Here is a 57,671-nt window from a genome sequence, read left to right as displayed (position 1 = left end):
ATGGCGTGATCCTGCTGGGTCGGAACCCGCCCATCGACGATCTGGTGCGGCTGGAGGATGAAGGCTTTCCGTTTGTCTACATCGGTCGAAAGGACGCACCGGACCGGACCTTAAGTTATGTCGCGGCCGACTACCGACGCGCCACACTTGAAGTCATCGAACATTTGCACCAGCTCGGCCACCGCCGTATTGCCTACCTTGGTGAACCTCAGCCAATTGAACGGCACCGGGATCGCGAGGCCGGGTACAGCAATGCACTGCAACAGGGTCTGGTCGAAGCAAACGCCGAGTTTCGGCTGCGGCTGGCCGCCAGTGATATCACGGACGATGTGGTCAGTGAGTTGCTGGAACGCAGTATCAGTGCGGTCGTTGTTGAAGACATTGAGCAAGCCGAAGCCCTATACGCACAGCTGGCAAACCGGGGAATAGCAGTTCCGACCGACTTTTCTATTGGTTTGCTGGGCGAACCGGACGCACCAAGCCAGCTGAATTTGGACTGGAGCGGCTTCACCATCCCGCGTGAGGAAATGGGCTACCAGGCCTTTATTTCCCTGCTGGCCCGGCTTGAGCGCAAAATCGCGCACTCGGCCACCCAGATCACCCTGCCCTGCAGTTTCCGCACGGGCGCAACTGTCGGCCCTGAACGGGTTACGGCGACACCAACATACCAATCAGGCGTTTAACCACAAACCAACCCGGCCACGCAAAGTGCGCCGGAACAACAAAAAGAGGCTTAAATGATAATGCGCTTAATCAAACAGTCACTACTCACCCTAACCATCGGCGTCACCGCTACAACGGCCCTGGCCGAAGACCTGCGCTTTACGGTCTGGACAGGCAGTGCAGAGCATTTGGCGATGTTGAATGGCTTTGCCGACGGTTTTAAGCAAAACCACCCGGACGTTAACGTGGATTTTGAAACCATCGCCTTTGGCGACTACATCCAGAAACTGACGCTGCAAATCGGCGGCGGCAACCCACCGGACATGGGCTGGATGCTCGAAGGTGCAGCCCCAACTTTTATTAGCGCCGATGTACTTCACGACATTGGCCCGGCGCTGACAACCACTGCTGACTACCAACTGGACGATTTTGCAGATTCAGCCATGGGCCTGTGGCGCGATGGCAGTGAACTCTACGGCGTACCATTCTCGACTTCGCCCTTTGTAATGTTCTACAACGCGGACCTGTTTGAGGCCGCCGGCTTACAAACACCGGCTGAATTGGCCGTAGAAGGCAACTGGACCTGGGAAGCACTGCGCGATGCATCGCGCCAGTTGGCCGCATTGGATCAGGTTCGTTTCGGCTTCGAATCGATGGATGGTCAGGGCTACGACGCCCGCGTCTGGGATACGCTGGTGCCACTGGTCAGAGCCTACGGCGAGGATGTCTGGCAAGGCAGCACTTGCCGACTCGACTCTCCTGCTGCGATTGAAGCGGTATCGCTCTATCACTCTATGATCTTTGACGATGGCTCGGCTGTTCCGCCGGGGGAGAATGGCGACTTCTTTAACGGCCAGTCTGCGATGACCTATACCCAGATCTCACGTGTCTCGAAATTAGCCGATGCCAGCTTCAGTTGGGGCATCGCTCCCATGCCAACGGGCCCGGCCGGTGACAGCCCAATTATTGGTCAGGCCGCTATTGTCGTGTTCAAAGACAGCCCGAACCGGGAACTGGCTACGGAATTTCTGGCCTACATGACCGACCGGGTCGGTGTAGAGCGCATGGCCGAGTACTTCCCACCGGCGCGCAGCAGCGTATTGGCTTCGGATGTGTTCCTGACATCCAACCCAAACCTCAGCGCCGATATGATGCAGATCGTCGGCACTGAAATCGCCAATGGATCGGTGCTGCCAGCGCACGAGAAATTGCCAATGATTCGGTCGGCCACGCGCGGCACACTGGACCAACTGTGGCGTGAAGATGCCGATATCAGCGGCATTCTAAACCAGGCTTGCGCTCAGATTGAACGAGAGCTTTAAGCAAGGTCGAACTCCCGCTGAACCCCGGGCTGACCGCAGCCAAAAAGATACTGCGCTCAGCCCCTCTTATGACGGCGAGGTTCACTCAATTTCCTACAAGGGTTGGTTATGACAACGGCTGCTTCACAACGCTCTATGCAGTTTCAGGAAACACTCTCAGGCTGGGCTTTTATCAGCCCACTGTTGCTGGGATTTGGTTTATTCTTTGTCGGTCCACTGATTGCAATCTTTGGCTATTCGCTGACCGAATGGAACATTCTTTCGCAGCGCTCAACCTATGTTGGCCTCAAAAACTATCACAATATTCTGTTCGATAATCCTGAGTTCTGGCAGGTGCTTAGGAGCTCGCTGATTTTCGCCGGCGGCCTGGTGCCACTGAATGTGGCTTTGTCGCTGGCGTTGGCGCTGGCTTTGAACAAGGCATTTCGTGGCGTCATTGTATTTCGCACCCTGTTCTTTGCTCCTGTGGTAACGGCCGGTGCTGCCTGGGCGATTGTCTGGACTTTCCTATTGCAGAAGGAATCCGGCGGCGTAAATCAGATGCTGGCACTGATCGGCATTGAAGGCCCCAATTGGTTGCGCGAACCCGACTGGGCCATGGTCAGCGTTATTGTGACCCGGGTGCTGAAAAATGTGGGCCTGAACATGATTCTCTATTTGGCAGCGCTGCAGACCATCTCCAGGGATTACCGCGAAGCGGCCGTACTCGACGGCGCCAATCGCTGGCAAATATTCCGCAACATTACCTGGCCACTGCTGGCGCCAACCACTCTGGTTATCACAATTGTGACCGTAGTCGGATCGCTCAAGGTCTTTGATCATATTTACCTGATGACCAACGGCGGCCCGGAAAATGCCACCCTGGTTCTGGCCTACTACATCTATGAGCGTGCCTTTGAATTCTTTGAAGTCGGCTATGCCAGCTCTCTGGCCGTGGTGCTGTTCTTCATTACGCTTGGGCTCACATTGGCGCAATGGCTTATGAAACGGGAGACAGACTGAAATGGATCATGCCATACAATCGAGCACCGGTTCACAACGGGAGTCCTGGCTGATGCGGTCGGTTCGCTTGCCGGTAAAGAAAATACTCTGGTACCTGGCTTTGTTCGGTGCCAGCATTCCATTCGTTTTCCCGTTTATCTGGATGGTTTCTGGCTCGCTGAAAAATCAGAATGAGATTACGGCCTTTCCGCCAACACTCATTCCCAGTGAATTCGCCTGGAATAACTACGTTGAAATTTTCAGCTATCAGCCTTTTGCCCAGCAGTATTTTAACTCACTCTACATTGCGGCCCTGGTCACCCTGTTGATTCTGATTTTATCATCTTTGGCCGGTTTTGCTTTTGCCCGGATGAGATTTCGCGGTCGCAATGTCATCTTCCTGCTGTTATTGATGGGCCTGATGATGCCCGATGAAGTGACCATTATTCCGAACTTCTTTCTGATGAAATGGCTTGGATTAATGAACACGCACTGGCCACTGATACTGCTGCCGGTCTTCGGCTCTCAGGGCATTATCGCGACTTTTCTGATGCGGCAGTTTTTTGCATCACTTCCAAAGGAGCTGGAAGAAGCAGCCACACTCGATGGGCTGAGCCGTTTTGGCATGTACTGGCGCATAGCCTTGCCGCTGTCACGGCCGGCACTCGCCGCCGTGGCGATCATTTCGTTTCTTCATTCGTGGAACCTGTTGCTGGAGCCTTTGGTTTTTCTGAGCGATCAGGAAATGTTTACCGTGCCGCTGGCTCTGACTAATTTCTCGGACGCTTATGGCTTGCCACTTTGGCACCTCCAATTGGCGGCGACAACGCTCTCTGTCATTCCGGTTCTACTTGTATACATCATTGCCCAGAGACAAATCGTTGAAAGCTTTGCGATGTCGGGCGTTAAGGGGTAACTATGACAATCAAGACTTCACCATCTGTACAGTCTACAACCACAGCGAAACCCGTTCATGACTACCAGTTAGTGGTTATGGGTGGCGGACCATCCGGTGTTATGGCTGCCACCATGGCCGCGCGCATGGGCGTAAAAACATTGTTAGTCGAGCGCGGCGGTTTTCTCGGAGGTACCCTCACCATGATGGGTGTGAGTCCGATGATGAGTTTTCACAACCCAGCGGGCGAACAGGTAGTCTGGGGCTTGGCCGATGAAATGGTCGAGCGTCTCAAGGCCGCCGGTGCATCGCCCGGCCATGTGCTGGACTCGATAACTTACTGCTCAACCGTTACTCCATTCGATGCTGAAGCACTCAAGCGTGTGCTGGAAGAAATGGTGGTCGAAGCGGGTGCAGATATTCTATATCACACCATGCTTGCGGATGTGACCCGAGAAGACGACCGCATTACCGGCCTGGTGGTCTGCAACAAAGCTGGCTTGTCTACGTTGACGGCAGATCACTATGTAGACGCCACCGGTGATGGTGATGTTGCAACCAGGGCTGGCTTACCCTTCCTGCAAGGTCGCGACAGCGACAACGCCACCCAGCCTATGACAATGAACGTGAAAATTGGTGGTGTGGATATAGAACGTATTAAACAGGATGTTCAGCAAAACCCAGGCAACTACGAGTTTGACCTGGGTCCGGAAGAAGGGGTGCGACGAGCACTGACGTCAGACCGGCTCAGCCTGAAAGCCTATGGTCCACAATGGATGGCTTACCGGGAACGTAACCAGGTGACTATTCCCCGCCAATACATCCTGTTCTTTGAAACCAACGAACGTGGCACTGTCGTGGTTAACTCGTCACGCCTGCAAGGGTACGACGGTACCAACCCCTGGGACGTAACCCGAGCCGAAATAGAGGGCCGCCGGCAGTGTTATCAAATATTTGATTTCCTTAAATCAGAGGCACTCGGGTTTGAGAATAGTGTGTTGTTGTCGACGCCCTATCACGTTGGTATTCGCGATACCCGACGCATTCAGGGGGATTACACCCTGACTGCGGATGACATCATCAATCAAACCAGACACCCGGATACCATTGCTCAGGGTGCCTATCCAATCGATGTGCATTCACCCGACAAGGAGGCGACAGACTCAATCCACCTGTCACCCGACCACACCTATTACATCCCGTTGCGTAGCCTTTACTCTCAACAATGCAACAATCTGATCATTGCCGGTCGCTGCATCAGTGCCGATCACGATGCATTTTCTGCCATTCGGGTAACGCCCATCGCCATGTCGATTGGTCAGGCGGCCGGTGCTGCGGCCGCAACGGCCATTCAATCCGGGTCACCCATTCATAAGGTGAACGTCACCGCCGTCCAGGGTGCGTTGCAAGCACAGGATGCCCGGCTTCAGTTAGCCTGAATTCTCGCCCGAGTGGTTGGTCCCAGCCAGCCACTCGACCTTCCAATCACAACACAGGCGCTATTTAACTCCACCATAAACAGCACTCATTAAAATACACTTCGAGGAAACAACAATGATAAATCGTTCGAAGAGAACCCTGCTCTTATGGGTAACACTGTGTCTCACCGGGTGGGCCTATGCTCAGCCGAACCTGAGTCACCAGACTTTACTGCTCGACCCCAACGACCTTAGTTACAACCCAACCGGTGAAATCATTTTTCCGAGTTTGATCAAAGTATCTGAGAATGCGAACAATACACTGGGTAATTACTACCTGTACTACGCACCACATGATTCGCCGGGTGGCATTTCCGTGGCCTATGCCGATAATATTGAGGGGCCTTACACCGAATACAGTGGCAACCCGATTATCGACAATCAGGGGCAAGGGAAATTCTCGGTTTCTCATGTCTCTGGCCCCAATGTCCGCTGGATGCCTGAGTATCAGAAATTCTTCATGTACTATCATGGCGAAAATAGCGTCACCCGCTGGGCCTGGTCAACGGACGGACTGAACTGGACGATTACTAATGACAACGTCTCGTTGACAGCATCTGACTTTTCCCAGGCTGGCCTGGGGAGCGGATACAGCGAATCATCCTATGCCCGGGTATTCGATTATGAAATCCCGCACTGGGGTGACAAGTACACCATGTTGTTAATGGTTAACCGGAATGGGACGCGCAGTATTGCTCTGGCAACGTCCGACGATGGCAAGCAGTTTACGCCCAGGGATGGCGCCCTGGTTTCATCAGCACCCGACGGTCTCAGCAATATTTCCGGTCCATTTTTGTGGCAGGACAATGGCCAGCAATTTGTGTTGTATCACGGCGCATCCAATATTTACTATACAGAAGTAGGGGCCGACTTCTCCCTGGAAAATCACCTGGGTATTTTTTACAACCCGGAATCGGTTGGACCTGAGTACAACAAAGCTGCGGAGCCCTTCCTACACTATGAGAACGGTCAATGGCATATGTTCTATTCAGTAGGCCCCAGGCTCAGTCAGAAGATTGGCTATGCCAATGAAAGCGACCCGGGCTCTACGACAGGTATGGACATCGTTGTTGATAATACCAGCAATAGCTTTTTGAAAAGCACTGGCTGGAACCCAAGCACATCAGTCGGTGGGTACTGGGCAACTGATTATCTGGCCGACAGCAGCAGTAATGCCAACCAGGGAGCTTGGGCTGTTTGGGAGCCAACTCTACCGGAATCAGGGGCCTATCAAGTGTTTGCTCGCTGGACATCAGCAAGCAACCGGCCCGATAACATTTTGTACCGGGTGTACCATCAGGGGCAAGTGACCGACGTTCGCAAGAACCAGACCCAGAATGGCGGCAGCTGGCAGTCACTGGGAACGTTTACCTTTGATGCAGGTAATCCCGGACAGAATCGGGTTAGTCTGGATGCCGGCAGCGATTCCGGCTATAGCATCGCCGACGCCATTCGGTTTGTTAAGCAATAGTTAGCTGGTCTGTTCTACTATCGGGCTACGGAAGGCTCGTTTTTTGGGTCCATCTTCGGGTGGTCCTGTTAAGCGATGACTGAACTGGTCCGCATCGGAATAAAGTTGAACTGTGGCTGGTCGTGCGCGAAGACCTGCGTTTCGGATTTTTGCAGACCCGGGTACTATGGATAGACCGCAACCGATCGGAGGTTCTTCATGGCCACTAAAACCGTGTCTCTAAAGGAGTGGCAGCTGTTCCGCGAGGACGCGCCAGAGCAATGCTATGATGTACACGTTCCGGTGGATGTGCATCATGTCCTGTTAGCGTCCGGCGACATTCCCGACCCTTTCTATCGGGACAACGAAGGCCGGGTACAATGGGTGCATCAGCACAACTGGGTGCTTGAGCGAGCGTTCGAGTTGTCGGAGCAGGATCTGCTCCGCGATATCACCCTGCAACTGGAGTATCTGGATACTCACGCATCGGTCACGTTGAACGACGAACCCGTTGCTGAACTGTCGAACCTGTTCCGGCGGTTTTATCTGAACATTAAATCCCAGGCCCGGGTTGGCGAAAACCGCCTGCGCATCACCATGCACGATGCCGCCAAACTGGGTTCGGATCGGGCTGCGCAACTGCCATTCCCGGTGCCTTACAGTGAATCGAACAACCAGATACCGCACATGAACACGGTGCGCAAAACTCAGTGCGACGCAGGCTGGGACTGGGGCATTTGTCTGATGTCGACGGGCCTCTATACAGCACCGCTGATTCAGGTGCATTCCGATCGCCTGCTCGATACCGTTCGTGTCACCCAGCAGCACCAGCCCGGTGAAGCACGCTTGCAGGTCACGGTCGATACAATGGGTGCCGCTCAAACCGAACAGCGCCTTCATCTCGGGCTGCCCGGCTCGCAGCCGGTTGAATTGACCCTGATGCCCGGGCAGAACCAGGGCCAGGCCGAACTGGTGGTGACCGATCCGTCGCTCTGGTGGCCCAATGGCTATGGCGACCAACCTCTATACCGGCTGGCGGTCGAGATGGACGGCCAGCTCTGGCAACGCGACATCGGTCTGCGCGATCTGCATTGGGAATTGAGTGCCGATGAGGCCGGTAACCGAATGTTGGTTGTGGTCAATGGCGTCGAAATTTTTGCCAAGGGTGCAAACTGGATACCGGCCGATGCCTTTCCAGCACGCCACACACCCGAGCACTATCACCACCTGCTCGAAGCTTCGGCCGCGGCGCATTTCAACATGATCCGGGTCTGGGGCGGCGGCCTGTACGAACACGATGCCTTCTATGAAACCTGTGAACGGCTGGGCCTGCTGGTATGGCAGGACCTGATGTTTGCCTGTTCACTCTACCCAAGTACCCCGGCGTTTCTGGACGATGTGACTCTCGAAGTCGACTGGCAGGTGCGGCGCCTGCAAAGCCACGGCTGCATTGCGATCTGGTGTGGCGACAACGAAGTGATCGGCGCCATCAACTGGTATGAAACGTCACGCAACAACCGCGAAAAGTATCTGGTTAATTACGATCGGCTTAACCGGGTGTTGGACGACACAGTGCAGCACGCCGACCCGAGTCGGGTGTTCTGGCCCAGTTCGCCGTGCAACGGCGAACTGGATTTTGGCGACGCCTGGCACGATGACAACAAAGGCGACATCCATTATTGGGACGTCTGGCATTCGGGCAAATCCTTTTCCGCCTACTATGACATTAAACCGCGTTTCTGCAGCGAATTTGGCTATCAGTCGTTCCCGTCGAAAGGCGTTATTGAATCGTTTACCGAACCCGATGACCACAATGTCACCAGCCCGGTCATGGAGGTCCATCAGAAAAACCCGGCCGGGAACGCCAAAATCGTTGAGATGTTCACCCGCTATTTTCGCTTCCCGATGGGCTTCGACCAGTTCCTGTATTTAAGCCAGGTGCAACAGGCCATTGCGATGAAAACCGCCATCGAATACTGGCGCACGTTGCGCCCGCATTGCATGGGTACCCTCTACTGGCAGCTAAACGACAACTGGCCAGTGGCCTCCTGGAGCAGCCTGGAATACGGCGGCGGCTGGAAGCAGATGCACTACCACGCCCGGCGTTTTTACCAGCCGGTGCAATGGTTCTGGATCGGCGAAGGTGCGACGCAGCAACTGATTGCCGTGAACGACTTGCCCGTACCGGCCCAACTGAGTGGCCAGTGGCAAATCATCGGGCTGGACGGGAAAGTCGTGCAAACAACGCCGATCAACCAGCGACTGGAAGCCGGGGAGAGCCTGTGCCTGATAGAGGTAACCGCGGAAAACCCAACTGAAACCTTTGCCGTTGCCCGCGGCGATTATGAACTTGAGCAAACAACCGGCACAACGACGATTCCCGTTACAAAAGGCGAATGCGACGCCACTGCTTACTTTGCTGTGTGGAAGCAACTGGAATTGCCGCAGGCAGCACTGACCATCGCGACAGGTGAAGACACGGAAAGCCTCTGGGCAACCCTGAGCACCGACGTCCCCGCGCACTTCGTCACACTGGACAGCCCGGGCACCGGTCGCTGGAGCGACAACAGTTTTACATTACTGCCCGGCGAAGCCAAAACCCTGCGCTGGCAAGGCCAGCCCTTTGGCCGGGACGTGTTGTCGGTTTACGATTTGGCCGCCTGTTACCGGAAAACCCAAGGCGTTGTGGTGAGTTTGAAATGAGGGGGGTGAGTCAGGAGAAGGAAGGGAACATGATGCCCGATACGCCGAGAGCAACGCTCAAGACCCTGGCCCGGCACCCCCTGCTGGTCTCCTGAGCAAACTCCGACATTAGAGATACCCAAAAAAGAGGACCGCTCTGTGAATTTTTACGATCGTGATTTTTTGAACCAGCATTGTCAGTCGATACTGGCGTTTTACGACCCGCGAGTCGACGACCCGAGCGGTGGCTTTTTTCACAATTACTATGACAATGGCGATGTTTTCGACCCTGGCTTTCGTCAGCTGGTTAGCAGCACCCGCCTAGTGGTGAACTACGCTCTGGCCGGCCTGCACTTTGACCTCGAAGAATATCGAATTCGTGCCCGGCGCGGCCTCGACTATGTCGAGCAGGTCCATTGGCGTGACGAAGAAGCATTGTATGCCTGGACCCTGCGCGACCATGAACCCGAAGACCTCACCCAGCAAGCCTACGGTTATGCGTTCGTCCTGCTCGCTTATTCCGCCTGTCTGAAAGCGGGCGTTATCCACAATGCGGACCCATTGCACCGCACCTATGATTTGCTGGAACAGCGCTTCTGGCAAGCCGACTATGGACTCTATGCCGATGAGCTCAGCGCCCACGGCGTGCTCAGCGACTACCGCGGCCAGAACTCAAACATGCACCTCTGCGAAGCCATGATCGCGGCTTATGAAGCCAGCCAGGACAACCGCTTTCTCGAACGCGCCAAAACCCTCGCCGACAACATCGCTTTTCGTCAGGCCGACCTCACCGACGGACTGGTCTGGGAGCATTACACAACCGAATTCAACATCGACTGGGACTACAACAAAGAGGACCCGAAAAACCTCTACCGCCCCTGGGGCTTCCAGCCCGGCCACCAGACCGAGTGGACCAAACTGCTGCTGATGCTGCACCGCCATGACCCGCAACCGCGCTATATTGAACGCGCAAAAAGCCTGTTCGACCGGGCCTGGCAAAGCAGTTGGGATGCCGAACACGGCGGCCTGGTCTACGGCTTCGACCCCGAAGGCACATGGTGCGATGACGACAAATACTTCTGGGTGCAGGCCGAAAGCTTTGCCGCCGCCGCGCTGTTATTGCAGGCCACCGATGACGAACGCTACCGCGACTGCTACCAGCAGCTGTGGCAATACAGTTGGGACCACTTTGTCGACCACGACTACGGTGCCTGGTTCAGAGTGCTGTACCGGGATAACCGCAAAGTCTCCAACGAGAAGAGCGCCGCCGGTGCCAAGTGTGATTACCATACGCTGTGTGCGTGTCTGGAAGTTTTGCGGGTTATTGAAAATTGATCGACTGAGGCGGGACCTTGTGGACCAGATCCAGTAAAGTGAGGGTTTACCCACGTTATGGAATCGACACTATGCGTCAGCAATGGTTAAGTCTGGGTGGCCTGGTTGCCACCGCCTTTATACTCAGCGGTTGTGCCGGTTTTGGGGTGGACGATGCCTATCGCCAGCCCAGCTTTGATCACCAGTCCACCCGGCTGACCGGCATCACCTGGACCGGCGTCAACGGCTCCAGCCAGGTTAAACTGACCAACCCCAACGCCTATCGCCTGCCGATCACCGAATTTGCCGCCCAGCTCTGGCTCGACGGCGAACCCTGGATCGACCTGGGCACCCCGACACTAAACGGCCTGGCGGCCCGCTCATCCACCACCCTGGAATTCGACTGGACCGTCACTGCTGCCGGTCTGTTGCAGCGCGCGCGTGATGCCTATGCCGCTGGAGAAGCCAACCTGGAACTGAAACTGCAGCCGACGCTGTCGGTGCCTGTGCTGGGCGCGCGCCAGCTCGACTGGTCACACGACTTTACCGTGCCGGTACCGAAGTCGCCTCAGGTTAGCCTGGCTGACTGGCGGGTAGAAGACATCGGCTTCACCAGCCTGACGCTGGCACTGGACCTGGTGGTCACCAACCCGAACCGCTTTGACCTGGCAACCGGCCCCTTCGATGTGGGCATCGAAGCCAACGGGCGCAGTCTCTCAAGAATGTCACTGTCGGAAATGGACATCGGCGCTGGCGTTACCCAGCGCCAGACGACCGAGGTGTCACTGGGGTTTGGGGGGCTGGGCGTTTCTTTGCTTGAAGCCCTGCGCAGCGGCGAATGGCCGTCGAGCCTCGGTATGAACTGGTCCGGCAATATGCGCAGCCCGGATCTGGGGCTCGATCTGCCCTCCTTGACCGGATCGGTTAGCCGGTAAATGATAGGCGGTGGTCAGGCTGCTACTATCAGTCTGTATCGGTGTTAGTACCGATGCCTTTACCGATGAATAGTGACCGGACAACCGAAGGGCCGTGTTAACCAGGCTCACACCCGATGCCACCGGGCTCGGGTAGCGACAGCAGGGGTTCAGAATGGGCAGCAATGCAGTAGCGTCCGCAGGGCGTCGAATGATGGGGGTTTTGGCGGGGCTGACACTGTTGGCAACCGCTTCGCAGGCCTCAACACTCAGTGATGTGCGCAGCAAAAACTACCTCGATTGCGGTGTCTCGACCGGGATACCCGGCTTCTCGAACCCCGATGCCGAAGGCCGATGGAGCGGTCTCGATGTGGATGTCTGCCGGGCAGTCGCTGCAGCAGTGCTGGGCGATGCCAGCAAAGTACGCTACACGCCCTTGCCGCCGAGCGACCGGTTCAACGCCCTGGGCTCCGGCGAAGTGGACATGCTGTCGCGCAACACCACCTGGACCCACGCCCGGGACACCACCCTGGGCATGATCTTCGCGGGCATTGTGTTCTACGATGGCCAGGGTTTTATGGTTACCCAGTCTTCAGGGATCAGCGGGCTACAGGAACTGGATGGCGCGGCGATCTGCATTCAGGGCGGCACCACCAGTGAATTGAATGTGGCTGATTACTTCCGGGAAACCGGCATGAACTATCAGCCCGTGGTCTTCGCCACTTCCGACCAGACGCTGCGCGGCTTCGAGGCTGGCCGGTGCAACGTATTAACCTCCGATCTGTCGCAGCTGTATGCCCAGCGTACCCGGCTGAAAAGCCCGGAAGCCGTCACCATTCTGTCTGAGGTTATTTCCAAGGAGCCGCTGGGTCCGGCGGTTCGCCAGGACGACATGGAGTGGTACAACATCGTCAAATGGACGGTCTACGCCATGGTCAATGCTGAGGAATACGGCGTTAACCAGAGCAATGTCGACGCCATGCGGGAATCCCCGAAACCCGTGATTCAGCGCATGCTTGGCGTGAACGCAGATACGGGCCGAGCCATGGGCCTGTCAGCCGACTGGGCCTATCAGATCATTCGCCAGGTGGGCAATTACGGCGAGGTGTTCGAGCGCAATGTTGGTGTGGATTCAACCCTGGGCTTCGAGCGGGGGCTGAATCAGCTGTGGAACAAAGGCGGCTTACTGTACGCGCCGCCACTGAGGTAGCTGTTTAGGCATCGGAGTTTGGGTTCCCATCGGTGACCATCGCCCGCGGCGGCCACCGGTGCTACCTCAGTAGCATATTCCGAAACCCAATTTATCAAAGAAAACGTCTCGCCTGTGAATACCGTTGTTGCCAGTAGGCATTGCCCAGCGATGACTCGGTTACCCCGACCGACGTAGCCGAATGGATAAAGCGATTATCCCCCAGGTAAATGCCTGCGTGTTGTTCCTTGCCGCCGATGCGAAAGAAGACGATGTCCCCCTCGCGCAGTTGATCTCGCCGTACGAACTGTCCTTCACTCAGCATCATGTCAGTGGTGCGGGGCACGGTGCGGTTCAAGCCTTCACGGTACGCTGTCACAATAAACCCCGAGCAGTCGAAGCCGGCGGGTGTGGTGCCGCCATAACGATAGGGCGTGCCCTGATACCGCTGGTAAACCCGTTGTAACTGACTTGTAACGGCGGATTGGCCGGTTGGGTCGGTGGTGTTGCCGGGTCTGGATGCATGGGTACCGGTTGCCGCCGGCTGCTGGCTGACCGTGCCGGCTTCATAGCTCTGGTAGCCAGCGCAGCCAGCCAGAAGCAGGCTGGCCGTGGTGATCAGCATCAGGTTGCGCAGGTGGCAGGTGGGCGTTAGGCCGTCGGCTGGGAACATCGATTTTGTGGGCATCGTCAGCGGTCTGTCAAAACTCTGTAAGGCAACCTTACCTCGCGATGCCAGCCCGGGCCAGTCGGCGCGCGTAAAGATGCCGACCCGGGTTCAGCGGGCAGTCAGGTTGGGCGGCCCTGTTGCCAGTGTAGCAGGCGCTCTACCAGCATCGGTCGGGAGAAGGGTTTGGGGATCAGGTCATCCATGCCCGCCGAGAAGGCTTCGTCGCGATCGCGTTCCATGGTGTTGGCAGTGATGGCCAGAATGGGGGTGTTGGCGTTGGGGCCATCGCTCTTGCGGATCTGGCGGGTGGCTTCGAAGCCGTCCATCTTCGGCATCTGACAGTCCATCAAAATGAAATCGTATTGAACCGCAGCGGCTTGCTCCACCGCGCCCAGTCCGTCGTAGGCGACTTCCAGTTCACACCGCTCCCGCTCCAGAATGGCGGTCAGCAGTTTCAGGTTAAGCAGATTGTCTTCGACGATCAGGACTTTGCTGCCAGCCAATGGCGCCGCTTCAGTGGTCATGCCTTCCTGCTCGGGAGCGCTGGTGCAAGGCAGGCTCAGCCGGGTAAGGGTGTGGTCGGCATGCTGCTCTCGCGTCAGTTCGGCGCCCAGAATGTCGGCAAAGGCCTGGCTGAGATAGAGGCTGAGTGTCGGGCCCGAAAGAGGCGTCTTGTCAGCTGGGTTTTCAGGGTTGGCCAGGTCGGTCACCGGTGGCGTATGAATGGTATCAATGGGGTTGGGCTGGCGCAGGGTCAGGTTTAGCCGCTGGGCAGTGGCGTCGAAATGTGCGCTCATTTCTATATCGCCGGACTGGCTGTGCTGCAGAGCATTGTCGAGCAAGTGATCCAGAATATGCTGGGTGTTGTGCCAGTCGAGTGACAAGGCGCCGGGCAAGGTGTCGGCTCCGATCAGGGTGCAGGCCCTGCCGTGGGTCGAGAAAGCCGCTGACAGCCGGTTTTTGCAATCCCCCAGTCGGCTGCGCACGTCAACCACCGCCGGGCGGCTGACCACCGGGTAGGCCAGTAGTTCGGCATAGGAAAGTAGGCTTTCGACCTGGTGGTGAGTGGTGTGAGTCGCGTTTTGCAGCAAATACAGAAGTTCCTGCTGCCGGGCTTTCAGAGGGCTGCTGGCCAGTTCGGCCAGTGCACCCAATGCGTGGGTGATGGGGGTGCGCAATTCGTGGCTGACCAGACGCAGAAATTCATCCTTACTGCGGCTGGCGTCACGGGCATCCTGCAAGGCCTGGTCGAGCCGGGCCAGTGTCTGCAGGGCTTCCTCTTTGGCTTCTGCCTCACGCTCTTCGCGCGCGCGGTGGTCGTTACGCAGGTAATTGGCCTGGGCAACTGACATCAGCAATGACTCGTATGCCACCCCAAACAACAGTGCACGCTGCACAAAGAAATTGGATGGCAACGCACCCTGCACATAGAGATTGTACAGAAGGGTGCAAATCACCAGGCCCGACCAACTGACCAGAAACAGCGGGGCTGAATTCAGGCCTTTGTACGTAGCGCTGATGCCGAGATAGATGACCGTTACAAAAAAGATCATATTGGCCAGGGTGACTATGGTGACCGCGTGGCTGACCATATCCAGCAGGCCAAAGGGAATTGATGCAATACCCAGCCAGCGCAGCCCGCTCAGCACATGGTGCAACCGCGGGTAATGGATGCGGGTGCGCAGAAAATGCTGACAGAAACCGTAGCCACCCCAAAAGAACATCGCGAGCCCAAAAAACGCGGCATTCTGTTGGAAAAAGGTCGAAGCTGGCCAAAGGTAGAGGTAGCCAAGCCCCGAGTTGTAGATCGAAAACAGAATAATGCCGCTCAGGTAAATCAGGTAGTTAAAGCGGAAGCGGTCTCTGTCTACTTGCCACATCACCAGATTGAACAGCAGCATGGCACCGCTGAGTGTGATCAGCAGTACATCGAGTACCATTTCACGGGTGGCCGAGTGTATCTGGGCCGCCTCATCGTTCAGACTGACGTCGAGGGCGAGGGTGCTGCGACCATAGGCGGCGATGTAGATTTCCCGGGTGTCACCGGGGGCAATGGCTATTGGCACCAGGTAACCGGGGAACGGATAGCGGCGCAGGCCGCTGGGGCGACGGTCGCCGGCGATAAAGATGGGGGAATTCAGGTCAATGGCCTGGCCCGCCATAACCGAGTAGACGTCTACGTAATCGGCGGCTTCAGCGTTGATGGCCAGCGTCCAGTCGGATTGCTGGGTGTCATTCACGACACTCAGCGCCAGCCAGGCCTTTTGGTCGTCGCGGACATAGCCAAAATTCGGGGTGCTTTCGAACGTCTGCGGTAAAGCATCAAGGCTGGGGGGTGTATCGAGGGGCAGCAGCCCACCGTTGAGTGCATTCAGCGTTAGATGGTTGTTGATTTGCGACAACCGGATCTCGGCATTGGCCGCCCCGGTAAACAATATACCGGCCAGGCCGAACGCCAGAAACGTCAGAACAGAGGCGATACCAAGGCATCGCTGTAAGGGAGGTGAATGCCACGGGACCCAGCTACCCAACCAGCCTCTGGAAGGCGGTTCGATGTCACGGTTCCCTGTCGTGGCAAGCTGTCCTTTTGATGTCATCAGCGTATTCAAAACAATGCATCCAGGCCCAGCTTAACACTAAGACCGATGTTTACACCTTCCTTTTCTTCAAGTGCGCCCAGCAACCCACAACAAGCTCCAATAGGGGGAGTTCGGCGGAGTATAGATACAGGACCAGCAATGCAAGCAAGCGAGCTGTGTTCAGAGAAAATCGGTTAAAGCGGTCAGTAAGGTGACGCTTAGACGGTACTGTGCTTGCAACAGAGGGTCAGCCTCGTATGATGAAAATCCAAATTGAGCAGCGTTCATCAAGGACACGGAGGCAGTCAATGGAAGTTATTAGCAGCGAACAGGTGGCTCGGTTGCTCGCCTGGCCGGCACTGATCGAACGTATTGCGAGCGCTTTTGTCGACGGTGTTGAAGCGCCCCCACGCCACCATCACGCGATGCATCGCAAAGACGGTGAAGCCACCATGCTGCTGATGCCTGCCTGGCAAACGGATGGCTACGTGGGCGTGAAGATGGTCAACGTCTATCCGCAAAATGCAGCCGCCGGTCTGCCAGCCATTTCCGGGGTCTATTTACTCAGCAATGGCGAGACCGGTCAGCCTCTGGCCTGTATCGATGGCAGCGAACTGACCCGGCGTCGAACCGCCGCTGCGTCAGCCCTGGCCGCGCGTGAACTGGCGCACCCTGACGCGGCAACGCTGGTCGTGCTTGGCACCGGCAAACTGGCACCCATGCTGATTGAAGCCCACGCCAGTGTGCGGCCCATTCGGAAAGTGCAGATCTGGGGGCGCAATCCGGAGAAAGCCGCAGCACTGGCAACGCAGTATCAGAACCGCTTTGAGTCCAGTGTTGTGACCGACCTGGCCGACAGCGTGAGCCAGGCCGACATCGTCAGCTGTGCCACGCTATCAACCGAGGCCCTGGTGAAAGGCGACTGGCTCAAGCCCGGTGCGCATCTGGATCTGGTTGGTGCGTTTCGACCCACCATGCGCGAGTGCGACAGCGTGGCCATAGCCCGCGGTAAGGTGTTCGTCGATACCTACGCTGGTGCCCGCGGTGAAGCCGGTGACCTGTTGCAGGCTATGGACGAAAGCGATTTCACATTCGACGATGTCTGCGCCGACCTGGCCGATCTATTGCGTGGCAAAACTCCGGGCCGCGAGCGCGGCGATGAGATTACGGTGTTTAAATCGGTCGGCGCGTCGCTGGAAGACCTGGCCGCCGCCATCGAAGTCTGGCAGCAGCACTCAGGAGCCTGAAGCATGCATATAGCGGTAATTGGTGCCGGTGTGGTCGGCGTGACCACTGCCTGGGCGTTGCAACAACGCGGTCACACCGTCAGTGTGATTGAACCCCAGCCATCAGCGGGAATGGAAACCAGTAAAGCCAACGCGGGCCAGCGCAGCTATGGCTACGTCTACCCCTGGGCGTCACCGGCGATGATTGGCAAGGCATTGCCCTGGCTGCTATCGGCCGATGGCCCGCTGAAAATGAAACAACCGCCGTCACTGTCAACGCTGCGCTTTCTCTGGGATACCTGGCGCTATGCGCGCCAGCCGGGGCTATTCGAGGCGAACAAAGTCGCCATGCTAAAGCTGGCGGCTTTCAGTCGCGAGTGTTTCATCGATATAGAACAGAAACACCCCTTCGATTTTTCCGGCGGCCACCGCGGGTTGATGGAATTGGCCAGCAACGCGAAAAGCCAGCAGGGTTTGCGCGAAAACGCGGCGTTGTTGCAACGCCTGGGTATTGAGCACCAGATGCTGGAACCCGATGAGGTGTATGCGGTTGAGCCGGGCCTGGCGCGTAACCCACCCATTCTGGGTGCGTTGCGCCTGAAAGACGACGGCACCGGCGACTGCCTCCAGTTTACCCGGGCATTGGCGGACGTTTGTGCCAGACAGGGTGTTAACTTCCATTACGGCCAGTCGGTTGCCGAGGTTATTACCGAGGCTGGTAAACCGGTCGCCCTGGTACTGACCCGGGCCAATGAACCGGGCGCTGCCGAGCAGCTCGAAGCCGATGCGTTTGTGCTCTGCGCCGGTGCGGCGTCGTCGGAGGTTGCCCGGGAGTTTGGCCTGAAGTTGTCGCTTTACCCGGTCAAGGGTTACTCGCTGACGGCGGCGCTGACCAACCCCGACAAGGCACCGCAATCGACGGTGATCGACGATGAATTCAAAGTGGTGGCCACCCGGCTTAACGACCGACTGCGGGTAACCGGCTTTGTCGAACTGGCTGACTTTAACCGCGACATACCCGCCCGCCGACTCGACACCCTGAAACGTGCCACCGCCATGCGCTTCCCAGGGGCTGCTGATCTGGAGACCGCCGAAGCCTGGACCGGGTTCCGGCCGATGACACCGGACGGTCCGCCAGCCATCGGCAAGGGCCCGTCCGACAACCTCTTTATTAATACCGCGCATGGCACCTTCGGCTGGACACTGTCGGCCGGGAGTGCACAAATTGTGGGCCAACTGGTCGACGGGGAACCGGCCGCGGTCGACCTTGGTGCGTTTCGGCCCGACCGGTTTGGCTGAATAGCGATTTCCTGATTTTTTTTTAAGCCAAACCGATGACTCTTCCAGGCGGGAGAGGTATATCTATAGGCCAGTTCAAAAGGAGTGTTGAGATGCAGCCCAGAGACGTAAAAACCAAAGCAGACGCCAAAGCCATTATTGAAGAGCGCAATGCCAGCCAGGTAAAAGTCGGGGTGTTCGATATCGACGGGGTACTGCGTGGCAAGTACATGAGCCGCAGTAAATTCCTGTCGGCACTGGAAGGCGGCTTCGGCTTTTGTGATGTGGTGCTGGGCTGGGACAGTAACGACCAACTCTACGACAACGTCGACTACACCGGCTGGCACACCGCCTACCCGGATGCCTGGGTCAACATCGTGCCGGATAGCTGTCGGGAGATTCCGTCGGAAGGCAACACCCTGTTCTTTCTCTGTGAATTCACCGGCCCGGCCGAAACCATTTGCCCGCGCGGTTTGTTGCGTCGGGTACTGGAGCGTGCCGACGGCCTTGGGTTCAACGCACTCGCCGCCTGCGAATTCGAATTCTTCCTGTTTGAAGAAACCCCCAAGTCGGTGCGCGACAAACACTACCAGCAGATGACCAGCATCACGCCCGGCTTTTTCGGCTACTCGGTATTGCGCAGCTCGGTGATGGCCGAGTTCTACAACGACTTTATGCATTACTGCAACGCCATGGACATGCCGATGGAAGGCTTTCACACCGAAACCGGCCCCGGTGTGCTGGAAGCGGCTCTGGCGGTCGATTCCGCCCTAGACGCCGCCGACAAAGCCGCCCTGTTTAAAACCTTCACCAAAGTCTACGCCCAGCGCAACGGCATGATGGCCACCTTCATGGCAAAGTGGTCGGCCGACTACCCGGGCCAGAGCGGTCACATGCACGTATCGCTGCACAAGAAAGACGGTACCTCGGCGTTTTACGATGAAGCCGGTGGCGAACACAAGATGTCTGAGACCATGCGCCATTTCATCGGCGGGCAACAGGCATTAATGCCGGAATTCCTGGCGATGATCGCCTGCACCGTCAACAGCTACACCCGGTTAATTCCCGGCGCCTGGGCACCGACGGCTGCCAGTTGGGGCATTGAAAACCGCACCTGCGCCTTGCGCGCCATTCCAGGGTCGCCCAAGTCACAACGTGTCGAATACCGAATTTCAGCGGCTGATATCAACCCGTACATTGCGTTGGCCGCTGCGTTAGCCTCGGGTTTGTGGGGCATAGAAAACAAGATAGAACCGGACGCACCGATTGCAGGCACGGCCTACGACGTCGAGTTCTCGCCCGAACGAACATTACCTGCGACGCTAATGGAGGCTGCCGGGCGGTTGCGTGCCTCAAAAGCAGCGCGCGAACTTTTCGGTGATGCCTTTGTTGAGCACTATGCGGCGACCCGGGAATGGGAAGAACGCGAATTCAGAAAAGCCATTACCGATTGGGAATTGCAGAGGTACTTCGAAATTATTTGATAGGTTGCCTGTGTCATGAGTTAGAAATTCGCTGGGCAATTCGAGTAGGTGGTGGCTTTGACATCGGTGCCAATCGGACTGTCGGGTACGTCTACTGGGGGCGCGCCGTAAATACATCCATGTAGACTCGGAGACAACATCCCTGTTGTCTAACGGCCCCCAGTAGACGCACCCAACAGTCCTTGAGCAAGTAAAAGGTTAAATCACCACGAATTTCCAACTCATGACACGAGCTGCACTCGAACACATAACAGGAAATGAAATATGACTGAGATGGCAAAAATCATCAGCCCGGTAAACGCCGCCCAGTATGCCGAGCGGCCTTATCTGAGTGAGATCGAGGCCCGTGATGCGGTAAAGCAAGCGTCGGCTGCCCAGAAAAAATGGCAAGCCATGCCGCTGGCGCAACGAGTGGAAATATTGGAGCGGGCGGTTGAACTGCTTGACGAGCAGCGCGACGAGTTAGCTGAAGAACTGGCCTGGCAGATGGGCCGCCCTGTTAGTCAGGGGGGCGGTGAAGTGAATGGCTTCAGCGAACGCGCCCGTTACATGCTGGCGATAGCGCCGCGCGCTCTGGCCGACTTGGATATGCCGGATAAACCCGGCTTTAAGCGTTACATCCGACGCGACCCGGTTGGTGTGGTGCTGACCATTGCGCCCTGGAATTTCCCCTACATGACGGCGGTCAATACAGTGTGGCCAGCGCTGGCGGCGGGTAATGCGGTGTTGCTCAAACATGCCCAGCAAACCCTGCTCTGTGCCGAACGGTTGCAGCGTGTTCTGTTGCAAGCTGGCTTGCCGGAGGGAGTGTTCCAGGCAGTAACGCTAAGCCACGAAACCACGGCGGCTATTTTGAAAGAACCGGCCATTCGTTTCGTCAGTTTTACCGGTTCAGTTCGCGGTGGGCAAAGCATTCAGCAAGCCATCGCCGACAGCGGCCAGTTTGCCGGTACCGCCCTGGAATTGGGTGGTAAAGACCCGGCCTATGTGCGCGCGGATGTCGATATTGCCGATGCCGCCGTTAATCTGGCCGATGGCGTTTTCTTCAACAGCGGCCAGAGCTGCTGCTCGGTGGAACGCATTTACGTGCACCAGGATGTGTATCAGCCTTTTGTCGATGCGCTGGTCGCTGAAACCCGCAAACTGGTGCTGGGCGACCCCCTGCAAAAAACCACAACGCTTGGCCCGCTGGTCAAAGCCTCGGCGGCTGACTTTGTGCGCGGGCAGATTGCCGACGCAGTCAAAGCCGGTGCCACAGCGCTGATTCAACCGGGCGAATTCCCCGAAGACCAGCCTGGCACCGCCTACCTGGCACCGCAAATTCTGACCGGGGTTGATCACAGCATGCGCGTGATGACCGAGGAAAGCTTCGGCCCGGTGGTTGGCATCATGCCGGTGGCCTCGGACGAAGAAGCTATTGGGCTGATGAATGACAGCGAGTTTGGCCTGACCGCTTCGATCTGGACGCGGGACCTGGACGCGGCCGAACGCCTCGGTCGCGAGATCCAGACCGGCACGGTGTTTATGAACCGGTGCGACGTGCTCGACCCGGCCCTGGCCTGGACCGGCGTCAAACATACCGGCCGGGGTGCGTCGCTGTCCGAAATCGGGTACGACGCCCTGACCCAACCCAAGAGTTTTCACTTACGACTGCCCAGCGGAGGCTGACCCATGACCACCGACACCTCGTTAATCGCCAACTGGGGCATGCCCAACCGTATCCTGGTCGGCCCGGACCGATTGAAGGAACTGCCCGCGCTGTGCCAGGAACTGGGCTTCAAGGCGCCGCTGCTGGTCACCGACCGTGGGCTCGCTGGTCTGCCCATGGTGACCGACACCCTGGCAGCGCTGACCAGTGCCGGCCTCGGTGCGGCACTCTTTGCCGACGTGGAAGGCAACCCGACAGGCCCTATGGTCGAAGCCGGCGTAACGGCTTATCGCCAGGGCGGGCACGACAGTGTCGTCGCCCTCGGTGGCGGCAGCGGCCTCGATGTGGGTAAAGCCATCGCCTTTATGTCGGGCCAGACCCGGCCGATCTGGGATTTCGAAGACATCGGCGATTACTGGACTCGCGCCGACGCCAAGGGCATCGCCCCGGTTATCGCCATTCCGACGACGGCCGGTACCGGCTCGGAGGTAGGGCGGGCCTCGGTCATCGCCAACGAAGCCGAACACCGCAAAATCATCGTGTTTCACCCGAAAATGCTGCCAGTCGCCGTCATTCTGGACCCGAAAGTCACAACGGCGCTGCCGCCTCACATCACCGCCGCAACCGGGCTGGACGCCTTCATCCACAGTTTCGAAGCCTACTGCGCGCCCGGCTTCCACCCGATCTGCGAGGGCATCGCCCTGGAAGGCATGCGCCTGGTGGCGGCATCGCTGCCGGTTGCCTATAAAGACGGCAATAACCTGGAAGCGCGCACCAAAATGCTCACCGCCGCCAGCATGGGCGCCATAGCCTTCCAGAAAGGCCTGGGCGGCGTACACGCCATTTCCCACGCCGTCGGCGCCATGTACAACACCCACCACGGCCTCACCAATGCCGTGGTGCTGCCCTACATCATGGTGCACAACCGCGCCAGCATTGAGCACCGCATGGTACCTGTGGCCCAGGCCGTGGGCCTTGAAGACACCTCCTTCGATGCCCTGCTGGAATGGGTACTGGCGTTCCGTCGCGACCTGGGTATTCCACATACGCTGGCCGCCATCGGCGTGCAAGACGACCAGGCAGACGAAGTCGGCCGACTGGCCGCCGTCGACCCCTCAGCCGGTGGCAACCCACAACCGTTGAACGCAGCCGTGCTGACCAAGGTATTCCTCAATGCCGTTCATGGCCGGCTGTAAGCTAAAGAGGCCAAAGGCTCTGAACATTCGGAATTGTTGAGAAGGCGAGCGACGGGTGCCGGATGTGCTTCTGCGGGGGAGTCCGCAACAGGGATGTTGCGGTCTAGGCTCCACGGACGGATTCACGCCGACCCCGCAGAAGCACACCCGGTATCCGGCGCGGACCAAAGCCACCAAACAAGCCCGAGCCACAGTAAGAAAGGGGGTGCCAAATGCCCCCACAAATCCGTATAATCTGCGCCCCATTTTCCGGGATTTGGTGAAAATTTGATCACCAGGCCCGGCTCAGTTCAACCCGAGGTGTTCAGTGCAATTTCCCAAGCGTTACGATGTCATAGTGATCGGTGGCGGTCATGCCGGAACCGAGGCAGCGCTCGCGTCTGCCCGCACCGGTGCCCAGACGCTGCTACTGACCCACAACGCCGATACCGTCGGGGTAATGTCCTGCAACCCCGCCATTGGTGGCATTGGCAAGAGTCATCTGGTCAAGGAAATCGACGCCCTCGGCGGTGCCATGGCGCGTGCCACCGACCGCGCCGGTATTCAGTTCCGGGTATTGAACAGCCGTAAAGGCCCGGCCGTACGCGCCACCCGCGCCCAGGCCGACCGCCAGCTGTACCGGGCCGCGATTCGGGAAATCGTCGAATTGCAGCCGAATCTGGAGCTGTTTCAACAGTCGGCTGACGATCTGCTGCTGGAAAACGACGTGGTGACCGGCGTGGTCACTCAAACCGGTATTCATATCATGGCCACCACCGTCGTGCTGACCGCCGGCACCTTCCTCGGCGGCAAAATTCACGTCGGTATGCAGAACTATTCCGGTGGCCGCATGGGCGACGCGCCCAGCAATGCGCTGTCGCAGCGCCTTCGTGAGCTGCCGTTCCGGGTGGGACGGCTGAAAACCGGTACCCCGGCGCGCATCGACGGCCGCAGCCTCGATTACAGCCAACTGACCGAACAGCCGGGCGACACGCCGCTGCCGGTGATGTCTTACATGGGCCGGGTCGAAGAGCACCCGCGCCAGGTCGCCTGCTGGATTGCGCATACTACCGAGCGCACGCACGATATCATCCGCGATAATCTGCATCAGTCGCCCATGTACGCAGGTGAAATTGAAGGCATTGGCCCGCGCTACTGCCCGTCGATTGAAGACAAGGTCACCCGCTTTGCTGACAAGACCAGCCACCAGGTCTTTGTCGAGCCCGAGGGCCTGACCACTTATGAAATGTACCCGAATGGTATCTCCACCAGCCTGCCGTTCGACGTGCAGATCGCCTTTATTCAGAGCATCAAAGGCTTTGAAAACGCCCACATCACCCGGCCCGGCTACGCCATCGAATACGATTACTTCGATCCGCGTGACCTGAAACACAGCCTGGAAACCAAATTCATAGGCAACCTCTTCTTCGCTGGCCAGATCAATGGCACCACCGGCTACGAAGAAGCCGCTGCCCAGGGCCTGCTGGCCGGGGTCAATGCGGCCCGTCGCGCTGCCGGTGAAGCCGCCTGGACGCCACGCCGTGACGAAGCCTATCTGGGCGTACTGGTCGACGACCTGATCACCATGGGCACTCTGGAACCGTACCGGATGTTCACCAGCCGCGCCGAATACCGCCTGCTGCTGCGCGAAGACAACGCCGATGCGCGCCTGACCGAAACTGGCCGGTCACTGGGCCTGGTCGATGACGCGCGCTGGGCGGCTTTCAGCACCAAGCAGGAAGCCATTGCCCGCGAAACCCAGCGGCTGAACAGCACCTGGGTACAGCCGAAGTCGGCCGAGGCGCAAGCCTTGCACGACAAGCTGGCACAGCCACTGTCACGCGAGACCACCCTGCGCGACTTGCTGAAACGGCCGCAACTGACCTATGCCGACATCGCCGAACTGGTGCCGACTGACTTGCTCGACCCGGCGGTCAGCGAACAGGTCGAGATCAGCGCCAAATACGAAGGCTATATTCAGCGTCAGCAGGACGACATCGATACCCTGCGCCGCCACGAAAGCATGAAGCTACCGGCTGAGCTGGATTTCGACGCCATCGGCGGCCTGTCGAACGAAGTAAAGCAGAAGCTGAAACAGACCCGGCCGGAGACTCTGGCGCAGGCCTCGCGTATTTCCGGCGTCACGCCGGCGGCAGTCTCTATGTTGCTGATTCATCTGAAGAAGCAGTCCGCGGCCAGCAAGGCGGCTCAGGTCGAGCAGCACAGCGCATGAGTGAGCGCTATGCATCGCTGTTAAGCGACGGTCTGGCTGAACTGGGCATTGAACTTGACGTGGCTGTTCAACAGCGATTGCTGGCTTACCATGCGCTGCTGGCCAAGTGGAACAAGGCCTACAATCTGACCTCGGTGCGCAAACCCGAGGAAATGATTACCCGGCACCTGCTCGACAGCCTGTCGATTCTGCCGTTCGTCGGCCCGGGCGATTTACTGGATGTCGGCACCGGCCCGGGCCTGCCAGGTATGATTCTGGCGCTGGTAGATCCCGACAAACCGGTCACGCTGCTAGACAGCAACGGTAAGAAGACCCGGTTTCTGACTCAGGTCAAACTGGAGCTGGGTGTCGGTAATGTAACCGTGGTGCACAGCCGCCTCGAAGCCTGGCAGCCGGAGCGAACCTTCTCACAAATATCGTCACGTGCCTTTGCCACCCTGGCCGATATGGTGGCAAAATCCCGGCATCTGCTGGCACCGGGTGGCCACTTTCTGGCCATGAAAGGACTGTATCCGACCGACGAAATCACCGCTTTGCCGGGCGATATCCAGATCGATCGGGTCACACCGCTTACCGTTCCGGGCAGCGCTTTACTCAGTGCGGACGCACGACATCTGGTACAGTTGTCGGCCCGAACGACATAAGGATTCGGCTTTGACACATATTTTTGCCATTACCAACCAGAAAGGCGGGGTCGGCAAGACCACCACCGCGACCAATCTGCCCGCCTCTCTGGTGGCGATGAAGCGCAAGGTGCTGGTCGTGGATCTGGACCCCCAGGGCAATGCCACCATGGGCAGTGGCATCAGCAAGAATGAAATCGACCTCAGCGTTTACGATGTGATCACCGGCAAAGCCGGCTGCGCCGAGGCGATTGTTACCACACCTGAAGCCGGTTACGACCTGCTGCCTGCCAACGGTGACCTAACCGCGGCTGAAGTGGAACTGATGTCGGTGAAAATGAAAGAGCACCGGCTGCAGTACGCCCTGGCTGAAGTGAAGCATCATTACGACTATATTTTTATCGACTGCCCGCCGTCGCTCAACATGCTGACGGTAAACGCCCTGGCCGCCGCCGAGCAGGTGTTGATCCCGATGCAGTGCGAATACTACGCCCTCGAAGGCCTGGCTGCGCTGATGGACACCATTCAAAGCATTCAGAAAGTAGTGAACCCGAAACTCGAAATCGGCGGCCTGCTGCGCACCATGTACGACCCGCGCAACAGCCTGACCAACGATGTCTCCGATCAGTTAAAAGACCATTTTGGCGACAAACTGTTTAGCTCGGTGATTCCGCGCAATGTGCGGCTGGCGGAAGCGCCCAGCTATGGCACCCCGGTGTTGCAGTACGACCGCTCCTCCAAGGGCGCGCTAGCGTACCTGGCGCTGGCCGGAGAACTGGTTCGCCGGGTCGAGGGCATCAAACCACCCGATACCGAACATTTAACAGGATCTGTGTAAATGGCAGCTAAGAAACGAGGCTTGGGACGTGGCCTGGACGCTCTGATCACGACCCGACGGGAAGTCGAGGCCATTGCCGATCAGCCGGTCTCCCATGTCAATGACGGCAGTTTGCGCCTGTTGCCGGTCGAGTGGATTCATCGGGGTACCTACCAGCCGCGGCGCGACATGTCGGCCGATGCACTGGAAGAGCTGGCCGCATCCATTCGCGCCCAGGGCGTTATGCAACCCATTGTGGTGCGCCCTCAGGGCCCCGAGTCCTTCGAACTCATTGCCGGTGAACGCCGCTGGCGCGCCTCCCAGATGGCCGGGCTGGATCAGATTCCAGCCGTGATCCGCGATGTCTCTGACGAAGACGCCATTGCCATGGCGCTGATCGAGAACATTCAGCGCGAAAACCTGAACCCGATGGAAGAAGCGCTGGCATTGCAGCGCCTGCAGAAGGAGTTCGATCTTACCCAGGCGGGTGTGGCCGAGGCCGTGGGCAAAAACCGGGTGACGGTGACCAACCTGCTGCGACTGATCAGTCTGGAAGCTGATGTGCGCCGTATGCTTGAACACGGTGACCTGGAAATGGGCCACGCCCGGGCGTTGCTGGGCGTGCAGGGTGAGCAGCAAATAGACGCAGCTCGCCAGGTGGTTGCCAAAGGTATGACGGTTCGTCAGACCGAGCAGCTGGTGCGCAACCTGGTAGAAGGCAAGAAGACAGGGCTGGACCGTTCGGAACACAAAGCCGACGCCAACATCCAGAATCTTGAAGAGATGCTGTCTCAGCGCCTCGGCGCCACCGTGTCGATCAAGCACGGTGCGCGTGGCAAGGGCTCGCTGGTGATCAAATACAACAGCCTGGATGAGCTCGACGGTATCCTGAACCACGTAAAGTAGGGCCTGACAGTGTTCAGTCGGGTCAAATTGCGTTCAAAAACAGCCATTTGCCCGATAATGCCCAAGTCGGAATGAGGGTGTGTTGCGTGTTGATGCGGCTAGCCGACTCCAATATACTCTGCCGAGTTTTGCCGAGCCTCCAATGGCCCGGTACCGCTCAAACCCGGATGATAAGCGGGGCAGGCCTTGGGAAAGGCGCCCAAACCGCCCGACCGTTCAGCCCTCTGCATACCGCTGAACGGGGAAAACAACAGGGCATACGACAATAACCGGGACAGTACAGTGGTGTTTCAACAAGCAAGGCCCAAACCGGTTCCCCGGCCCCCGGCCTGGCGGCTAGTGACGTTTCAGGCAATCGCTGCCCTGGTCATCGGCCTGGCAGTGGTGGTGGTGACTCCGGATGTCTGGTTTGAAGTGATCTGGGCCGGTGCCCTGTGTGTGGTGGCACAAAGTTATTTTACCTGGCGCAGCCTGCGGCACTTCGGCTCGCGTCACACAGCCCTGTTCGTGGTGGCGACGTCCCAGGGGTTGTTTGGCAAATGGATTATTCTGGCAGCAGGCTTGATACCGGTGTGGGTGACCCAGCCGGACCTGAATGCCATAACAATGTTGCTGATGGTGGTGATACTGAACACCCTGTCGGCAATGTTGGCACCGATTCTGGTTAAGTAACCGCTCTAACGGGCGGCCAATAGGGGTAAAGTGACATATGGCAAGTGAAGCAGGCAGTTATGCCAATGCGGGTGAGTACATCTCGCACCACCTGACCAACCTCACTTATGGGAAGTTGGAAGCGGGTGCGACGATGTGCGACGGCTCGACTCTGGAATCCACGCAGTGGGTACTGGGTGGCTGTTCCGCAGAGTTCAACCAAATGGGGTTCTGGGCGTTTCATGTAGACAGCATGGTATGGTCCATTCTCCTGGGTGCGATTTTTTTGTTTACGTTCTGGCGAGTGGGCAAGAAAGCCACTCAGGGCGTGCCTAAAGGCATGCAGAACTTTGTCGAGACCATCGTCGAGTTCATTGACAGCCAGGTGCGGGATACCTTTCACGGCAAGAACCCGTGGATTGCTCCGATCGCGTTAACCGTCTTCGTCTGGGTGTTCCTGTCGAATCTGATGGACATCGTGCCGGTCGATCTGATTCCTTACACGCTAGAACTTCTGGGCGTGAAGTATCAGAAGATCGTTCCCTCAACCGACCCGAACATCACCCTGGGCACGGCTGTGTTTGTATTCTTCCTGATGATCTACTATTCCTTCAAGGTGAAGGGCTTTGGCTTCATCAAGGAACTGTCGTTCACACCCTTTAATCACTGGATCTTTGTTCCGTTCAACCTCTTTCTGGAGCTGGTCGGACTGATCGCGAAGCCGTTCTCTCTCGGTCTTCGTCTGTTCGGTAACCTCTACGCAGCGGAAATGATCTTTATTCTGATCGCGCTGATGTTTGGTGCCGGCATCTTTTTCGCCGCCTTTGCTGGCGTGCTGCAGATGGCGTGGGCTATTTTCCACATCATGGTTATTCCGTTGCAGGCGTTCATCTTTATGGTATTGACCATCGTGTACCTGAGTCAGGCCCACGAAGACCACTAGGTCATCGGGTAGGCTCATTGGCTGCCCCGAATTTTGAAAAACGTTTTAACTTGAAAGCTCTAAACCTTAACGATAGAAAACTTAGGAGAAAAACATGGAACTGGTATTTGTTGCCGCTGCGATCATGATGGGTTTTGGTGCAATCGGTGCTGCTATTGGCATCGGCTTGCTGGGTGGTAAGTTGCTGGACTCTACAGCACGCCAGCCTGAACTGGGCCCCATGCTGCAAACCAAATTCTTCATCGTTGCCGGCCTGGTAGATGCGATCCCCATTATCGGTGTTGGTATCGCGATGTACCTGATCTTCGTAGTGGCTGGTTAATCAATCGGTCCTTTGGGTACTCTGATTAAACCAACCAAAACGAGGTGAAGGCGTGAATTTCAACGCAACGTTTATTGGACAAATCGTCGTCTTTGCCATTTTCGTCTGGTTCTGCGCCAAATTTGTATGGCCTCCGATTATGGATGCCATGCAGGCCCGCCAGAAGAAAATTGCCGAAGGGCTCGATTCCGCCGACCGTGCTGCCAAAGATCTTGAACTGGCGCAGCACGATGTGGCGAAAAAGCTGCAGGAAGCCAAGCAGGAAGCCGCTGCCATCCTCGAGCAAGCCAACAAGCGCGCTGCGCAGTTGGTTGATGAAGCGAAAGCTGAAGCTCGTGTGGAAGGTGAGCGCATTGTGGCTTCTGCCCAGTCCGAGGTTGATAAGGAAGTGAACGCCGCGCGGGAAGAACTGCGCAGCCGGATCTCCGAACTGACCCTGGCTGGAGCGGAACGCATTCTGGGCTCCGAAGTCGACGCGAAAAAACACAGCGAGTTGTTGGATAAGCTGGCAGCCGAGCTGTAAGGAGGGATCATGGCAGAATTAAGTACGCTGGCCCGTCCTTACGCCAAAGCCGCGTTCAACGCAGCTCTGGACAGTAAGCAACTGGATGCCTGGTCGACGCAATTGTCGACGCTGGCCGCTATCAGTCAGCATGAGACGGTTGAACGACTCATTGCCAATCCTGAGCTGTCCGCCGCTGACAAAGCCAAAACTTTGCAGCAACTCGCCGGCGATGCTCTGAACGAGGGCGGGTCTAACCTGGTCAGCGTTCTGGCTGAAAATCGTCGTCTTGCACTGCTGGCCGAGATCAGCGAACAGTTCGAAGTGCTGAAAGCGGAGCAGGAAAAAACCGCCGATGTTCTGGTGACCAGTGCATTTTCCTTGAGCGACAGCCAGCAAAAGACGCTGGCCGACAAACTGACCGCCAAGTTCAGCCGCCAGGTGCAGTTGACCGTCGAAATCGACGAGTCATTACTGGGCGGAGTGGTGATCAGGTCTGGTGACACGGTCATCGACGGGTCGGTCCGCGGCAAGTTGGCGAAACTCGCTGAAGCAATGAATTCCTAGTGAGGGAAAAAGAATGCAGCAACTGAATCCTTCAGAAATCAGTGACATCATCAAGGAGCGTATCGGCAAACTCGATACCAGCTCCAAGGCCCAGAACGAAGGCACTATCGTCAGCGTATCCGACGGTATCGTGCGTATTCATGGTCTGGCCGATGTCATGTCTGGTGAGATGATTGAGTTCCACAACGGGCTGTTTGGTATGGCCCTGAACCTGGAACAAGACTCTGTTGGTGCGATCGTGTTGGGTGACTACAAGGATCTGGCCGAAGGCCAGACCTGTAAGTGCACCGGTCGCATCCTGGAAGTTCCCATTGGTCCGGAATTGCTCGGTCGCGTCGTTGACGCCCTGGGTAACCCGATCGACGGCAAGGGCCCGGTGAAAACCACCCTGACAGATCCGCTGGAAAAGGTCGCGCCGGGCGTTATTGCCCGTCAGTCGGTCGACCAGCCGGTACAGACCGGTTATAAAGCCGTTGACGCCATGGTGCCGATTGGCCGTGGTCAGCGTGAGCTGATCATTGGTGACCGTCAGACCGGTAAAACCGCTCTGGCCGTCGATGCCATCATGGCTCAGAAAAACTCCGGCATTAAATGCGTCTACGTTGCCATTGGTCAGAAGCAATCGACCATTGCCAACGTGGTGCGCAAGCTGGAAGAGCATGGCGCCATGGAATACACCACCATTGTTGCCGCCTCGGCCTCAGAACCTGCGTCCATGCAGTTCCTGGCACCGTACGCCGGTTGCACCATGGGTGAATACTTCCGTGACCGCGGTGAAGACGCTCTGATCATTTACGATGACCTGTCCAAACAGGCCGTTGCCTATCGTCAGATCTCTCTGCTGCTGCGTCGTCCGCCGGGCCGTGAAGCCTTCCCGGGTGACGTTTTCTATTTGCACTCCCGTTTGCTGGAACGTTCCTCGCGCGTTAACGCCGAGTACGTTGAACAGTTCACCAAGGGTGAAGTGAAAGGCAAAACCGGTTCTCTGACCGCACTGCCTATCATTGAAACTCAGGGTGGTGACGTGTCTGCGTTCGTACCAACCAACGTGATCTCCATTACCGACGGTCAGATCTTCCTTGAGACCGACCTGTTCAACGCGGGTATTCGCCCTGCGATGAACGCCGGTATTTCGGTATCGCGTGTGGGTGGTTCAGCCCAGACCAAGATCATCAAGAAGCTGGCCGGTGGTATTCGTACCGCTCTGGCTCAGTACCGTGAACTGGCGGCATTCTCCCAGTTCGCGTCGGATCTTGACGAAGCGACCAAGGCTCAGTTGGAGCATGGTCAGCGCGTTACCGAGTTGATGAAGCAAGGCCAGTATGCACCCTTGTCGGTTGCAGAAATGGCTGTCTCAGTTTATGCCGCCAACGAAGGCCACCTGAAAGCTTTGGAAATCAAAGAAGTCGGGCGGTTTGAAGCGGCACTGCACTCCTACATGAACAGCGAACACGCGGATCTGATGAAACAGATCAACGATACCGGCAATTATAACGACGAGATTGCTGGTTCGCTGAAGGACGCTTTGGAAAAATTCAAAGCAACGCAGACCTGGTAATTCACCGGCTGTCTTCGGACAGCCGATTGAACTGAGGCATTGCTATGGCAGCCGGAAAAGAGATTCGCACGAAAATATCGGGCATTAAAAACACGCAGAAGATTACTTCCGCGATGGAAATGGTCGCTGCGAGTAAAAAGCGTAAAGCTCAGGACCGGATGGACGCCAGTAAGCCCTATGCTGACAAAATCCGGGCGGTGATCGGGCATTTGGCGAACGCCAACCCCGAATACCGTCATCCTTATCTGATGGAACGCGACGTCAAGCGGGTGGGTTACATTGTAATCTCAACCGATCGCGGACTGTGTGGCGGGTTGAACGCTAACCTGTTCAAGCAGGTCGCAAAAGACGTGGCCGACTGGAAGAACAAGGGCGCAACGGTGCAAGTATGTGCCATTGGCAGCAAGGGTACGGGTTACTTCAAATCACGCGGCTACGACGTTGTCGCGAGCATGACTCAGCTGGGCGACAAGCCCGCTGTGAGTGACCTGATTGGCGGTGTGAAAGTCATGTTGGATGACTTCAACGCCGGCAAGATTGACCGCTTGTTTGTGGTGTTTAACGAGTTTGTGAACACCATGGTGCAAAAGCCCGGAATTGAGCAGCTGTTGCCATTGAAGGCCGCTGAAGACGAGACGTCGCGCCGACATACCTGGGACTACATATACGAGCCAAACGCCGAAGCGCTGCTGGATCATCTGCTGGTTCGCTATGTCGAATCGGTGGTGTATCAGGGCGTGGTGGAAAATCTGGCTTGCGAACAGGCTTCGCGCATGATGGCGATGAAGAGCGCCACCGATAATGCCGGGGAGCTGATCGACAGTCTCAATATGGAATACAACAAGGCGCGTCAGGCAGCCATTACCCAAGAGATCGCCGAGATCGTGGGTGGCGCCTCAGCGGTTTCATAAAACGGTTTTGAGAGGATACAGAAGATGAGTAGCGGACGTATCACACAGATTATCGGTGCCGTCGTCGACGTGGAATTCCCGCGTGACAACGTACCGAAAGTTTACGACGCGTTGAAAGTCGCTGAAGTAAACCTGACCCTGGAAGTGCAGCAGCAGTTGGGCGATGGCGTTGTACGCACCATTGCCATGGGCAGCACCGAAGGCGTTAAGCGTGGACTGAGCGTAGAAAGCACCGGCACCGGTATTACCGTACCGGTGGGTGTTGCGACCCTGGGTCGTATCATGAACGTACTGGGCGAGCCTATCGACGAGCGCGGCGACATCGGTGCCGATGACCACATGGTCATTCACCGCGACGCCCCGACTTACGCCGAACAGGCCCAAAGCCAGGACTTGCTGGAAACCGGCATCAAGGTAATCGACCTGATCTGCCCGTTCGCCAAGGGCGGTAAAGTCGGTCTGTTCGGTGGTGCCGGTGTCGGCAAGACCGTTAACATGCTTGAGCTGATCAACAACATCGCGACCGAGCACAGTGGTTTGTCTGTGTTCGCCGGTGTGGGCGAGCGGACTCGTGAAGGTAACGACTTCTATCACGAAATGTCCGAAGCCGGTGTTATCAAGCTGGACAAACTGTCTGAATCGAAAGTGGCCATGGTTTACGGCCAGATGAACGAACCCCCCGGTAACCGTCTGCGGGTGGCACTGACCGGTCTGACCATGGCCGAGAAGTTCCGTGACGAAGGCCGTGACGTTCTGTTCTTCGTGGACAACATCTACCGTTACACCCTGGCCGGTACTGAAGTATCCGCCCTGCTGGGTCGTATGCCGTCTGCGGTAGGTTACCAGCCGACGCTGGCGGAAGAGATGGGTGTTCTGCAGGAACGTATTACCTCAACCAAGACCGGGTCTATTACCTCGGTTCAGGCGGTATACGTACCTGCGGATGACTTGACCGACCCGTCACCGGCCACAACCTTTGCTCACTTGGATGCAACGGTTGTATTGAGTCGTGACATTGCCGCACTGGGTATTTACCCGGCGGTTGACCCTCTGGGTTCAACCTCGCGTCAGCTCGACCCGCTGGTTATCGGTAACGAGCATTACGACTGTGCCCGTGGCGTTCAGGGTGTTCTGCAGAGCTATAAAGAGCTGAAGGACATCATCGCGATTCTGGGTATGGACGAATTGTCTGATGAAGACAAAATGATCGTAGCCCGTGCCCGTAAGATTGAGCGTTTCCTGTCTCAGCCGTTCCACGTTGCGGAAATCTTCACCGGCGCACCCGGCAAGTACGTGTCGCTGAAAGAGACCATCCGTGGCTTCCAGGGCATTCTGGACGGTGAGTACGATCAGGTTCCCGAGCAGGATTTCTACATGAAAGGCACCATCGATGAAGTGATGGAAGCCTACAATGCTCGAGCCAAAAAGGGCTGATCGCGCCGGAGGTTAACAATGGCTATGACAGTACACTGCGACATCGTCAGCGCGGAAGAGAACATCTTCTCGGGGCTGGTTGAAACCGTCGTCTGTGAGGGCGAAATGGGTGAACTGGGCGTCAAGCCCAGCCATGCGCCTTTGCTGACACGGCTGAACCCGGCACCGGTTCGGTTGATTCTGCAGAACGGGTCGGAAGAAGTGTTCTACGTATCCGGCGGCTTCCTTGAAGTCCAGCCGCACGTCGTGACCATTCTGGCCGATACCGCATTGCGCGGTGGTGACATTGACATGGCGGCGGCTGAAAAAGCCAAAGCCGATGCCGAGAAAGTCATCGCCAGCAAAATCGCCGAAGAAGAATTCGCCGTGGTGGCTGCTGATCTGGCGCGTGCGTCAGCCCAGTTGCGTACCCTGCGCGAACTGAAGCGACTGCGCGGCAAGAAATAACAGGCTTTTTGGCTTGTCTAAAAAGCGACCTTCGGGTCGCTTTTTTTATGGGCTCGGAGGTTGAGTTTTGGTCGGTGGCGCGGGTCCGCGTCGGGCGCCGGGTATGCCTCTGTGGGGTCGGCGTGAATCCGTCCATGGAGCCTAGACCGCAACATCCCTGTTGCGGACTACCCCACAGAGGCATACCCGGCACCCACTGCTCACATCGTGCCCACTCCGAAACCTTTTACTCACTACTAATAGCTCGTGGCTCTCAGCTTAAAGCTCTTAACTCGCAGCTCAAAGCTCTCAGCTCAGTAGACCTTGCCTCAACCCCCCAAAACCCCGACACTCCCACTCCATAATAAATTCCAACGATACGCGAATAACAATGACTTCACGCCAGCTCCTCATCGCTATTGGCTTCTCGGCGATGGCTAACTTTTTTTGGGCGACCAACGCCATCGTCGGCAAGATTGCCGTGGTGTCGCTACCGGCCTTTACGCTGTCCCAGTTTCGTTGGTGGCTGGCGTTTTTGCTGATCGCGCCTATTGGTATTCCGCACATCCGGCGCCAGTGGCCCTGGTATCGCACTCATTTCAAGACGTTGCTGTTACTGGCGTTGTTGAGTGTCACGTTGTACAACACGCTGCAGTACTGGGCGCTTAAATACACCCAACCGGTGAATGTGGGCGCCATGGCGGCTCTGATGCCGGTGATGATCTTTATGCTCAGTGCCTGGCTGGGCATAGGCCGTATGAGCGTTGCCCAGTGGCTCACCGCCACATTGGCTGTATTTGGTGCCTTTGTGGTGCTGACCGATGGTCAGATGGCGCTCAGTATCGGCGGCCAGTCACTGATCGGCGACGGTATCTTTTTCATCGGGTTGATCAGCTGGTCGTTCTATTCGGTGATGCTGAAGAAGCTGCCGGTCTGGGAAGTGAACAGCGTGGGCATGCTGACCTTTTTCATTGGCCTGGGCAGTTTGATGATCGTACCGTTCTGGCTGAGTGGGGCTTTGCGCGGCGAGATTCTGATACCACCGACTGACTTGTGGTGGACGGTGGCTTATGTGGCGGTGTTTCCGTCGCTGGTCGCGTTTTTTTCCTGGATCAAGGCGGTGGGGGCCAGTAATGCCAACATAGCCGGGCTGATGATGACCACGGCGCCGCTGTTCAATGCGTTGCTGACACTTGTGGTGCTGCGTGAGCCGGTATCGGCGGCCCAGTGGCTGGGCATTGTCTGCGTCATCGTGGGTGTTGCGTTGACCTTGCTGTTGACGCAACTGCGGCAAAAAGCCAAAGGAGTAGCAGAATGAACATTGCGATGAAACAGAGCTACTGGGCACTGGCGCTGATCTATCTGATTGCCATGCTGGGCTCGCCCTTTGCGTTCGAATGGGTGATCAAGGCGGCGCCGATCTGGTTGCTGGCCTTTGCTGTGTTGCGTACGCCGTCGGTGCCAGCGAAGCCATGGTTATTGGTGGCCATTCTGATCAGTTCGCTGGGCGATGTACTACTGGAGCTGAATCTCTTTGTGTTTGGGCTCGGTGCTTTTCTGATTGCCCAACTGACGTACGGTGTTTTGTTTGCCCGACGCTTTGCCTGGCGGCCGGACCGGTTTGCCTGGGTGGTGTTTCTGCTGGTGTGGGCTATGGCGGTGCTAGTCTGGTGCTGGCCAAATCTGGCCGCTCTTACGGTGCCGGTACTGGCGTACATGGTCGCTATCATGTTCATGGGCGTGGCGGCTTTGAACAGCCGTTTTGCGTTGTATCCGGCGTTTTTTGGGGCAGCGGTGTTTATTCTGTCGGACTCGTTGATCGCCATTGGCCTGTTTGCATCGCCCTTCGCTGGCCAGCCCTGGGCGGTGATGCTGACTTACTACTTGGCCCAGTTCTGCATTGTGCGGGCCTTGTTGCGGGATTGAGGTAAAGAGTTGCGGGATTGATGAACAGAACGCCAAGGTCGGCGTTCGGTTTTAAGTATTAGGCCTTCCAAAAGCAGAGGCACGGATCATCGGTTGCCTTTGGCCCCGGTGCGAGGTCAGACTGTCGCTTTAATAACAATAATACACGGCGACCGGTCGGCTATACTGCAGCCAGGTCAGCCAGTGGAGGTTCTGCGTGAATCTGATTCTCTATGCCATTCCCGGTTTTATGCTGTTGCTGTTGATCGAGCTGGTTGTCGACTGGCGAAAGAAAACCGGTTATTACCGCACCAACGATGCCATCGCCTCGCTCAGCACCGGTATGCTCAGCCAGACCATGGGCTTTGCCACCCGGCTGGTGAGCTTCCTGGCTTACGCCACGCTGTGGGCGGTACTACCTCACGGCGAATTGACCATGACGCCACTGCTTTGGGTGGTGGCCTTTGTGTTTTACGATTTCTGCTATTACTGGAGCCACCGCAGCCAGCACCAGATCAATGTGCTCTGGGGCATTCATGTGGTGCATCACCAGAGTGAGGAATTCAACCTTTCTACGGCCTTGCGCCAACCGTTCAATGGCTTTGTGATCGGCTCTATTTTCTATTTGCCCATGTTGTTTGCCGGCTTTCCTCCGGAGGTGATTGTCACTGTCGGTTCGCTGAATCTGATTTATCAATACTGGGTGCATACGCGCTTTATCGGCACGCTGGGCTGGTATGAGAAGGTGTTTGTGACGCCGATGAATCACCGCGTGCATCATGCCATTAACGACCCCTATATAGACCGTAATTTTGGCGGTGTGTTCATTCTCTGGGACCGCCTGTTCAGGACTTACCAGCCGGAGCTGGCAGACGAACCCTGCGCTTATGGCGTACGCAAGCCGCTGCACAGCTGGAATCCGTTTTTTGCCAACTGGCATGTCTGGGGGCAACTGATTCAGGATGCCTGGCACGCCCGTAGCTGGAAAGACAAACTGCGTATCTGGTGTATGCCTACCGGCTGGCGACCGGAGGACGTTAAAGAAAACCATCCACTGCCGCGTTGCCTGCCGGACACTCAACAGAAGTTCAATAACGCGCCGTCAGCCGTTACCAGTGCCGTTGTGGTCGCAATACACATTGTGTTGATGGGCTGGACTGTCTGGTTCCTGCTGTTCACCAATGACCTGACATTTGGCCTGGCGCTGGCCCATTTTGTTCCGCTGGGCGGAGGACTTTTTATCAATGGCCGGATTCTGGAGCAACGCAAATACGCTACTCGGCTTGCGGCCGCGTTTTGGCTGCTCTGTGCCACTTTGCCCTGGTGGGTGTCTGGCTGGCTGCTGCCTGGCGGGCAGGTCGCTGCGCTGTTTGTGGCGTTTGCCGCCACCACAGTTATGGCGGCGGCCTGGTCACGCCGTAAAGTCTGGGCTGAGAAGTCGGTGGATCCGCGCACGCTGGCTTGAATGCGGCTGGGTTTATGGCACCCGATCTGGCATTATTTGAGGTGATTCCCATTCTCAGGTCGGTCATTGTCGGCCGGCCTGTCTGCCAGAAAGGATTGGTATGAAACTCACCTCCGAAGCCGCTCTGCGGGACCATTATGGCCATCCGCATGACATGGTTCGTCAGAAAGTATTGACCGCCCTTGAAGTACACTCCCGTCAGTTCCTGTCTCTGTCGCCTTTTATGGTGATGTCGACCTCTAACGAGCAGGGTCAACTCGACAGTTCGCCGCGCGGTGGCGAACCCGGCTTTGTCAAAATACTCGATGACACCACCCTGCTGATCCCCGATGCCAAAGGCAACAACCGACTCGATTCACTGCGCAATATTGTGCTGAACCCCTCGGTCGGGTGCCTGTTTCTGGTGCCGGGAATTCACGAGACGCTGCGCATCAATGGCAAAGCCGAGATTCGCATCGACGACGCCAGCCTGGTGCAGTTTTCACATCTGAAGCAGACTCCGATCAGTGTTATTTGCGTGCACATCGAAGAAGTGTTCCTGCATTGCGCCCGGTCACTAACAACGGCGGAGCTGTGGGACCCGGCTGCTCAGGTAGAACGGTCGGTATTGCCGCCTCTGGGTAAGATGATTAGAGATCAGATTGAAGCTAAGAGCGCAGTTTAGAAATCCTGGTGCCATGTACGCGGCAAGCCCGGTTTTGGCAGAAGGCCACTGCGTGGGCGACAGGAAGAATCCGTGCTGGTGAAAAAAGCGATATGCCAGTGATCAGGATCAGCGGCTGGTTAGGTTTCCTGTTGCTCCTGAGGCTGGCCTGCTAGCTGATTACGCGCTCCTTTAACAGTTCTGTGAAAGGTTGCGGACGGTAGAAGAAATAGCCTTGCAGTTCGTCACAGCCCAGCTCCGCCAGCAATCTGACCTGGGCTTCGGTTTCTACTCCTTCGGCGACCACCGTCAGGTCGAGCGTGTGGCCCAGATCGATAATGGCTTCGACCAGGGCCAGGTGCCTGGACCCGTCTTCGAGGCGCTGAATAAAGCGCTGATCAATCTTGAGAACGTGTAACGGTAGCGCTTGCAGCATGCCCAGGTTGGAGTATCCGGTGCCGAAATCATCCATCGCAAAGCGAATGCCCATCGACGACAGCTCGGCCATGGCGGTCAGTGTCGTGTCGGATTCTTCGGTCAGTGAATGCTCGGTTATCTCGAATTCAACGCGGTGCGCAGGCACATTGGCCTGGTGTATTTCACTGGCGATGAACAGGCTGAGATTCCGCTCTTCCAGCTGCTTGGGTGAAAGGTTGATTGACACGACGACCTCATCGTCAAGCTGATCCAGGTGCTCGCTGAACTCTTCCAGGGCACGTCGGATAACCCAGTTGCCGATCTCGACAATCAAATGGCTGCCTTCGGCGATGGGAATGAATTCGCCAGGTGAAACCACGCCCAGTTCGTGGCTGTTCCAGCGCAACAGGACTTCCAGGCTGCGCCAGCGCTGATCGACCCGGTCGACCCGGGGTTGCAGCACCAGGTGAAATTCGTTGTTTTGCAGGGCATAGGGCAACAGGCGCAGAATGTCCTGGCGGCGATCGTTTTCAAGGTTCATCTGGTCGGAATAGAACTGGTAGCTGCCGCGGTCGATCTCTTTGGCCTTGCGCAGGGCGATCTCGGCTTTCTTGACCAGGCCCTCGTAGTCGATGTCGTCGGTCGGGCTGGTGGCGATGCCCAGCGTTGCGGTGATGCTGATGCGCACCTCGTCGATTTCAATGATCTCGGTGATGGATTTCAGCAGGGTATCAGCCACAAAGATGGAGTGGCTGGGGTCTTTCAGGTTTTGCAGGCAGATGGCGAAGGTATCGCCAGACAGGCGTGCGACGGTATCGCTGTTGCGAATGCAGTATTTGATGCGTTCGGTCAGTTGCTTCAGTACCTCATCGCCGACGGTGTGGCCGTAGTTGGTATTGATGGTTTTGAAATTGTCGAGGTCGAACAGCACCAGCGCCAGGTGGTTCTGGTTGCGTTGCGACAGCGAAATGCCCTGCTGCACCTGCTTGCCGAAGAAATTCCGGTTGGATGCACCGGTGAGTGAGTCGTAGTAGTTCAGCTTTTGCAGTTCGGCCTCGGTCGACTTGATCTCGGTGATGTCACGCAGCATCCCGGTCAGTTCCTGGTTGTCATTCAGTGCAATGGTTTGCTCCACCCAGAGCAGGGCGCTCGGCGTAATAATGCGGTGTTCAAAGCGGGCAAAGGGCTGGCTGCCATCCAGTACGCTCTGGGTATGCATGGTGAAGTAGGGCCGGTCGGGCTCGTAGATGTAGTTGATCATCGCCTCCCGGTTCAGTCTGGGCTGATCGGTGCCGAGTAATTCCATCAGGGGGGCCGAGAGCGCAAACTGATCGGCTGGCAACGAGGTCCAGGAACCCAGCCGGCCTAGCCGCTGTGCTTCCAGCAGCTTGCTTTCCTGAATTTTCAACTGCAGTCGCTCCTGTTCACGCTGACGCATGACGCGGTACTGCGAACCCAGCAGCAAGACGATGAATAGCCAGACCGCAAAGGCCGAGGCGCGGGTCATCCACAGCGTTTGGGTGGGGGTTACCCAGCCTGCCTGGGGCTCGGCCAGAACCGACCAGGACAGGCCGCCATGCTCAAACTGGGTGGATACCCGGTGACGACCCAGTGTGCCCTGGCTGAACAGTCGGGTTGTGTCATCACCTCGGCTGACCGACAAGCCTAATTTCAGGTTATCCACACCAGAAACAGCCCGCGCGATGACCTGATCCAGTGAGACCACGCCCGAAATGATCATGTGCGGTTGGCCGGAAATTGGCAGGCGGTAGACCAATGCAGTGTCGCCCTGTAACACGGTCAGGGGGCCAACGATTTTGGCCATCTGGGTTTCCATCACCTCGCGGATATCATCAACCTGGTCTGGCACCAGCGCCAGGTTGGTGCCGAGCAAGGCAAGATTTTGCGGCTCAGGGGGGTACACGTGGGTGATCACGAACTGGTTGGTGATGGTGGTGTTCAGCAAGCTGAAGGTCTGTGCCGGAATCAATTGCTGGAGCCATTGCCGGTAGCGTGCCTGGCTGACGTCGGGTTCTGTAGAGGCGAGCAAGCTCAGTGCATCCAGATACCCCCGATTGGCGATCAGGGCGGTTTCCAGTTGGCTGGAAAGGCGGCCAATCTGTTCCCGTACGACCTGCTGTTGCTCACTTCGGTCCCGTTCAATCACCAGCACTTCAAACCACTGGGTTACCGGCACGACGGTGACCGCTGCGAGAATGGCAAGGTGCATTGCGGTGAGGTTTTTTTGATAGTAAGCACCCACCAACAAAGTCGTGGCGGCAGTGGCTGCAAGGGCTGCATCGCCACCCGTTGAGCCTACGAAAAAGGTCGCCAGCAACAGCAACAACGCGGTGACCAGACTCACTACCAGCATGCAGTCTATCCTCGGCTTGGTTTGGGTTTTTTTCAGTATAGCCCTGATCAGAGGCTTGCTGATACTGCTTCAAAGCCCCTGGCCAGCGGAAATGATGACTCAGTTTGACGTCAAAGAGCGTCAGCGGGGTCATCGTCTTTGGCGAGCCACCGGTACAGTGTGCGACGAGTGACTCCCAGTATCGCTGCGGCCTGACGTTTGTTGCCCCCGGTGACCGACAATACCCGGTGAATATAGTCGCGCTGCACCGTCTCCAGGCTGGGCAACGCACCGGTGTCGGTCAGACCGGGTGCGACCTGTTGTGCCTGCAATTGCGACGGGGATTCCTGCTTGCCGGCCTCATAGTCGGCAATGCGGGCGGGCAGGTGATGCCGGTCTATCTGAGGCTGGTCACAAAAGGCAATGGCGCGCTCCACCGCGTTTTGCAGCTCGCGCACATTGCCCGGGTAAGGGTAGTGTTCGAGCGCCTGTTCCGCCTCCCGGGTAAACCCGGTGATGGCCGGTTCCTTGGTCTGAATGGCCGCTTTCAGGAAATGGCGGGCCAGCAGTAATGTATCCCCCCGGCGCTCACGTAAGGGCGGAATGGCCAGAGCAAAGGTTTCCAGCCGGTAGTAAAGGTCTTCCCGAAAGCGGCCGTCCTGAATGCAGTGCTCCAGGTCCTGATGCGTGGCAGCGATGATGCGCACGTTCACCGGCGTCTCGGTATCTTCACCCACGCGCCGTACGGTGCCTTCCTGCAATACTCGCAGCAGTTTGGCCTGCAATCCGAAGGGCATTTCCGCAATTTCATCCAGTAGCAGGGTGCCGCCCTCGGCTTGAATGAACAGCCCGGGGCGGGAACCACGGGCCCCGGTGAAGGCGCCGGCGGCGTGCCCGAAGAACTCGCTTTCAATCAATTCGGAGGGAATGCCGGCGCAATTGACGGCGATAAAGGGGCCCTCGGCGCGCTGGCTTTCGGCATGGATGGCCTTCGCCACCAGCTCCTTGCCGGTGCCGCTCTCACCCAGCACCAGCACGGGTCCGTCCGCGGGGCCAATTTGCTGTATCTGATGATACAGCGACTGCATGGCCCGGCTGCGGCCAATTAACCCCTGGAACTGGTCCGATGCCAGCAGGCGCCGGTATTGCTCCACCTCGGTCTTCATTTGCTGGAGCTGCAGCAATTTGCGAACCGTCAGAATCAGGTGGTCCATGGCAAAAGGTTTGGTAAGAAACTCATTGGCCCCGGCTTTCAGGGCTTCCACGGCCTGGTTAATGGTGCCGTAGGCGGTGATCATCAGAAAGCTGGGCTGGGTGTCGCCAGTGCGGCACTGCTTTAACATGTCCATACCGCTGCGGCCGGGTAAGCGCAGGTCGCTGATCACCAGGTGGGGTTTCAGTTCATGCAAGGTGGGCACGGCAGCCTCGGTCGACAGGCAGTGGTGCACCTGAAAGCCTTCGTCGCTCAGTTCATCCACCAGCAGGTCGGCCAAGTCCTGGTCATCCTCAACGATCAGAATGCGGGTCTGGTCACTCATGGGTTTGCGTCTCCTGTGAAAGATGCGGCAGAGGCAGACTCAGCTCTGCCCGAAAGCCACCTTGTTCCCCCTGGCAGAGGGTCAGGGTACCGTCGTGTTCAAGCGCCACATTGTTCACAATGGCCAGCCCCAATCCGGACCCCTGACCGGCCGGTTTGCTGGTGTAGAACGGTTCCAGCAAGGTTTCACTGGGGGCTGAGGCCCGTTCGTCGCCATCGTCCTCAACAACGAACCGGACCGTGTCGGCAGCCGCCGCGATAATGACCCGAACCTGGCTGTGTGCCGCCTGCATGGCGTTGCGCATCAGATTCACCAGCGCCAGTACCAGTCGGGATTCATTACCCACCAGAGAGGGCAGGTCGGGCGCAATCTCCCAGCGAATACCGTTCAGGTGCTCCGGCCATTCGGATGACAGATCGTGGCCTGCGGCCCGGGCGACCGATTCGGGGTTCAAGCGCACCTGAGCATGGCCGTCAGGGCGGCAGTAATCGAGCAGTTGGCGCACGATCCGGTTCAGCCGGCTGACCTGATGCTCAATCTTTTGCAATTGCTCATGGCCCCGGGGTTCGTCGCCGAGGTGGTTGCTCAGGCGTCTGGCCCGACCCGAGATGACGCTGAGTGGTGCACCCAGTTCATGTGCAATGCCGCTGGCAACCCGGCCAATTGCGGCCATTTTCTCCTGTGCCTGCATGCGCTTGTTCAGTTCCCGCTGGGATTGCTGATGTTCCCTGACCTCGCGCTCAGCCCGGTCGAGCCCGTCGAGCATGCGGTTCAGTGCCAGGCTGATGTCCGCCATTTCACGCGGTCCTGTCGCGGGTACCCGAATGGAGCGGTCGCCTTCCTCTATGCGGTTCATGGTGTAAACCAGGCGTTGCACATGGCGACCAATGCCGCGGTAGTGACCAAAGATGATGATCAGCACCATCAACCCGGCAGCGATGATCCAGGCACCCCAGGAGTAGAGGTTCACCATCCGGTTTGCCTGGTCGAAGTCGCTCTCCAGCCGGGTGATCTGGATCAGGCCGTTTATCTGCCTTCCAGCACCGTATAAAGGCAGGAATTGGCTGAACAGATCGCGTCCGTTGATGGTGCGCGACCGTTCCTGGGTATCGCCGGTTTCCACGACGATTTGGGCAACCTGGGAGTTGCGCAAGTTGGAATCGGCCGTACCGACTGACGCGATGCGGTTGCCGTCGATATCGAAAACAGTCGCGCCATAGACCCGGCCGATCGAGAAGACCGAGTTAAGGGCGTTCTGGATTTCGGCCTCCTCGCCATTGGCCAGGCTTTCACCAATCGGCAACCTGACGGCCCGGGCGACCAGCTCCAGATCCTGTTTGAGCCGTTCTTCCTGTGCCGGTGCAACGGCCAGATGCAGACTCAACTGCACCACCAGTGCCGACAGGACCAGCAGTGGCAAGACCACCCAGACCAGCATGGACAAATGTAAACTGCGTAATGGACCCTTAAGCACGGTTTGGCATCTCCGATTAACATTCTGTACTGAGCCAGCGTCAGTCGTCATCCCGTCGGGTGGCACATGTATCGAAAGTATACAGCATCTGCTATCCCGACCGAGGGCAGGGCGTGTTAACAAATACAATGCAGGAAGTGAACCAGCGTTCTTTGCGGCAGCAGAGGTATGTGTGGCGTATTCGGGGTGGGTGAAGACAGACGGGTCAGTATACTGCCCCGGCAGATCGTCAGAAACCCGGGTCTTTCATGGTGAAATCAACGCTTATGGCCGGAATCGGCATTCGATGTGTGACAAATGTATACACTCTGGATACCAGGTATCCATCTTTGGACGCCGTCATGCAGCCCAAACGACTGAGTGGTCGTAAACTGATGTCTGGGATAAATAAAAAATGGTTTATAAATCAATGGTTTATCGAGCTTTATGGAGCCTTAAAGCCCCCCTGGCATGATTCCCGCTATCACCAGGTCAACCGGCGAGAAGGGCGTCACTGACAAACTTAACCCGGCAAACACCCAAACGGTTTTTACATCAGGCAAGTAAAGTAAGGAGAGTCGATATGAGTCACCTAAAATGGTTGGTAACCGGTCTGACACTGGTCGTTGCCGCTGCACTGTCTCCTGCAATGGCTGAAGATGGTGCTGCCAATGTGGATGACGCTCAACTGGAACAGTTTGCCGCTGCTCTGACCGATGTGCGGGATCTGGGCAACGAGTATTCCGAGCAGATCGCCTCTGCAGAGTCCCAGGAAGAAGCTCGGGAGCTGCAACAGGAAGCTCAGGTTGAAATGGTCGCCGCCGTTGAAGATACCGGCATGACCGTTGCCGAATACAACCAGATTGCCGAGCAGATGAGCCAGAGCCCCGAGTTGATGGAGCGTGTTCAGACGATGCTGCAGTAATCGTCTCGTCTGAGACGCGACAGCACTGAGACAAGGCCCGCCTGAGTGCGGGCTTTTTTTATGCGTAGCCTCTGGGGTCTACACCCCTCCATGTCGCGGGCACACCCCAACACCGAGGCCCGTGCCCAGCGTCACCATCATGGCCGGTTTTGAAAACCGAAACGCCAGCGCCGCTGCGGTGCTGTCGTGCTCCAGTAAGGCCAGCCCTGAGAAACCGGCGCCTGGTAACCACTGCTGGTGCAGCGTGGTCGCCAGGTGCTCACAATCCTCGATAAGCCGGTGGTAAACGCCGGAGCGATAATCGTGCGGGTGGCCGTGGTCGAGATAGCAGGCCAGGCTAATGGCCACTGGCAAGCGTCCGTCGAGATGCTCGCGGGTGTCCTTCAGTACCGCCCGAAAGGCATCGGCTCTGAATAGGCCCTGATCGTCCAGCCAGTGGTCTACCGTCAGCTCTGGCAGCGGAACAATGCGGTTGCCATGATGGTAGGCCAGCCCGCGTTTGATGCCGGTAGCGCCAAAATCCATCACCACCAGCGGCTCAGCCGATCCATAGTGCTGAGCCAGCCCAACCAGACCGGTTTGCCCGGCCCAGGGTGACACCAGCACGTTCAACGGCGCCAGCGCGTTTTCCAGCAGGTGCGCCAGTTGCTGGCCAAACTCACCACTGGTCAGCCCACCTGCCAGCACCAGGGTTTCGCAGCTTTGCCAGTAGTGCGCGTACCGGCGTTGAAAATCGGACCCATCTGCCCAGGCCTGACCGGTATGGGCGGTTTGAATCACCCGGATCAGGCGTGTGGCAAAGGTCTGCAGAATAGCCTGGTCGGCCCCGGCTTCGCCGCTGAACGTCGTCAGGAACTGGCGAACCGAGCGTTCGTCACCCGGGTTGTGTTCGTGAATCAGCGACAGCAATGCCGGCGTCGAAACCCAGTACCGCGCGGGGCGGGGTTTATCCTGCCCGGTCATGACGACTGGCATGCGATTCAGCGAGGCCTCCGGCGTCAGTGCCAGCGGTGAGTCATGTGCATTCATAGGGGCGGGTCAGCGATTAACATCCCGCCACCTTAGTTCGCGATGGGCGACTTGAACAGGCGAATCGTGTCAGAATAGTGCTGACGAATGAATAAAACGAGATCCGGCCCAAGCCGGGTGAGGGTGGTTATGGCTACATTGCTTCATCAGATCACAATCGACGCACCGGCCAGCCGAATCTGGGAAATGCTGACAACCCGCCTCGGTCTGCAAGCCTGGTGGGATGGCACCGTCAGTATTGCCGGCGGCGATTGCTGGCGACTGAGCTCGGATGATCTGGACAGTCCGGTAACGCTCAAAGTAGTTGAGGAAGAGCCCGATAAAACCCTGGAATGGCTGTGCGTGCAAGGCGACCCGGACTGGGAAAATACCCTGGTGCTGTGGACCCTGGAAAAGGCCGAGCGCGGCTTCACCATTCGGCTGGAACATCGCGACTGGCGTCTGAACGAGGCAGATCTCGCAGCCGAGAATACTCGGTGGGGCGAACGCCTGATGAAACTGCGCCTGCAGTGCCATCACAACGATGACTTGCCGGTCAACGACGATGATTTGAGTGTCTGGACGTGATTCCACCGGCCATCATCGAATGCAATCCGCATTTTTGCGTGCTCGACAAACCCGCTGGCTGGACAGTCCAGGAATCCGAAGACAGCTGGGGGCTATTGCGCTGGGCGCGTGCCCAGCTCGGCGGCGACGTCTTCCCGGTTCACCGGCTCGATAAACCGACCACCGGCCTGGTGCTGATGGCGCGTAACCCCGCCGCCAACCGCGCATTGAGCATGCAGTTTCAATACCGTCAGATTCGAAAACAGTACCTTGCCATCAGCGATCATAAGCCCAGTAAAAAACAGGGTACCGTCATTGGCGATATGGTGCGCAGCCGTCGCGGCCAGTGGATGCTGGCACGCACCCGGGAACACCCGGCTATCACCCGTTTTACGTCGGTTTCCCTAGCCCCCGGTATTCGTGGCTATACCTTGCTACCCCAAACTGGCAAGACGCATCAGCTGCGTGTGGCAATGAAAAGCCTGTCGTGTCCAATCATCGGCGATAAACGCTATGGCGGCAGCGAGGCCGAGCGTCTGTATCTGCATGCCCACCGTCTGGCATTCGACTGGCAAGACCGGCATTACGCCTTCGAAGCCATTCCGCAGGGGCACTGGTTTGAGCGTTGGCGCGCGTTGGGTTTGCCCGGGATGTCGGCCACCCGGGAAGCCAGCGCTTGCGCTGATCAATAAGCAAGGAGAACCGGATGCTGTGGTGGCAATTGCCGGAAGTCTGGATCAGCCTGTCCCTGTCTTGCACTCTGGGAGGGTTGGTCGTGGGCGGCTTTGCCGTTCGCACGCGCCGTCAGTTGGAGGCCGCACTGGCAGACGCCGAGGTTAAACACCAGCAAACGCTGTTTGACCTGTCACGCCACACCTCGGAGTCACAACGACTGGAAGCCCGGCTCGACGACATGCAAACTCAGAACGATCGCTTGTTGGCGCAGTTGCGCCAGCGCGAAACTCGCCTGGCCGGGCTCGAATCCCAACACCAGGCCGAGCAAAAACACCACCGCGAACAAGTGGCACTGCTGACCGATACCCGCGATGCCCTGAAAGCCGAATTCAGCCAACTGGCCAACGAGATTTTTGAAGCCAAGGGCAAGCGTTTCAGTGAACAAAACCAGACCAGCCTCAACGCCTTGCTGACCCCGTTCCGCGAACAGGTGCAGGAATTCCGCAAGCGCATCGACGACATTCACACCCAGGATACCCGGGGCCACACGGAGCTGATGAGCCAGCTGACCCAGCTCAAAGATCTGAATACCCAACTGAACCAGCAGGCCGATGACCTGACCCGCGCGCTCAAGGGAGATAAGAAGCTGCAGGGCAACTGGGGTGAAATGCAGGCTGAGAAAATTCTGGAAAGCGCCGGCCTGCAACGCGGCCGTGAATACGACCGGGAAGCCAACTTCAAAGACGACAACGGCCAGAACAAACGGCCGGATTTTCTGGTCAACCTGCCCGATGGCAAGCACCTGATCATCGACAGCAAAGTCTCGCTGAACGATTACCAGCAGTACGTGGCCGCCGATACTGAACTGGAACGCGAGCTGGCCCTGAAACGGCATGTCGCAGCGGTGCGCCAGCACATTCGTAGCTTGAGCGATAAAAACTACCCGCATCTGAACGGTTTGAACTCACCGGATTTCGTGCTGATGTTCATGCCCATTGAGCCTGCCTTTGTCGCGGCCTTCCAATCCGATCCTGCGCTGTTTAACGATGGCTTCAAACAAAATATTGTTGTAGTAACGCCCACCACCCTATTGGCCACACTGCGCACGGTGGCCAACCTGTGGACGCTGGAACGCCAGAATGTGAACGCCAAGCAACTGTTCGACCAGGCCGGCAAGGTGTACGACAAATTGCGCACCTTTGCGATGCACATGGAAAAGCTCGGCAGCCAGATCAACACCGCCAGCAACACCTACGACACCGCCTGGAAAACACTGCGCGACGGTCGCGGGTCACTGGTGCGTCAGGTTGAAATACTCGAAGAACTGGGCGCCACCGTGCGCCAGAAACTGCCGGACAGTGTGGCCACCGAATTGTCGGCAGAACATCGGGCCGATGGCGCCCGGGCCTCATCAACCGAAGGCGATTGATCCGCATCACTATCGAAGCGCCCCGGCTGTGTTATATAATGAGTTTCTAATGTAGAGGCCGTTACCTGTCATGCCCCATCGCGCGCATCTGTTCTCCCTAAGGCCAGCCCATGCACTGCGTGAGGTGATGGCTGAAGGCTATACCACAGGCAAGCTGTTGCGTGATCTGCTGGCGGGCATCACCGTTGGCATTATTGCCATTCCGCTGGCCATGGCCCTGGCGATTGCCAGCGGTGTCCCTCCTCAATACGGTCTCTACACCGCGATCATTGCCGGCTTTGTGATTGCCCTGACCGGCGGTTCCCGCTACAGCATCTCCGGCCCTACGGCCGCCTTCGTCGTTATCCTGTACCCTATTGCCCAGCGCTATGGCCTGGGCGGTCTGTTACTGGCCACCGTGATGTCCGGCATGATTCTGGTCGGGCTGGCAGTGCTGCGCCTGGGCCGGCTGATTGAATACATTCCGGAATCGGTGACCCTGGGGTTCACGGCGGGCATCGCCGTTGTGATCGCCGTCTTGCAGGTGAAGGATGTGTTCGGTTTACCGATAGACTCGATGCCGGAACACACCGCCGACAAAGTCTGGCTACTGGCACAGTCGCTCCCCGAACTAGCCTGGCCCAGTGTGTTTGTGGCCGCCGCCACCTTTGCCGTTCTGGTATTCTGGCCCCGGTTGCGCTGGCCGGTGCCGGCGCATTTACCGGCGGTGGTAGTGGGCACTCTGATCGCCTGGTGGCTGAACAGCCAGGGCTGGTCAGTGGATACCATAGGCAGCCGGTTCAGTTATTCCCTGGCCGATGGGTCGACGGGGCAGGGCATTCCACCGGTGCTGCCAGCCTTTGAGTGGCCCTGGCAGCGCGCCGGTGGCGATGGCTTGCCGGTTGGGTTGAGCTGGGCGCTGGTCATCGAATTACTGCCCGCCGCCTTTGCCATTGCCATGCTCGGCGCCATCGAATCTCTGCTTTGCGCCGTGGTACTCGATGGCATGTCGGGCAAGCGACACAGTGCCAACAGTGAGTTGCTGGGGCAGGGCATTGGTAACATCGTTACCCCCTTCTTCGGCGGCATTACCGCAACGGCGGCACTCGCCCGGTCGGCCGCAAACTTCAAAAACGGTGCGGTCAGCCCGGTTTCGGCCATGGTGCATGCCGGTGTGGTATTGCTGGGTCTTGTGGCATTGACACCGGTACTCGCCTTGTTGCCCATGCCCGCGATGGCTGCTTTGTTGCTGATGGTGGCCTGGAACATGAGCGAAGCGCCCAAAGCGGTGCATCTGCTGAAGACCGCACCTAGAGGGGACATTTGGGTCTTCCTGACCTGTTTTTCGCTGACGGTTCTGATCGATATGGTCATGGCCATTACCGTAGGTATATTGCTGGCGGCGGTGCTGTTTGTGAAAGAAATCGCCGAGATGACCCGCGTCACCGATATTAGCCAGAACCGCAAACAGATCGACGGTGAATTGCCGGAAGGCTGGACAGCGCTAAAGATCAACGGGCCCCTGTTCTTTGCCGCTGCCGACCGTGTGTTCGGTGACATTGCGCAACTGTGCCAGCAACGCCAGGGTATCATCCTGTACATGGATGGCGTCCCGATTCTCGATGCCGGCGGGCTTGCCGCGCTGGAAAAACTGATCGCGAACTGCGGCCGAAACAACACCCGTATTTTCATCGCCGACCTGCAATTCCAGCCGCTGAAAACCCTGGCTCGCGCAAAGGTAAAACCGGTACCCGGGGTCAGTCAGTATTTTTCAACACTGAATGAAGCGTTGCAGGCGGTTCGGTCGGAACTTGATTAACCCCAACGCTGATTTTTTTTGACAGACGGTTACACTGTGCTCCCCATTCGACGGAGCCTGCCGTGGCTGATCTTTCCTGGTTACAACTGACGGGTATTTTCCTGACCTTTGTCTGGAGTGGCTTTGTCCGTTCTGGTCTGGGGTTTGGCGGTGCGGCATTGGCGTTGCCGTTTCTGTTGCTGATCAGCGACCGGCCGGTGGTTTTTCTGCCGATCATTGCGATACACCTGCTGGTGTTCTCCTCGATCACGGTTTGGCAAAGTCATCGTAATCGACCCAGGGCAACGGATACGGAGCATGCAGAGGGCAGCATCAACTGGCGCTATTTGCGCACCGTGATTCTGATCTTGCTGATCCCCAAGCTGATTGGTGTGTTCGGTTTGCTGACTCTGCCCGATGCGGTGATGAGTGGCATTATTTTCGTCATTGTCGGGCTATATTCCATTACCTACATTTTGCAGATGCCCTTTCGCAGCAACAGTAAATGGCTTGATGGTGTTTTTCTCGCATTAGGCGGTTATATCAGCGGTACTTCTTTGGTCGGCGCACCGCTGATCATCGCCGTGGTGTCGCAGAAAATTCCTCGTTTTCAGCTGCGTGACACCCTCTTTGTGCTCTGGTTTATTCTGGTGTGCATCAAGCTGACAGCGTTTATAGCGTTCGATGTCGATCTGCAACTGATTCATCAGCTGTGGTTACTGCCTGCCGCGGCGATTGGCCATGTGATGGGCTTGCGGTTCCATACCCGCTTACTTAAGACCGAGGCCACGCGGTTTTATCAGGGCCTCGGTTGGGTGTTGTTGATCACCAGCGGAATTGGCGTAGTTCAGCTCTTTTAGCCCCAGTCTTCAATCGGAAAACCACCGTATTGTTCGGCCAATTGATGCATGGCCACCGGTGATTCCGACAGATACTGCAACTCGGAAAGCCGGGTGCGCATATCAAAGTCGGTCTGGTCCGGGAAGCGATGCAACAGGGTGGTCACCCACCAACTGAACCGGGTCGTGTCCCAGACGCGTTTCAGCGCGACCTGCGAATAGCGATCGACCAACTGTTCACTGTTGTGCCGGTAGCGACCGACCAGAGCGCGCCATAAATAGTAGACATCCGACATCGCCAGGTTCAAGCCCTTGGCGCCCGTGGGCGGTACGATGTGGGCTGCATCGCCGACCAGAAATAACTGCCCGTAACGCATCGGTTCTGTCACAAAGCTGCGCAGCGGCGCTATCGACTTTTCAATGGACGGCCCCGTGACGACCTGAGCCGCCAGCTCCGGCGGCATCCGCTCCAGCAGGGTTTGCCAGAAGCGCTCGTCAGACCAGTCTTCCGGACGGTCGTTCAGATCGCATTGCACGTAGTAGCGGCTCAGCATCGGGTTGCGTTGTGAGGCCAGGGCGAATCCATCCGGATGCTGGATGTACCAGATGTCATCCAGCGGTGGGGTTTCCGACAGAATGCCCAGCCAGCCGAAGGGGTACACCTTCTCGAAATTGCGTTGCACGCTGGCTGGAATGGACCCGCGCGACACGCCGTGAAATCCGTCGCACCCGGCGATCGCATCGCAGGTTAGCCGGTATGCCTGGCCATCCCGGGTGTAGGTCACAAAAGGCTGGCCAGTCAAATCATGCAATTCGACCTGCTCGACCTCATGGTGCACCTCAGACCCCAGGGCATCGTGTGCCTGGTACAGGTCTTCGGTGATGGCGGTCTGGCCATAGGCCATCAAATGGCGACCGGTGTAGGTGTTGATGTCGAACAACAGGGTGTGTTCACCGCCCCAGGCCACCTGGGTGCCATTGTGAACGTGACCTTCGCGGTCCATTCGTTTGCCGATCCCGGCCCGGCGCAACAGTTCCACCGTACTCCACTCCAGCACTCCGGCGCGAATGCGCGACAGCACATGCGCCCGCCTCGAGCGTTCGAGCACCACGTTGTCGATGCCTTCCTGATGCAACAGCAGCGACAACAACATGCCACTGGGTCCGCCGCCGATGATGGCAACCTGAGTCTTGGATTCGATCATGCGTTGAGCCTCCGTAACAGCATCGAATGGGTTCACCGTTCAGTCAGTCATGTGCGTGTAAGTGCGGCTACAGGAAACAGTAGCACTGGCCAGGCGATGCCATAAGATGTCAATATGGCTCAGGTGATAATAAAACCTGATAGGCACCCATGAAGCTGGATCTGATAGAAACCTTCCTGGCCACGTTGACACACGGCAGTATCAGGGCTGCGGCCCGTCAGATGAATCTGTCGCAGCCGGGTGTTTCGCGAAAATTGCGGCAACTGGAAGAGGAATTGGGTGTGGCACTGCTACAGCGCAGTGCCCAGGGCGTAGCGCTCACCGACTACGGGGAAGCGTTTGCCCGCCGTGCCCGAACCATTGTCAATGAGACCCAGAGAGCCGTTGATGAAGTGGCGCAAATGCGGGGTGAGCGCGAAGGGGTGGTGCGTATCATGCTGGCACCCGCTTCCTCAGTAGACTGGGTGGCGCGTGCGGTTCGGCTGTTCCAGCGGGATTGCCCGGGTGTGAGGCTCGATATCTTTGAGGGCATGCAGGAGCAGGCGGTGGAGCGGCTGCGCGGCGGCAGTCTGGATTTTGCGGTATCTCCTTTGTGGCAAGCTTTGCCGGAAAGCGAGTTCCAGGTGGACGTTTTGCAGAGCATGGAAATGGCGGTTATTACCCGGCGAGAAGGTCGGTTTCGCAACTGCCGCCACCTGACGGAACTGATCTCCGCCCCCTGGTTGCACGTGGGCGCCGGGTCTCACGTCAGCCCTCTGGTGATCGACCTGTTCCGGCACTTTGGCTTGAGCGCACCACCACCGCAGATGGAATCCTACTCCCTGACCAGTACGCTGGCATTCCTGCTGGATTCCGATGCGGTGACACTGCTGCCGGCCAAGTTCAGCCGTCAGCCACTGTACGCCCCAGTACTGACGGAACTCCCCATCAGCGACCCGCTGCCTACCCAGTCGTTGTATTTGGTTCAGCGGCGGGAAAGCCCGTTAACGCCCACCAGTGCGATCCTGGCGGGCCATGTACGAAGAGTGGCAGCCCAGTTGGAGCGTTAATCTTTTTCGCTATCGAACAACTCGGTATCGATCTCAGCCAGTGTCGCCTTGCCGTAACGCGGGCCGCTGACGGTGTCGAGATTGATGGCCTGGTCGAGTGCGTCCAGAACGTCGTCACTGAGTTCAATGTCGGCGGCGGCCAGGTTATCCCGGGCGTGGTCGAGTTTGGTGGTGCCCGGAATGGCGACAATGGTCGGGGTCTGGTTCAGCACCCAGGCCAGGGTCAGTTGTGCGGGGGTGATGCCCAGATCCGCCGCGATTGATTTGACCGGTTCCAGCAGGGTCAGGTTTTTCGGATAGTGTTCCTCTGAAAAACGCGGCATCTTGCGGCGAATGTCGTTCTCCGGCAGCTGGTTCGGGTTGGTCAGTTCACCACTGAGGTAGCCCCGGGCCAGTGGGCTGAAGGCGACAAAAGTAACATCGAGCTCTTCGCAGGCGCGCAGCACGGCGATTTCCGGGTTGCGGCTCCACAGAGAGTATTCAGTCTGCAGGGCGGTGATCGGGTGTTCGCGGTGCGCCTTGGCCAGGGTATCGGCGGAGACTTCCGACAGGCCGAGATGCCGCACCTTGCCCTGTTGCACCAGGTCGGCCATGGCGCCGACGCTCTCTTCAATGGGAATGCGCTTGTCCCAGCGGTGCAGGTAATAGAGGTCGATCACCTCGGTGTTCAGGCGGCGCAGAGCGTCTTCACAGGTTTGTTTGATTACATCGGGGTGGCCATCGATCGAACGCTGACCGGTTCCGTCCTTGAACATGCCGCACTTGCTGGCCAGGTAAAACTCATCGCGACGGTGCATTACGGCTTTGCCGAGCAGCGATTCGTTGTTGCCAAAGCCGTAGAGAGCGGCCGAATCGAGGTGGTCGTAACCCAGGTCGAGCGCTTCGTTCAGGAAGGTAATGGCGTCGGCCTCAGCAGGCCGCGGGCCATAGGCGTGCGACAGGTTCATGCAGCCAAGGCCGATGCGACGGGTGTCTTTCAGGTTCTTCATGGGGCTCTCCGCTGTTTGAGTTGGGGCCAGTGTACGATTTTGCGGCGTTTCATGGTTAGTACGCTCTGTTGCAGCCAATGTCGGCCAGCAATGCCCGGTGAGGGGCGTCAGGTGCGGTGACTGAGCAGGGGGGCAAAAGAGGCTATTGCTTGGTGCAAAAATAGACCAGGGCGGGGGGTATGTTGATCAGCACGCGCTTGCATTCGTAACGACCGTAAACCGACAGGAAGTAGGGTTGCAGCAGCCGGGTGTACTGAAAGGCGATGAATACCCCGCCCGGGCGCAGGGCGGCGTGAATGTCTGAAAACAGGGCATGGCGCTGCTGGTTGTCGAAATTGGCGAACGGCAGGCCAGATATCACGCAATCGACGCTGTTCAGATCGTGGTTTGCCAGAACATCAGGCAGCAGAAAGGCATCGTGATGGGTGTGTACGTCCGGGAAGCGCGCGTTCAACTCGTGGCGCATGTCGTCGTCGCGCTCGAAACTGATAAAAGTTGAGCCGGGTTTGCGCTGGGCATCGATGGCGGCGGTGATGACGCCGGTACCCGCGCCGAGTTCGACAATATGGTCGGTGGTTTGCCAGTCTACGCTTTCCAGCATCCGGGTCACCAGAAACCGGCTGCTAGGCACAATGCTGCCAATGGCCGCCGGTGACCGCGCAAAGCGCTTCATAAAGGTCCAAGTACTCAACATCTCACCTGCCTGGTCGCCTGTTGGGGAAGGTTGTTATTGTGGTTGGTGCCTGCCGGGTCGTCAGCGGTGTCCTGAAACCCAGGGTATTGGCTGAGCAGTGCTCCAATGTACCAGCCCGCAGGCCAGTCTGGCACCCTCTTTTCAACTCACTCACACAGAAGATGACCAATGGCTAACGTAGACGGCATCTGACTCAGCCTCCATACTGGCCACTGTTCAGTCAGGGAAAAGGTGCCGGCCGTGCGCAAATCGACCAAACGTACTCTGTATTACATCAACATTGGTGTAATCGCCGCGTTGGTGGCGTACCAGCTGTATCTGAACTTCTCCGAGCCGAAAGTCAGTTCGATGCATGCCGGTCAGATCGAGCGCATTCAGAGCCGGCTCGACGGTCGCGAGCGTTTTGAGTTTTCGGTCGTTGGTAACGTTAATAACTCGGTCAGTATTTTTCAGGACCAGATCATACCGGTCATCAACGCCAGTGAGTCGGAATTCACGGTGTCTGCCGGTAACGCGGTCAGCGGGGGAGCCGCCGAGAACTACCGCTCGGTCTACACCATTTTCTCCAACCTGAACCAGCCCTGGTTGCTCACTTACGGAAAAAATGAAGACGGTGAACTGGGGCGGCTGCGGTTCTATGAACAGTACGGGCCGCATTTCTATTCGTTCGCAGCCGCCAACGCCAAATTCATCTTTCTCGACAGTACCGACAACACCGCTTATAACTGGCAACTGGACTGGCTTGAACATGAATTGTCGACGTCTGAAGCGGACCATCATTTTGTGTTTATCGGCTCGCCGGTTCACCCGCCAGCGCACAACACACCGATCTTTCAGGAAGACAGCTATTTCGAGAACGACCGGGTAGGGGCCGAGATGAGAGCCCTGTTCGAAACCCACCAGGTGGACATCGTATTTTCATCGCAGATATCGGTTTATTACGATCAGACAATTGAAGGCGTACGCTACGTTACCACGGGGGGTGGCGGCGGTCTGATCATCGACGACGAAAACAGCTTTCATCATTATCTGAGGATCCGGGTAGAAGCCGATGAGGTGATCGCTGAAGTGCGGCACCTCGATATTTTTGAAACCTCCTGGTATCGCACCTTTGAGAGTCTCTGGTCTTCGGTCTATACCTTCTTTTACGTCAGTTTCGGGCGTTTTCTGATCATTCTCAGTATGCTGGTGCTGATCGGCCTCAAATTGCGCGAAACCCTGTTTGAAGACCGGGATTTTTATTCCCAGTATGCCATTGACGACACGCCCTGGCGTGATCAGCCGAAGCGGGTCCTGTTTTTCACTAACAATTTCTTCCCGTTTATTTCCGGCGTGACCATTTCTATAGAGCGGTTATTGCGCGGTTTGAAAGCGCACGGGCACGAGGTAAAAGTGGTCGCGCCCCGGTACGATCAGGATGGCGAGCCAAGGGAAGACACACTGCGTGTCAGAACGCTCGCCGCCTTTGGCAGCAAGCGCGAGTTCCGGCTCGCCAATGTGTTTCAACGAAGTATTTTCAGGCTTTTTCGGGATTACAAACCAGACATCGTGCATTTGCATCATCCGTTCTGGCTCGGATCCATTGGTTTGTGGCTGGCCCGGCGAAACAGGGTGGTTTCTGTATACACCTACCATACCCGTCTTGAAATGTACGCGCATTATGTACCGTTGCCGGGGCGTATCTTCCGGAATGTTATTTCGCATGAACTGATCCGGCGGTTTTGCAACCGCTGCGATGGGGTGATTGTGCCGACGGTGTCAACGGAGGAATACCTGCGACTGATTGGCGTGAAATCGCCAGTGTGTGTGCAACCGACCGGTATTGATTTCGAACGGTTCAACCAGCGCAATGACAACCGGATCGCCGAGCTCAAGGCGCATTTTCAGATTGAAAAAACC

Annotated in this window: 49 protein-coding genes (2 of these 49 cut by a window edge); 40 read left to right on the top strand and 9 right to left on the bottom strand. The window is 57.4% G+C overall.

Going from position 1 to position 57,671, the window contains the following annotated elements:
• The 10 genes from ABJT94_RS12660 to ABJT94_RS12615 form a co-directional block, all read left to right on the top strand.
• Window positions 1-683 carry the 3' portion of a LacI family DNA-binding transcriptional regulator gene (locus tag ABJT94_RS12660; RefSeq protein WP_348476251.1) on the top strand. 400 nt of this gene lie to the left of the window's left edge, so only the last 683 of its 1,083 coding nucleotides appear in the window; the start codon falls outside the window, past its left edge; its stop codon occupies window positions 681-683.
• Between the two features lie 54 nt (window positions 684-737).
• On the top strand, window positions 738-1,985 hold the full coding sequence (locus ABJT94_RS12655; protein ID WP_348476249.1) for a sugar ABC transporter substrate-binding protein: 1,248 nt from the start codon (window positions 738-740) through the stop codon (window positions 1,983-1,985).
• A 108-nt stretch (window positions 1,986-2,093) separates the two neighbouring features.
• Entirely contained in the window at window positions 2,094-2,987 is an 894-nt protein-coding gene (locus ABJT94_RS12650; protein ID WP_348476248.1) for a sugar ABC transporter permease, read from the top strand.
• A 1-nt stretch (window position 2,988) separates the two neighbouring features.
• On the top strand, window positions 2,989-3,882 hold the full coding sequence (locus tag ABJT94_RS12645) for a carbohydrate ABC transporter permease (RefSeq protein ID WP_348476247.1): 894 nt from the start codon (window positions 2,989-2,991) through the stop codon (window positions 3,880-3,882).
• 2 nt (window positions 3,883-3,884) lie between these two features.
• Complete coding sequence (locus tag ABJT94_RS12640) at window positions 3,885-5,300, top strand: FAD-dependent oxidoreductase (RefSeq protein WP_348476246.1); 1,416 nt, start codon at window positions 3,885-3,887, stop codon at window positions 5,298-5,300.
• Window positions 5,301-5,415: 115 nt separating this feature from the next.
• Window positions 5,416-6,810 carry a hypothetical protein gene (locus ABJT94_RS12635; protein WP_348476244.1) on the top strand — a complete coding sequence of 465 codons (1,395 nt, stop codon included), beginning with the start codon at window positions 5,416-5,418 and terminating at the stop codon, window positions 6,808-6,810.
• 198 nt (window positions 6,811-7,008) lie between these two features.
• The gene (locus ABJT94_RS12630; protein WP_348476243.1) at window positions 7,009-9,492 is read left to right on the top strand and encodes a glycoside hydrolase family 2 protein; all 2,484 of its coding nucleotides are present in this window, start codon (window positions 7,009-7,011) and stop codon (window positions 9,490-9,492) included.
• 138 nt (window positions 9,493-9,630) lie between these two features.
• Window positions 9,631-10,806 carry an AGE family epimerase/isomerase gene (locus ABJT94_RS12625; protein WP_348476242.1) on the top strand — a complete coding sequence of 392 codons (1,176 nt, stop codon included), beginning with the start codon at window positions 9,631-9,633 and terminating at the stop codon, window positions 10,804-10,806.
• Window positions 10,807-10,877: 71 nt separating this feature from the next.
• Window positions 10,878-11,720, top strand: coding sequence for an LEA type 2 family protein (locus ABJT94_RS12620; RefSeq protein ID WP_348476241.1), 843 nt, complete (start codon window positions 10,878-10,880; stop codon window positions 11,718-11,720).
• Between the two features lie 154 nt (window positions 11,721-11,874).
• Window positions 11,875-12,909, top strand: coding sequence for an amino acid ABC transporter substrate-binding protein (locus ABJT94_RS12615; RefSeq protein ID WP_348476240.1), 1,035 nt, complete (start codon window positions 11,875-11,877; stop codon window positions 12,907-12,909).
• Window positions 12,910-13,003: 94 nt separating this feature from the next.
• Here ABJT94_RS12615 and ABJT94_RS12610 read toward each other — a convergent pair whose 3' ends face one another.
• Window positions 13,004-13,576 (bottom strand): C40 family peptidase, encoded by a 573-nt coding sequence (locus ABJT94_RS12610; RefSeq protein WP_348476239.1) that lies wholly within the window; start codon window positions 13,574-13,576, stop codon window positions 13,004-13,006.
• Window positions 13,577-13,677: 101 nt separating this feature from the next.
• Window positions 13,678-16,155, bottom strand: coding sequence for a 7TM diverse intracellular signaling domain-containing protein (locus ABJT94_RS12605; protein WP_348476238.1), 2,478 nt, complete (start codon window positions 16,153-16,155; stop codon window positions 13,678-13,680).
• Window positions 16,156-16,445: 290 nt separating this feature from the next.
• Here ABJT94_RS12605 and ABJT94_RS12600 point away from each other — a divergent pair, with 290 nt between their 5' ends.
• From ABJT94_RS12600 to ABJT94_RS12495, 22 genes are all read left to right on the top strand, one after another.
• Entirely contained in the window at window positions 16,446-17,384 is a 939-nt protein-coding gene (locus tag ABJT94_RS12600) for an ornithine cyclodeaminase family protein (RefSeq protein WP_348476237.1), read from the top strand.
• A 3-nt stretch (window positions 17,385-17,387) separates the two neighbouring features.
• Window positions 17,388-18,662, top strand: coding sequence for a D-amino acid dehydrogenase (locus ABJT94_RS12595; RefSeq protein ID WP_348476236.1), 1,275 nt, complete (start codon window positions 17,388-17,390; stop codon window positions 18,660-18,662).
• A 92-nt stretch (window positions 18,663-18,754) separates the two neighbouring features.
• On the top strand, window positions 18,755-20,125 hold the full coding sequence (locus ABJT94_RS12590) for a glutamine synthetase (RefSeq protein WP_348476235.1): 1,371 nt from the start codon (window positions 18,755-18,757) through the stop codon (window positions 20,123-20,125).
• A gap of 264 nt (window positions 20,126-20,389) precedes the next feature.
• Complete coding sequence (locus ABJT94_RS12585) at window positions 20,390-21,793, top strand: aldehyde dehydrogenase family protein (protein ID WP_348476234.1); 1,404 nt, start codon at window positions 20,390-20,392, stop codon at window positions 21,791-21,793.
• 3 nt (window positions 21,794-21,796) lie between these two features.
• On the top strand, window positions 21,797-22,969 hold the full coding sequence (locus tag ABJT94_RS12580; protein WP_348476233.1) for an iron-containing alcohol dehydrogenase: 1,173 nt from the start codon (window positions 21,797-21,799) through the stop codon (window positions 22,967-22,969).
• A gap of 307 nt (window positions 22,970-23,276) precedes the next feature.
• The gene (mnmG, locus tag ABJT94_RS12575) at window positions 23,277-25,181 is read left to right on the top strand and encodes a tRNA uridine-5-carboxymethylaminomethyl(34) synthesis enzyme MnmG (protein ID WP_348476232.1); all 1,905 of its coding nucleotides are present in this window, start codon (window positions 23,277-23,279) and stop codon (window positions 25,179-25,181) included.
• A complete protein-coding gene (gene rsmG / locus ABJT94_RS12570; protein WP_348476231.1) occupies window positions 25,178-25,825 on the top strand; it encodes a 16S rRNA (guanine(527)-N(7))-methyltransferase RsmG in 648 nt (215 codons plus the stop codon). The genes mnmG and rsmG overlap by 4 nt, the downstream gene beginning before the upstream one ends.
• Before the next feature lie 10 nt (window positions 25,826-25,835).
• Window positions 25,836-26,642, top strand: coding sequence for a ParA family protein (locus tag ABJT94_RS12565; RefSeq protein WP_348476230.1), 807 nt, complete (start codon window positions 25,836-25,838; stop codon window positions 26,640-26,642).
• Window positions 26,643-27,527 carry a ParB/RepB/Spo0J family partition protein gene (locus tag ABJT94_RS12560; RefSeq protein WP_348476229.1) on the top strand — a complete coding sequence of 295 codons (885 nt, stop codon included), beginning with the start codon at window positions 26,643-26,645 and terminating at the stop codon, window positions 27,525-27,527.
• 339 nt (window positions 27,528-27,866) lie between these two features.
• Window positions 27,867-28,199 carry a hypothetical protein gene (locus tag ABJT94_RS12555; protein ID WP_348476228.1) on the top strand — a complete coding sequence of 111 codons (333 nt, stop codon included), beginning with the start codon at window positions 27,867-27,869 and terminating at the stop codon, window positions 28,197-28,199.
• A gap of 37 nt (window positions 28,200-28,236) precedes the next feature.
• Window positions 28,237-29,121 (top strand): F0F1 ATP synthase subunit A, encoded by an 885-nt coding sequence (gene atpB / locus ABJT94_RS12550; RefSeq protein WP_348476226.1) that lies wholly within the window; start codon window positions 28,237-28,239, stop codon window positions 29,119-29,121.
• Between the two features lie 94 nt (window positions 29,122-29,215).
• Window positions 29,216-29,443 (top strand): F0F1 ATP synthase subunit C, encoded by a 228-nt coding sequence (atpE, locus tag ABJT94_RS12545; protein WP_028671026.1) that lies wholly within the window; start codon window positions 29,216-29,218, stop codon window positions 29,441-29,443.
• 52 nt (window positions 29,444-29,495) lie between these two features.
• The gene (locus ABJT94_RS12540; protein WP_348476224.1) at window positions 29,496-29,966 is read left to right on the top strand and encodes a F0F1 ATP synthase subunit B; all 471 of its coding nucleotides are present in this window, start codon (window positions 29,496-29,498) and stop codon (window positions 29,964-29,966) included.
• 9 nt (window positions 29,967-29,975) lie between these two features.
• On the top strand, window positions 29,976-30,512 hold the full coding sequence (locus ABJT94_RS12535; RefSeq protein ID WP_127558449.1) for a F0F1 ATP synthase subunit delta: 537 nt from the start codon (window positions 29,976-29,978) through the stop codon (window positions 30,510-30,512).
• Between the two features lie 13 nt (window positions 30,513-30,525).
• On the top strand, window positions 30,526-32,070 hold the full coding sequence (gene atpA / locus ABJT94_RS12530; protein ID WP_348476223.1) for a F0F1 ATP synthase subunit alpha: 1,545 nt from the start codon (window positions 30,526-30,528) through the stop codon (window positions 32,068-32,070).
• 44 nt (window positions 32,071-32,114) lie between these two features.
• Window positions 32,115-32,981 (top strand): F0F1 ATP synthase subunit gamma, encoded by an 867-nt coding sequence (atpG, locus tag ABJT94_RS12525; RefSeq protein ID WP_348476222.1) that lies wholly within the window; start codon window positions 32,115-32,117, stop codon window positions 32,979-32,981.
• Between the two features lie 24 nt (window positions 32,982-33,005).
• Window positions 33,006-34,415 carry a F0F1 ATP synthase subunit beta gene (gene atpD, locus ABJT94_RS12520; protein ID WP_348476220.1) on the top strand — a complete coding sequence of 470 codons (1,410 nt, stop codon included), beginning with the start codon at window positions 33,006-33,008 and terminating at the stop codon, window positions 34,413-34,415.
• Between the two features lie 18 nt (window positions 34,416-34,433).
• Window positions 34,434-34,862, top strand: a complete 429-nt coding sequence (locus ABJT94_RS12515) for a F0F1 ATP synthase subunit epsilon (protein WP_127558441.1) — start codon at window positions 34,434-34,436, stop codon at window positions 34,860-34,862.
• Between the two features lie 370 nt (window positions 34,863-35,232).
• Complete coding sequence (locus ABJT94_RS12510; protein ID WP_348476219.1) at window positions 35,233-36,159, top strand: DMT family transporter; 927 nt, start codon at window positions 35,233-35,235, stop codon at window positions 36,157-36,159.
• Window positions 36,156-36,767, top strand: a complete 612-nt coding sequence (locus tag ABJT94_RS12505; protein WP_348476217.1) for a lysoplasmalogenase — start codon at window positions 36,156-36,158, stop codon at window positions 36,765-36,767. The genes ABJT94_RS12510 and ABJT94_RS12505 overlap by 4 nt, the downstream gene beginning before the upstream one ends.
• A gap of 196 nt (window positions 36,768-36,963) precedes the next feature.
• A complete protein-coding gene (locus ABJT94_RS12500) occupies window positions 36,964-38,211 on the top strand; it encodes a sterol desaturase family protein (RefSeq protein ID WP_348476216.1) in 1,248 nt (415 codons plus the stop codon).
• Window positions 38,212-38,311: 100 nt separating this feature from the next.
• Window positions 38,312-38,875, top strand: a complete 564-nt coding sequence (locus tag ABJT94_RS12495; protein ID WP_348476215.1) for an MSMEG_1061 family FMN-dependent PPOX-type flavoprotein — start codon at window positions 38,312-38,314, stop codon at window positions 38,873-38,875.
• A gap of 151 nt (window positions 38,876-39,026) precedes the next feature.
• On the opposite strand, the gene ABJT94_RS12490 is transcribed toward ABJT94_RS12495, so the two are convergent.
• The 3 genes from ABJT94_RS12490 to ABJT94_RS12480 all read right to left on the bottom strand — a co-directional run bounded on the left by ABJT94_RS12490 (window position 39,027) and on the right by ABJT94_RS12480 (window position 44,636).
• On the bottom strand, window positions 39,027-41,645 hold the full coding sequence (locus ABJT94_RS12490) for an EAL domain-containing protein (RefSeq protein ID WP_348476213.1): 2,619 nt from the start codon (window positions 41,643-41,645) through the stop codon (window positions 39,027-39,029).
• Window positions 41,646-41,755: 110 nt separating this feature from the next.
• Window positions 41,756-43,162 (bottom strand): sigma-54 dependent transcriptional regulator, encoded by a 1,407-nt coding sequence (locus ABJT94_RS12485; RefSeq protein ID WP_348476212.1) that lies wholly within the window; start codon window positions 43,160-43,162, stop codon window positions 41,756-41,758.
• The gene (locus tag ABJT94_RS12480; RefSeq protein WP_348476210.1) at window positions 43,155-44,636 is read right to left on the bottom strand and encodes a HAMP domain-containing sensor histidine kinase; all 1,482 of its coding nucleotides are present in this window, start codon (window positions 44,634-44,636) and stop codon (window positions 43,155-43,157) included. The genes ABJT94_RS12485 and ABJT94_RS12480 overlap by 8 nt, the downstream gene beginning before the upstream one ends.
• A gap of 562 nt (window positions 44,637-45,198) precedes the next feature.
• On the opposite strand from ABJT94_RS12480, the gene ABJT94_RS12475 reads away from it, so the two are divergent.
• On the top strand, window positions 45,199-45,540 hold the full coding sequence (locus ABJT94_RS12475) for a DUF4168 domain-containing protein (RefSeq protein WP_348476209.1): 342 nt from the start codon (window positions 45,199-45,201) through the stop codon (window positions 45,538-45,540).
• Window positions 45,541-45,618: 78 nt separating this feature from the next.
• Here the strand turns inward: ABJT94_RS12475 and ABJT94_RS12470 are convergent, their stop codons facing one another.
• Entirely contained in the window at window positions 45,619-46,569 is a 951-nt protein-coding gene (locus tag ABJT94_RS12470; RefSeq protein WP_348476208.1) for a hypothetical protein, read from the bottom strand.
• A 129-nt stretch (window positions 46,570-46,698) separates the two neighbouring features.
• Here ABJT94_RS12470 and ABJT94_RS12465 point away from each other — a divergent pair, with 129 nt between their 5' ends.
• The 5 genes from ABJT94_RS12465 to ABJT94_RS12445 all read left to right on the top strand — a co-directional run bounded on the left by ABJT94_RS12465 (window position 46,699) and on the right by ABJT94_RS12445 (window position 51,856).
• Window positions 46,699-47,136, top strand: coding sequence for an SRPBCC domain-containing protein (locus ABJT94_RS12465; protein WP_348476206.1), 438 nt, complete (start codon window positions 46,699-46,701; stop codon window positions 47,134-47,136).
• Window positions 47,133-47,807, top strand: a complete 675-nt coding sequence (locus ABJT94_RS12460) for a pseudouridine synthase (protein ID WP_348476205.1) — start codon at window positions 47,133-47,135, stop codon at window positions 47,805-47,807. Before ABJT94_RS12465 ends, ABJT94_RS12460 begins: the two co-directional genes overlap by 4 nt.
• A 14-nt stretch (window positions 47,808-47,821) precedes the next feature.
• Window positions 47,822-49,219 carry a DNA recombination protein RmuC gene (rmuC, locus tag ABJT94_RS12455; RefSeq protein WP_348476204.1) on the top strand — a complete coding sequence of 466 codons (1,398 nt, stop codon included), beginning with the start codon at window positions 47,822-47,824 and terminating at the stop codon, window positions 49,217-49,219.
• A 70-nt stretch (window positions 49,220-49,289) separates the two neighbouring features.
• Window positions 49,290-51,017, top strand: coding sequence for a C4-dicarboxylic acid transporter DauA (dauA, locus tag ABJT94_RS12450; protein WP_348476203.1), 1,728 nt, complete (start codon window positions 49,290-49,292; stop codon window positions 51,015-51,017).
• A gap of 62 nt (window positions 51,018-51,079) precedes the next feature.
• Window positions 51,080-51,856, top strand: coding sequence for a TSUP family transporter (locus ABJT94_RS12445; protein WP_348476202.1), 777 nt, complete (start codon window positions 51,080-51,082; stop codon window positions 51,854-51,856).
• Here the strand turns inward: ABJT94_RS12445 and pobA are convergent.
• Window positions 51,853-53,040: a 4-hydroxybenzoate 3-monooxygenase gene (gene pobA / locus ABJT94_RS12440; RefSeq protein WP_348476201.1), complete on the bottom strand. Its 1,188-nt coding sequence runs from the start codon at window positions 53,038-53,040 to the stop codon at window positions 51,853-51,855. The two genes, ABJT94_RS12445 and pobA, sit on opposite strands and share 4 nt — an antisense overlap.
• Before the next feature lie 149 nt (window positions 53,041-53,189).
• Between pobA and ABJT94_RS12435 the strand changes: the two genes are divergently transcribed.
• Window positions 53,190-54,089, top strand: coding sequence for a LysR substrate-binding domain-containing protein (locus tag ABJT94_RS12435; RefSeq protein WP_348476200.1), 900 nt, complete (start codon window positions 53,190-53,192; stop codon window positions 54,087-54,089).
• Here ABJT94_RS12435 and ABJT94_RS12430 read toward each other — a convergent pair.
• Together ABJT94_RS12430 and ABJT94_RS12425 are read right to left on the bottom strand one after the other, a co-directional pair.
• Window positions 54,086-55,078, bottom strand: coding sequence for an aldo/keto reductase (locus tag ABJT94_RS12430; protein WP_348476199.1), 993 nt, complete (start codon window positions 55,076-55,078; stop codon window positions 54,086-54,088). The genes ABJT94_RS12435 and ABJT94_RS12430 overlap by 4 nt on opposite strands.
• A 142-nt stretch (window positions 55,079-55,220) precedes the next feature.
• Window positions 55,221-55,772 (bottom strand): methyltransferase domain-containing protein, encoded by a 552-nt coding sequence (locus ABJT94_RS12425; protein ID WP_213676537.1) that lies wholly within the window; start codon window positions 55,770-55,772, stop codon window positions 55,221-55,223.
• A 240-nt stretch (window positions 55,773-56,012) separates the two neighbouring features.
• Between ABJT94_RS12425 and ABJT94_RS12420 the strand changes: the two genes are divergently transcribed.
• Window positions 56,013-57,671, top strand: partial view of a glycosyltransferase gene (locus ABJT94_RS12420; protein WP_348476198.1) — the 5' portion only. It continues 561 nt past the right edge of the window; only the first 1,659 of its 2,220 coding nucleotides appear in the window; the start codon lies at window positions 56,013-56,015; its stop codon lies off the right edge, out of view.

Origin of the sequence: Saccharospirillum sp. (assembly GCF_039982735.1) — a bacterium.
In the GTDB taxonomy this organism is placed as follows: Bacteria; Pseudomonadota; Gammaproteobacteria; order Pseudomonadales; family Natronospirillaceae; genus Saccharospirillum.
Note: the sequence above shows the minus strand (reverse complement) of the source record. Positions and strands in the feature narration are given on the sequence as shown.

Bases quoted from the DNA above. Each gene is read 5' to 3' on its own strand.
- ABJT94_RS12595 (WP_348476236.1), top strand. From the start codon at position 17,388: ATGCATATAGCGGTAATTGGTGCCGGTGTGGTCGGCGTGACCACTGCC.
- atpB (WP_348476226.1), top strand. From the start codon at position 28,237: ATGGCAAGTGAAGCAGGCAGTTATGCCAATGCGGGTGAGTACATCTCG.
- ABJT94_RS12495 (WP_348476215.1), top strand. From the start codon at position 38,312: ATGAAACTCACCTCCGAAGCCGCTCTGCGGGACCATTATGGCCATCCG.
- ABJT94_RS12650 (WP_348476248.1), top strand. From the start codon at position 2,094: ATGACAACGGCTGCTTCACAACGCTCTATGCAGTTTCAGGAAACACTC.
- ABJT94_RS12630 (WP_348476243.1), top strand. From the start codon at position 7,009: ATGGCCACTAAAACCGTGTCTCTAAAGGAGTGGCAGCTGTTCCGCGAG.
- atpD (WP_348476220.1), top strand. From the start codon at position 33,006: ATGAGTAGCGGACGTATCACACAGATTATCGGTGCCGTCGTCGACGTG.
- ABJT94_RS12560 (WP_348476229.1), top strand. From the start codon at position 26,643: ATGGCAGCTAAGAAACGAGGCTTGGGACGTGGCCTGGACGCTCTGATC.
- ABJT94_RS12645 (WP_348476247.1), top strand. From the start codon at position 2,989: ATGGATCATGCCATACAATCGAGCACCGGTTCACAACGGGAGTCCTGG.
- atpG (WP_348476222.1), top strand. From the start codon at position 32,115: ATGGCAGCCGGAAAAGAGATTCGCACGAAAATATCGGGCATTAAAAAC.
- atpA (WP_348476223.1), top strand. From the start codon at position 30,526: ATGCAGCAACTGAATCCTTCAGAAATCAGTGACATCATCAAGGAGCGT.
- ABJT94_RS12465 (WP_348476206.1), top strand. From the start codon at position 46,699: ATGGCTACATTGCTTCATCAGATCACAATCGACGCACCGGCCAGCCGA.
- ABJT94_RS12505 (WP_348476217.1), top strand. From the start codon at position 36,156: ATGAACATTGCGATGAAACAGAGCTACTGGGCACTGGCGCTGATCTAT.
- dauA (WP_348476203.1), top strand. From the start codon at position 49,290: ATGCCCCATCGCGCGCATCTGTTCTCCCTAAGGCCAGCCCATGCACTG.
- ABJT94_RS12490 (WP_348476213.1), bottom strand. From the start codon at position 41,645: ATGCTGGTAGTGAGTCTGGTCACCGCGTTGTTGCTGTTGCTGGCGACC.
- ABJT94_RS12585 (WP_348476234.1), top strand. From the start codon at position 20,390: ATGACTGAGATGGCAAAAATCATCAGCCCGGTAAACGCCGCCCAGTAT.
- ABJT94_RS12580 (WP_348476233.1), top strand. From the start codon at position 21,797: ATGACCACCGACACCTCGTTAATCGCCAACTGGGGCATGCCCAACCGT.
- ABJT94_RS12535 (WP_127558449.1), top strand. From the start codon at position 29,976: ATGGCAGAATTAAGTACGCTGGCCCGTCCTTACGCCAAAGCCGCGTTC.
- ABJT94_RS12605 (WP_348476238.1), bottom strand. From the start codon at position 16,155: ATGACATCAAAAGGACAGCTTGCCACGACAGGGAACCGTGACATCGAA.
- ABJT94_RS12635 (WP_348476244.1), top strand. From the start codon at position 5,416: ATGATAAATCGTTCGAAGAGAACCCTGCTCTTATGGGTAACACTGTGT.
- ABJT94_RS12615 (WP_348476240.1), top strand. From the start codon at position 11,875: ATGGGCAGCAATGCAGTAGCGTCCGCAGGGCGTCGAATGATGGGGGTT.
- ABJT94_RS12640 (WP_348476246.1), top strand. From the start codon at position 3,885: ATGACAATCAAGACTTCACCATCTGTACAGTCTACAACCACAGCGAAA.
- ABJT94_RS12470 (WP_348476208.1), bottom strand. From the start codon at position 46,569: ATGAATGCACATGACTCACCGCTGGCACTGACGCCGGAGGCCTCGCTG.
- ABJT94_RS12475 (WP_348476209.1), top strand. From the start codon at position 45,199: ATGAGTCACCTAAAATGGTTGGTAACCGGTCTGACACTGGTCGTTGCC.
- ABJT94_RS12425 (WP_213676537.1), bottom strand. From the start codon at position 55,772: ATGTTGAGTACTTGGACCTTTATGAAGCGCTTTGCGCGGTCACCGGCG.
- ABJT94_RS12430 (WP_348476199.1), bottom strand. From the start codon at position 55,078: ATGAAGAACCTGAAAGACACCCGTCGCATCGGCCTTGGCTGCATGAAC.
- ABJT94_RS12510 (WP_348476219.1), top strand. From the start codon at position 35,233: ATGACTTCACGCCAGCTCCTCATCGCTATTGGCTTCTCGGCGATGGCT.
- ABJT94_RS12435 (WP_348476200.1), top strand. From the start codon at position 53,190: ATGAAGCTGGATCTGATAGAAACCTTCCTGGCCACGTTGACACACGGC.
- ABJT94_RS12655 (WP_348476249.1), top strand. From the start codon at position 738: ATGATAATGCGCTTAATCAAACAGTCACTACTCACCCTAACCATCGGC.
- ABJT94_RS12620 (WP_348476241.1), top strand. From the start codon at position 10,878: ATGCGTCAGCAATGGTTAAGTCTGGGTGGCCTGGTTGCCACCGCCTTT.
- rmuC (WP_348476204.1), top strand. From the start codon at position 47,822: ATGCTGTGGTGGCAATTGCCGGAAGTCTGGATCAGCCTGTCCCTGTCT.
- rsmG (WP_348476231.1), top strand. From the start codon at position 25,178: ATGAGTGAGCGCTATGCATCGCTGTTAAGCGACGGTCTGGCTGAACTG.
- atpE (WP_028671026.1), top strand. From the start codon at position 29,216: ATGGAACTGGTATTTGTTGCCGCTGCGATCATGATGGGTTTTGGTGCA.
- pobA (WP_348476201.1), bottom strand. From the start codon at position 53,040: ATGATCGAATCCAAGACTCAGGTTGCCATCATCGGCGGCGGACCCAGT.
- ABJT94_RS12610 (WP_348476239.1), bottom strand. From the start codon at position 13,576: ATGCCCACAAAATCGATGTTCCCAGCCGACGGCCTAACGCCCACCTGC.
- ABJT94_RS12485 (WP_348476212.1), bottom strand. From the start codon at position 43,162: ATGAGTGACCAGACCCGCATTCTGATCGTTGAGGATGACCAGGACTTG.
- ABJT94_RS12590 (WP_348476235.1), top strand. From the start codon at position 18,755: ATGCAGCCCAGAGACGTAAAAACCAAAGCAGACGCCAAAGCCATTATT.
- ABJT94_RS12600 (WP_348476237.1), top strand. From the start codon at position 16,446: ATGGAAGTTATTAGCAGCGAACAGGTGGCTCGGTTGCTCGCCTGGCCG.
- ABJT94_RS12515 (WP_127558441.1), top strand. From the start codon at position 34,434: ATGGCTATGACAGTACACTGCGACATCGTCAGCGCGGAAGAGAACATC.